The organism is Crocosphaera sp. XPORK-15E (genome assembly GCF_034931425.1).
GTDB lineage: Bacteria > Cyanobacteriota > Cyanobacteriia > Cyanobacteriales > Microcystaceae > UHCC-0190.
Map to the genome: position 1 here is coordinate 115,343 of NZ_JAYGHQ010000013.1, position 40,606 is coordinate 155,948.

A 40,606-nucleotide genomic window follows, 5' to 3' on the forward strand; every position below is an offset into this window, starting at 1 on the left:
TGCACACAAAAGGCAAGGTCAAAATCAATGGTAACACTTTCATTATTCAAGGCCAAAATAAGTCAACAATGCAAGGAACTTTTATCGCACCATCTCAAGTAAAAATAACCTATAAACCCACAGAAACAGGCGGTAAAATAATGGCAACAGGGGGCAATGAATTTTTTATCATTATGACAGTTCAAAAAGGAAAATCACCCCCATTAATGGTTACAGGTTCGGGGATGACTGCTAAAATAAAACTGGGGAAACAAACAATTTCTTTTGATCAAGATCGTATTAGACTATCAACCATTAACCCTTAATCAACTTAAACCCTTAAGGGTTAAGCTATACAAACAAAACCCGCCTACGCGGGTTTAATTTAGCCTCGGAAGGTAGGCTTAGTTTGTATAGTATTATCAGGCTTCAATCTATCTGTAAGTGTTGATTTAGCTCAGAGATTATAATCCATCATTCGGTAATTGTGCCAAGCTTTCTTGAAAGACTTCAATTTGGAGATTGTCATCTTTTTTAACAGATAGAGAACGCTTGACTTCTCCTAAATATAAGGGGATACTTAAACCAGGTTCAGGGTGAATTAAAGTCCGAACAAGAATGGTCAATTGATTGCTACTATCCCGCGCATTTCTTCCATAGGAAAAGTAATCACTTGCGGCTTGTTTTAAAGTAGCTTCTAATTCTGTTTCAGTAATAGAAGGTTTAACCACAATTACGACTTGATTACCACCATTATCATAAACACGGGAAAAGCGCACCGCCCCAGGAATTTCTGTGCGGGTAAATAAGCCTAATCCTAACCCGAATAATCCCACGGTTAAAACTGCCATAAACCCCGTAATTCCTACCAAACGGAAGCGAATTCCCCACTTAAAGATAAAGGCAATAATAGCTAAAAAGAAAAGGGCGATTGTTGCAATTACTGACCATTCAGTATAATTAGAAAAACTAAGGGATGTCAGGATTTCCATAAACAATAATTAGGGTGATTTTTCACGCATTAAACTAAATGATTATAGTTAATTTAGGGGCCATAATGCAAAAATTTCCTCATCCCCTCACGGCCATAAGAAACGAGATAAGGCAGTGGATTGTCAAAATTTGTTCTACAATCTAAACTAATCGAAACAGCAAGGTGCGAGGAGTTGTCGTGTTTAATCAGTTTGGCTCAAATTTTAAGCAGCAGGTTAGTCACTTACTGCACTCAATAGCAGACAAATTGGACAGTAAAGGGCAACCACCCCAAGAAACGGGGGTGGCCTTAGATAAGGCTAACTCACCGCCGAAACCCTTGCCAAGACGCAGACATAGACGAGAGAGAGGACGAAATTTTAAAATTAATTTTCCTTCCATACCGCCGCAATTGACAGCATTTTCTCAACAAGCGGTTATTTCCCTGAAACAAGTGGCTTCCGTTCGCCGTCATCCTCGATTTTGGCTATTTTTTGGCATCGGTATTGGAGTCAGTACCAGTGCGATCGCCTTAAGTTACAGTATCTATCAACTCGAAAGCAGTATCACCGAATCTGTGGAAGATGTCTTAGTCTATGCTCGCCCTGAAACCCTGACTATTAAAGGAGCAGATGGGGAAAATTTACGGCAAATTGGCCCTGTTACCCACGAAAATTTGAAGATTTGGCAAATTCCTGAGCCTGTGATGGAAGCGTTTATCGCTAGTGAAGATAGTCGCTTTGAAAATCATCGCGGGGTAGATATTCAGGGCATTCTGCGGGCGGCGTTTTCTAACCTCCAAGCGGGGGAAGTTGTAGAAGGAGGCAGTACAATTACTCAACAGTTAGCCCGCATTGTCTTTTTGAGTCAAGAGCGCAGTTTTACCCGTAAATTTAAAGAAATGCGTCTCGCTCAGAAAATCGAAAATAATCTAGAAAAAGAACAAATATTAGAAAAATATCTTAATTTAGTTTATCTGGGATCGGGAGCCTATGGCTTAGGAGATGCGGCTTGGGTCTATTTTAGTAAACCTGTTGATCAATTAACTGTATCAGAAGCCGCTACCTTAGCAGGTATTGTTCCCGCGCCGAGCGTTTATTCTCCCTTAGAAAATAAAGAAGCGGCGACCACCAGACGCAACATAGTGTTACAAAGGATGGCAGAACAGAAATTTATTAGTCAAGCAGAATTAAAAACTGCGATCGCTGCTCCCATTGTCCTCAAACCCAGTCAACCCAAACGTTTTGAGCGAAAAGCTCCTTATTTTACCGATTATATTCAAAAAGAACTGCCTAAATACGTCTCGGAAGATGCTTTAAAAGCGGGAGGCATTACCGTTGAAACTACCCTTAATACCCAATGGCAAGCAGCCGCCGAAAAAGCCATTGATAAAGCCATTCAATATGGCCGTTGGCAAGGCTATAAACAAGCTGCTTTAACCGCCGTTGACCCCCGTAATGGGCAAATTAAAGTAATGGTGGGGGGTAATGACTACGAAAATCATCAATATAACCGAGTTACCCAAGCCCAACGGCAACCAGGCTCAACCTTTAAAGCTTTTGTCTATACTACTGCGATCGCTGCGGGGTTCTCTCCCTATCGTTCATATACGAATGCTCCCTATATCGTAGACGGCTACCAACCAGAAAACTATGGGGACAAGTATACTGGGGGACAAGTTACGATGCAGCAGGCCCTAGCGTCTTCTTTAAATGTGGTGGCTGTTCAAACCTTAGTTAATGTGGGTTGGAACCCTATTATTAAAATTGCTCATCGTATGGGCATTAAATCTGACTTAAAACCTACTTATTCCTTGGCATTGGGAGCTTGGGAAGTCAATTTATTAGAATTAACCAATGCTTACGGAACCTTGGCTAATAAAGGGGTTCATCAAGAAGCTTATGGCATCAGTCGTATTTTAGATCGTCATGGTAAGATACTCTATCAAGCCAAGTTTACCGCCACACAAGCCATTGATGCCAATACCACCGCCATTATGACTTGGATGTTACGGGGTGTGGTTACGTCGGGAACAGGAACCCCGGCCCAACTGGGAAGCCGGCCCGTAGCTGGTAAAACCGGAACCTCAGATAAAGCCAGAGATTTGTGGTTTGTGGGTTATATTCCTCAATTAGTAACCGGGGTTTGGTTAGGTAATGATAATAACCGGCCTACTTCGGGCGCAAGTACCACCGCGGCCATCGTTTGGGGCGAGTTTATGAGGGAAGCAACAGAAAATATGGAAATTGAGTCTTTTCCCAAATTACCCCGTTTAGATGGACGCAAAGGCAGTATTAAGGCGGAACCCCTCAAACCGAAAAAGGCTTATTATCAAGTGGTTAAACCGCCGGAAACGGGAGAAAAAACCCAGTCTGATACCAACCGTGAAGAAAGACGCTCCTCCCGTCGTTCCCGTCGTCGTCGCAATGCGGAGCCGAATGAACAAACCTCAGCCCCCCGTAGACGCTCAGTAGCTTCTCGTTCGGCCCCCACTCGTTCCCCTAGGGAAACTGCTCCTCAAGCTGCCTCTCAACCTGCTCCTGCGCCAGTTGCTGAACCTGTAGCGGCCCCTGTGGCTGAAGCAGCACCCCCTGCGCCCCCTGTAGCCCGTAAAACCGAGTAATATTAGTAGTCTCTATTCCCTATTCACTAAATAAGTTTATGACTGACTTACGACAAAAAATTAAACAAATTGATGACGAATTTTCTAAACGTCATATTGATCTTGATCCTGGGGGTTATTATATTATCTATGTAGATCGAGAAAATCAGTTAATTTGTGCTAAACATTTTACCAATGTAATTAATGATAAGGGGTTAGCAGTTGATCCAGAAACGGGAAAAGTTATTCCCGCAAAAGGGAAAGTTAACCGAACGGCTGAAACCCTTTTTACCGGACGCAGTGCTAAGGAATTATGTATTAAAGTTATTGAAGAAAACCCCGATTGTCCCATTACTATGTTAGACCATGCTGCCTATTTAGGGCGGGAATTTATGAAGGCTGAGATGGCTTTAATTCAGGGAATTGAATATATTCAGGATTAGGAAAATGGGATAGTTTAAGATTTGGTAGAGAATTATTAAAAAAAGTAATAATTATTTACAAAAGAATTACTTTTGGGGACAGACTCTTAACGTAAAATCGAGAATATAAAGACCATTTACAAACTTTTGATGTCGTTAGGAGACTGACATGAAGATTCTTAAAACAGGGTTATTCCTGATAACCATTATAGTATTCTATATCACATTGTGGATTAGTCCAGCCTCAGCTAGTGTTAAACTCGATGGAAAATTTACTGCTCAAGAATCCTGCGCTGCTTTACAATCAATAAGAAAGGGGACAAATCCTGGTAATATCTTTATTAAACCCCAAGAAACATATCAAGTTCTTGCTAAAAATAAAGATGATGCGTCCCATTATCAAATCAAAATTGATGGGGTTGAACCCTCACTTCGTTGGGTAGCAATAGACTGTGGAACTTTAGCTGATGCACCCCTTCCTGATGATAATTCTACCAACAATGGATCGAGTAATAAAGATTATTTATTAGCCCTCAGTTGGCAACCTGCTTTTTGCGAAACTCGTCCTAATAAACCCGAATGTTTAACGAAAGATACTGATACTTTTGAAGCAACTCACTTTGTTTTACATGGGTTATGGCCTCAACCTAACGGAAACTTTTATTGTGGTGTTAGTCGAGACATTAAAAAACTTGATAAACCTGAAACATGGGACAAAATGCCCCCCATAAAATTATCGGAAAAAACTTGGGATGAGTTAAAGATAAAAATGCCTGGGGTTGCTTCCAGTTTACACTTACATGAGTGGTATAAACATGGCACTTGTTATTCAGAATCACCTGAAGAATACTTTCAAGAATCTCTTGCTTTGTTAGACCAAGTTAATAACTCTGAAGTTCGTGATTTATTTGTTAGTAACCTCGGAAAAGAACTAAATACCTTTGAAATTCGGAAACCATTTGATGTAAAATTTGGTACAGGTTCCGGTACAAAAGTCGATGTAAAATGTGGCAAAGATCAAGATGAAAGTCAACAAGTAATTACTGAAGTATGGATTAACCTTAAAGGTGAGATTGAGAGAAATACATCAATTAAAGACCTTCTTGAAAAATCCCCCAGCACTTTTCCTAGTAACTGTCGAGGGGAAATTGATCCTGCTCCTGTTAATGAAGCTTAAACGGTCAATTAGGCTAATTTAGTGCAGTTAATTTAATATTTTTCAGAGAATATGTAGAGACGTTTTATGAAACGTCTCTACTCTTTTAAGATAATATTTTTAATTATTAATTATCCTAACAAATTACTGTATAATGTAAATCAAACAAGTTTTAAACCACAAGAAAAAATCATGGAAATTTACCCTAGTTTAGTGACAGTTAGTGCATTAGCAGTCTATTTAATTATCACCCTTAATGTTGGTCGTACCAGAGCTAAATATAATGTCAAACCCCCTGCAATGACTGGTGATCCTAATTTTGAAAGGGCCTTGAGGGTTCAACAAAATACCCTTGAACAGATGGTTTTATTTTTACCATTACTATGGATTTTTTGTTATTATATTAATCCTGTTTGGGGATCTGGTATTGGCGCATTTTGGATCATTGGCCGTATTTTATATGCTTGGGGATACTATCAAGCTGCTGAAAAAAGAATACTCGGTTTTGCTATTGGCTCTTTAAGCAGTGTCGTGTTATTAATTGGTTCATTAGTTGGGATGATCTTAGTTTTAGTTAAGTCATTTTCTGCATAAAATAAAACCATTTTATATTCTTGAGTCACACAAAAGATTATATTCAAAATGTACTCACAGAAGCTACCTGTAGAGTCAATTCATGAATTGACTCTACAAAAACAAACCTAAGTTTTAAATTTTAGAAATAATGAAACCCTTATTTATTGTTTTAGAAGGAATTGACAAAGCAGGAAAATCAACTCAAGCAGAACTAATTAAAACCCATTTAATTAATCAAGGAAACTCAGCAATTATTAGTTCTGAACCCACAGATGGAGTGATAGGTAAATTAATCCGCGAAGCGATGCAAAGTCAAAGTATTGCTATCAAAAATCAAGCTAAATTTGATGAACAAATGGCTTACTTATTTGCTGCTGATAGACATTATCATTTATACAATGATATCGATGGAGTTTATAAACTTATTCAACAGGATAATAGTCATGTTATTGCCACTCGTTACTATTTTTCATCCCTCGCTTATAATTGTAATAATCAAGAAGAATTTGACTTTGTTTATGGGTTAAATAAACGCTTTCCTAACCCAGATTTAGTTATCTATATTGATGTTTCTTTAGAAGTTGCTTTGTCTCGTCTTCAAAATGCTGCTTATAAAGAAGTGTATGAAACAGAAGCAAAATTAAAGAAAGTCCGAGCAAATTATCATAAAATCTTTCATAATTATCAAGGAGCAATGTTAAAATTAGATGGACAGAATACAATAGAGAGTATTCATCAACAAATTATTACTTATCTTGAAAAGAATTTTATTTAAGGTATTCTGTAGGGTGGTTTAGACAGGAACAACTTAAAACAAAAACTATTTAATTAAATATCCGTCGTAACCCACCAATGCAAAACCTTAGAAGTAATTATGCTACAATCAATCTAATCTTAAATGGGGATAAATAAATATGAAAGCAGTTAAAACCCTTTATGAAACTGATTTTAATCTCTGGTTAGAGGAAACAGTTAAATTACTCAAACAAAAAAAATTAGATCACTTAGATATTGATAACTTAATAGAAGAAATTGAAGCAATGGGAAGAAGTGAAAAAAAGGGATTTCGCAGTAATTTAGAGCAATTATTAATGCACTTGTTAAAATGGAAATATCAACCCAATAAACGATCAGGAAGTTGGGAACATTCTATGCTTAAACATCGGAATAGAATTTTAGAAGACTTAGAAGATAGTCCTAGTTTTAATCCTTATTTTGATGATATTTTTGACAAGTGTTATCAAAATTCGAGAAAATATGCTAAAGCTGAAACTGGTTTAAATCTTAATACTTTTCCTGAAGTTTGTCCCTTTACTAAAACTGAAATTTTAACATCTGACTATCTCCCTGAAGATGACAATAATTAGAAAGTATCATAAAACAAAGCTTAAAATAAAATTACGGCTAGTTATTGGCAGTTCACGATCAATTATAATTAGCTGATTAGCTTAAAAATCCTCCTGCTACATCTTAACGTTATTGTACAGACTATTGAAAAACTATGACCCTTACATCATCTAATTATCAATTTACTTATACCCCCCATTATAAACCCAATCAATTAATTTGTGGTTATGGACAAACTGCTATTATTACCGGATGGACAGTTAAACAGTCAGTTGCTAAACATTTAAACCCCGAAGATTATGCAGTTATTGGTAATTTATATAGTCCAACCAGAGGAATTAGTCCTTTAATTCGTAATTTATTAGCTAATCCTCATGTCAGATTTTTAGTCATTTTACAAGCAACAAAAGAAGATAAAAATGCAGGAGGATGTCAATGTTTACTCGACTTTTTACAACAGGGTTTTACTCAAGGAAAAAGTGATACAGGGAGAGATACATGGGTTATTAATTCTGATATTACTGGATATATTGACATTGAAATTAATGTTGATGCGTTAGAAACTTTGCGTCAATCTTTGGACTATAAAGAAGCAAAGTCTATTCGTGAAGCTGTTGAGTATATTAAAGAATTTGCTAATCAAAATAATAAGCAACCTTGGGGAAGTCCTTTAATTTTTCCTCAGTTAGAAACTACTCCAATAGTTTTACCTGGGCCAAGATATGGCCATCGTATTGAAGGGAAAACTATTGCAGAAACTTGGGTTAAAATATTACATAGAATTAAAACAACCGGAACTATTAGACCAACTCAATACGGACAATGGCAAGAATTAATTGATATTATATCCATTGTAACTGATGAACCATTAAATTTTTACTTCCCTAATCCTAATTATTTACCGATAGAAAGAAACTTTATTAATGATTATATTTCCCAAATACTTGATGATGCACCCCCAAGAGAAGGAGTAAAATATACTTATGGACAACGTTTAAGATCATGGTTTGGACGGGATCAAATTGAACAATCAATTAATAAATTAATCACTGAAATTGACTCATCTAGAGTCGTAATGTCTCTTTGGGATGTCAAAGATTATGAAAATAATGATAGTCCCCCCTGTCTAAACCATATTTGGGTTAGAATAGTTGATAATGAATTATCTTTAACTGCGACTTTTCGTAGTAATGATATGTTTTCTGCTTGGCCAGCAAATGCGATGGGTTTAAGATCATTACAACGACATATTATTGATGAGATTAATCAGAAATCTGATAATAATTTTATGATTGGCCCATTAATAATTATTAGTCAAAGCGCACATATTTATAGTGATTGTTGGGAACACGCAGAACGAGTTATTAATACAGAGTATGCTAAAATATGTCAAGAAAAAGGCTATAATGATCCCAGTGGTAGCTTTTTAATTTCACTGAAAGATAATCAAATTATTGTTGAACATATTACTCCAGGTTCAGGAGAAATTGTTGACTGTTATTCAGGAAAATCAGCTAAAAAAATCTATGAACAAATAGCTGATAATTGTCCAAGTATTGAAATAAAACACGCTATGTATTTAGGGACAGAATTACAGAAGGCAGAGATTAGCTTGTTGTTTCCCGAAAAAAATCTTTATGCACAAGATCAACCATTTAAACCTTAAATTTTAGATATTTGGAGAAATTAAAATGTCTACTCTAAGTAATATCGATATTCAAACAGAAATAGTCAAAGAAAATATTTTAATTCATCCTTTTTGTCAAAAAAATCTTAAAGCATCTAGCTATGATTTAACAGTTAGTAGGGTTGCTTATAAAATTTCTGATAAATCTGAATCTCCCTCAAAAATATCTTATCAATCTGCTTATGATCAAGATAAAGGGAAAGTAATCATTCCTGCAAAATCAGTTGTTATAGTGTGGACTAATGAATCTATTTATGTATCCAAAAGTATATCTGGAACATATCATTCTAGGGTTAGATTAGTTGCCAAGGGATTAGGACATATTGGGACTACTCTTGATCCTGGATATTTAGGTTCATCAGCAATTACAGTACACAATCATAGTGATTATGATCTAGAATTAGACCCTGAAAAAGATACTTTTGCTACATTAATGTTTCAATATGTCAAGACAGAATCAACAAAAGAACATGGTAATCCTCCGGGAAAACCAGATTTACCTATAGTTTTTACAGATGAAGAAGAACGCTGGTTAAAGGAAGATTTTAGACAAACAAAAGATTCTCTCAAGAAAACTCTAGAGAAACTACCGCCGGAATCAGATTATCAAGAAATAGTCAAAAAATCAATCAAAAATAAAAATAAATATAGTTTTCTTTATCCCTATATAATTTACGGAGTATTGATCGTTATTGTTTTGCAACCGTTTTTTCCAGTTCCTTTTTCAGATAAAATAGTAACTGGCTTTGTTGGTGCATTTGCAGCACAACTAGTGAACGATGTCAAAAGGAAAAATGAAAATTAAAGTTCTCAAACTAGATAAATCTGCTACAGTCCCCAAGTATGAACATCCAGAAGATTCAGGAATGGATTTAATTTCTATAGAAGACTTAGAAATTTTGCCTGGAGAGAATAAATTAGTTAAAACAGGAATTTCTATTGAATTACCCCCTAATACTGAAGCACAAATTCGTCCCAGAAGTGGACTTGCACTCAAACATCAGATCACCGTTTTAAACACTCCAGGAACTATCGATGAGGGTTATCGCGGAGAGGTTGGGGTTATCTTAATTAATCATGGTAAAACATCATTTAAGGTGACTCAAGGAATGAGAATTGCTCAAATGGTAATTGCTCCTGTTATTCGTGTTGAAATTGAAGAAGTTGAACAATTAAGTGATACAATTAGGGGTAAAGGTGGCTTTGGTTCAACAGGAGTTTAACGTGATTTTTCTATCGTTATCTAATCATTAAAATGACATTTCTAGAAGAACAAAGACCCACCTGGGACGAATACTTTATCATGATAGCTAAATTAGCCGCCACCAGGTCAACTTGTTTGGCCTTTCCTGTCGGTGCTGTTATCGTTAAAGATAGACAATTATTAGCAACAGGATATAATGGTTCCCCATCCGGTTCAGCACATTGTACAGCCCAAGGTTTCTGCTATCCTGGATTAAGTAGTTGTGATGCTTCGAGTAGTTTACCTTCCCGTGCGGTTCATGCAGAAGCTAACGCGATCGCACAAGCAGCAAAACACGGAATTTCTACTAATGGAGCATTCATTTATGTTACCTTAGAACCCTGTATTTCCTGTTTAAAATTAATCATTTCTGCGGGTATTAAAGAGGTTTTTTATGAAACCTCATTCAACAAAGGAGACAAAGTCCAAGTCCGAGACTCCTTTTTGCAAGATGGACTAATCAGTTTAACCCAAATTGAACTATCTCCAAAAACTGCCCAATATGCCTCTATTTTCCTATTAAACCCGACATCAGTGGCCAGAGAAATCAGTTAACAATCTATCTTTTACAGTGAGGAACAAATGCAGACAAAATCTTCATCATCTCCCCTGTACCATGAACTTTCAGAATTAAAAGTCCTCAAATCCTTCAACAGCGATTTAGAACGGGGATTAACAGCCGAAGAAGTCGGCAGACGACTAGAAAAATATGGCTTCAACGAACTCAAACTGAAAAAAGGCAAACCAGTCTGGTTAAGACTCCTCTTACAGTTTCATCAGCCTCTATTATACATCCTCATCATTGCAGGGAGCATTAAGGCACTGCTCGGTTCCTGGACAAATGCGGGAGTCATTTGGGGAGTCACCATCATCAACGCCGTAATTGGGTTTGTTCAAGAATCTAAAGCAGAAGAAGCGATCGCTTCCCTTACCAAAACCGTCACCACCGAAGCCACCGTCATTCGAGATAATAGTAAAGTCAAAATCCCTTCACGGGATTTAGTACCAGGGGACATCGTACTCTTAGTCTCTGGAGATAAAGTCCCTGGAGATTTAAGACTCTTAAATGTTCGTAGCCTACAAGTCGATGAATCCGCCTTAACAGGAGAATCTGTCCCCGTCAACAAATCTATATCCCCCCTACCCACCGAAACCACCTTAGCCGAACGCACTAACATGGCTTATACAGGCAGTTTTGTTACCTTTGGTCAAGGGAAAGGTATTGTCATAGCCACATCAGAAGCCACAGAAATCGGCAAAATTTCCCAATCTCTTGACAAACGGGTTAATCTCAATACCCCCCTGACCCGTAAGTTTACCAAGTTCAGTCAGACCTTAGTTTACGTTATTTTAGCCTTAGCAACCCTTACCCTTGCTATTGGTATTGGACAAGGAGAGTCTTTGGTATATATGTTTGAGGCGGCCGTAGCCCTCGCGGTGAGTGCCATTCCCGAAGGTTTACCTGCTGTTGTCACCATCACCTTGGCCATTGGGGTGAATCGCATGGCTAGTCGTCATGCCATTATTCGGAAATTGACTGCTGTAGAAACATTAGGTGGTGCAACAGTCATTTGTTCTGACAAGACAGGAACCCTCACAGAAAATCAAATGACTGTCCAAGCCATTTATGCAGGAGAAGAGCAGTATAGTGTTAGCGGTAGTGGTTATAGTCCTAAAGGGGAGATTTCCTGTGATCTCGAAGAACCTCATTCCCATGAACCTATTAACACCTTAAGTCCCGTCTTAGAAGAATGTCTGATGGCAGGATTGTTATGTAATGATTCTCATGTAGAAGCCCGTCATCAAGATTGGATTGTTGTCGGCGACCCCACCGAAGGGGCATTAATTGCGGCCGGGGCCAAAGCAGGGTTAAGCCAAACCGCCCTCAACAACGCTATGCCCCGCTTAGATGTGATTCCCTTTGAATCGGAGTTTCAGTATATGGCGACTTTGCATACTGATGGGGACGAAGGACAATCGGGCCGGATAATTTATGTCAAAGGATCGGTAGAAGCCATTCTCCGTCGCTGTCAGAAACAATTACACCATCATGGTCAACGGGTGGCGGTGGATCGTCCCCTAATTGAGCAAAAGGTTGAGAAGATGGCAGAACAAGGATTACGGGTGTTAGCCTTTGCCAAAAAAGAGGTTAACCCTTATCAGCATTCTCTCAACCATGAAGATATTGAAACGGGATTAGTGTTTTTGGGATTACAAGGGATGATTGATCCCCCTCGTCCCGAAGCGATCACCGCCATTCACCATTGCCAATCTGCCGGAATTCAAGTCAAGATGATTACAGGGGATCATCTGGCTACCGCCAAAGCTATTGCCCAACGCATGGGTATTCAAAACAGGGAAAGGGTGATTGCTTTTTCTGGTCAAGAATTAAGTCAAATGGATACCCCCACCTTAGTCAAAGCGGTAGAAGATGGGGCAGTTTTTGCCAGAGTCGCCCCGGCCCAAAAACTGCAATTAGTCGAGGCCTTACAGTCTAAAGGGGAAATCGTCGCTATGACGGGAGATGGGGTCAATGATGCTCCAGCCCTAAAACAAGCGGATATTGGTATTGCTATGGGGAAAGGGGGAACGGATGTGGCCAGAGATGCAGCGGATATGCTGTTAACCGATGATAATTTTGCCTCTATAGAAGCCGCAGTAGAAGAGGGGAGAACCGTTTATCAAAATTTGCGTAAGGCGATCGCCTTTCTGTTGCCTGTTAATGGGGGTGAGTCCATGACCATTTTAATTAGTGCCTTGTTTGCCAGGGATTTACCCATCCTATCTCTACAAGTGTTGTGGCTTAATATGATTAATTCTGTCACTATGACGGTTCCTTTGGCTTTTGAACCCAAAAATCAGGGATTGATGCAAAAACCACCCCGTAATCCTCAACAACCTTTATTGACCAAGAGATTGTTCCACCGCATTGTAGCGATTTCAGTTTTTAACTGGATTCTGATTTTTGGTATCTTTGAGTGGGCTAAAAATGCGACGGGAGACATTGCGATCGCTCGTACCATGGCTATTCAATCATTGGTGGCAGCGCGGATTGTTTATTTACTGAGCATTAGTCAGTTAGGGACTAGTTTAGTTAGCCGCATTCGCCATAATTCCACCATGACGACTAATACACCTATCTTGATTATAGGAATTGTCACAGCGGCGACTCTCCAAATTTTGTTTAGTCAGTGGGATATCATGAATCTCCTATTTAACACTGCACCGTTAACAGCATATCAATGGCTGATCTGTTTATTACCAATGCTGCCGATGATTCCTATGGCAATTTTTGCTAACTTGCTCGACTCACCTCAATCCTAATCATTAAATTGGTAATCTTTGAATATCTTTATTGTTACCAATGACTACCATTACTAAATCTTTATTAAGTTTTTCTTGGGGTTCAGGATTAATCTTAAATTTATCTTCTTTCCCAATTGCTAAAACACTAATTCGATAACGACTCCGAAGTTTTAATTCTTCGATACTTTTCCCATGAAATTCTTCAGGAATACGAGTTTCTACAATACTATGATCTGGATCAAGATCGAACCTTTCTAAGATAGCAGGTTTGGTCAATGTATAGGCTAATTCACGACCTGCATCATATTCAGGAAAGACCACCATATCAGCACCAACCCGTTTTAATAGCTTACCATGAATATCAGAAGAAGCTTTAGCAACAACGTGTTTAACACCACCTTCCTTTGCGTTTAAAGTTGTAATAATACTTTCCTCTAAATAGTTGCCAATGGCAATAATTACCGTATCAAATTCAAAGATTCCTGCTTCTTTTAAAGCATTGGGTTTAGTGGAATCTAATTCAATAGCACTAGAGGCAATTTTTTCTGCTAAAACTTGCGCCACTAGAGACTCTTTAATATCAGTTCCTAACACTTCATACCCCAATTTATGAAGGGTTAGGCAAACAGCACGTCCAAAACGTCCTAAACCAATGACCGCAAATTGACGACTTTCTTGACGAAGACTACCTAAAAATTTTAAGGATTTCAAATTAACCCCCTATCCTCATTTTACAACAGATAATTACTTGCTTTTTTTGCATTTTTATGGTATGAGAATTACTTTTTGATCGAGATGATTAGGGTGAGTAATTATCCCACAAGCAAAGTTTCTTCAGGATATTGAATTACTCGGCGACGACTATCACCGACAATCGCTGCCATCAGCAAAAGAACCCCTACCCTTCCAGTATACATGGTTAAGACCAACAAAACTTGGGAGAAAGGAGAGAGACTAGCAGTAATTCCTGTTGAAAGTCCCACAGTAGCAAAAGCAGAAATAACCTCAAATAAGACTTGGAGAGAGTTAAAATTAACCTCAAAAAAATCAGGGTTTAAACTAGCTTCAATGAAGGAAATAGAAAAGGTGATTAAAACAACAAGATTGGTTGAACCAAAGACCACAGCAACAGCCTTTAATACTAAGGAAATAGGAACTTCTCGCTTATACATTACCACTTCATCATTGCCTCGTAAAACTGAGCGAGTGCAGTCACTTAAAATGCGAAGGGTTGTGGTTTTAATGCCGCCACCCGTACCGCTAGGACTCGCGCCTATAAACATTAATCCCATGGTAATAAATAGTCCAGCGATAGTCATTTGACTAATATCAATGCTGTTAAAACCTGCTGTTCTTGTGGTCACAGATTGAAACCAAGCAGCTAATAGTTTATCTTTAAAATTGAGGGGGGCTAAGGTATCAGGATTATTATATTCAATTAACAAAAAAACAATAGTTCCAGCAATCAATAATAGTAGAGTTGTACTGGTGACAACTTTAAAATTAAGGGAAAAAATCATTCTTTCTTGTTTTCGGGTAATTTTATGAGACAAAAACAAATACATTTCAATAATAACTTGATAGCCAATTCCTCCAAAAATAATTAGCATTGTAATGGCAAAATTAATTGAAAATGAGCTTTGATAACTCACCAAGCTATCTTGTAATAAGCCAAAACCAGCATTATTCCAAGCACTTATACTATGAAAAACAGCAAACCAAAGTGCCTCTAAGGTTTGATATTTTTGTGAAAATACATTTAACATAATCATCGCTCCTGCCAACTCAAACAGTAGGGTTGTGGCAATGATAGAACGAATCAAACTTTGACTATTACCGTGAAGAAAAGGCCGATCAAAAGATTCTTGAATCGCTAATTTTTGGCGTAAATCAAAGCGTCTTCCTATCAGTAAAATTAAAAATGTGGTGGTAGTCATATAACCTAACCCACCCACTTGAATTAAAAGCATGATAACCAGTTGACCCCAAAAGGAAAAATAAGTCCCCGTATCAACCACAACTAACCCCGTGACACAGACAGCAGAAGTGGAGGTAAACAAAGCAATAATCGGATTTGTCCAACTCCCATCATGGCTAGAAAATGGTAACATTAATAATAGGGTTCCCACAGCAATTACCGCCAGAAAACCCAAACAAATCGTCCGAGCAATCGTCATAGTATGTTAGAATCGTGTTATTAGACTGATTGACCTATTACCTTACCATAGGTCAACCATCACAAATCACTAAACTTTGGTTCAGCAGCTTAAAAAAGAGATGATTCAGCTTAAATAGAGTTATCCGATCCGTGATGGGTTAATGTTAAATAGGCAGTAGGAGAATGGTCTGGCTCGGAAGCTTGAGAACCCATATTAGACCATTGGGGAATGGTAGATTGGGGTGTTTCTTCTTGAAGTTGGTGAAGGGTAGCGACAAAATCTTTAATCCCTTGAAACCTGCCATAAACAGAGGCAAAACGAATGTAAGCAACCTCATTTTCTTGTCGTAGATATTTAAGCACTAACTCTCCAATTTCTTGACTGGTTACTTCTCGTTGGGGACGCTGTTGTAATTGTGCTTCAATATCATCCACAATGGTTTCAAGACGCTGATGAGAAATTCCCGTTTTTTCACAAGCTCTCACCATTCCCCGCAGAAGTTTTGAGGAATCAAAAGATTCTTTTTTGCCGTCATGTTTAATGACTGTAATAGGAACAAATTCAATACGCTCATAAGTAGTAAAGCGATGTTTACAGTTTAAACATTCCCGACGACGACGAATACTTTGTCCACCTTCAGAAGAACGAGATTCTAAGACACGACTATTGGTATGCTGACAATAGGGACATTCCATAAGACTATCCGTAGCAACGGAAAATTAGGAGGGAGGAGAGAAAGACGGCAAGACAAAATTCAACGAGGTAACAAAAAATACAAGAGTCTGAGCCGTTTTTATTCTCCTGCTTGAAATCAAGTAAGGAAAATAGTCGCGGCTCAGAGATATATTAAAGGGGTTAACTTTAATTGAATTGACAATCGAAACTTATTTTTCGATGCGGGGGGGTTCCCGAAAAGCAATGGCGAAGAACAACACAGCGAGGGCCATGGTTAAAACTAAGATATAAGCGACGCTTTCCATCTTAAGAATTTCCTAAAATTACTTGCGTCTCTAGTGTATCAAAAAATTGACAAAATTAACTTAAATTGTATTTTTCCTAACGATTAAAGACATGATTGAGGAAGTAGGGAAGGACAAACAGTTGATTCTGGATAATTTGTCCCATAGTTACCGGAGCTTCTGACGGAATCATCCCTGAGTCATACTGTAACCCCAATAGACCATTCCAAATCATAAAAAACACTGTTGAGATTAAACCGAAACGTTGCCAACTCGGACGGGGGAAATAATCCCAAAAGGCCGCCAACCCCATCACAAAAATAAAGCTACAGTTAGCAAACATTCTCCCCCCAAAACTCGAACCTTGCCACCAACACCACCAAGCGGCGACTAAATACACCTGCATAGCAAAGGCGGTTAACATGATGCCAACTAACTGAGGGAATTTGCGGCTAACTAAGATTAAGCCAATAATTGACACAAATAGCAAGGGGTGCCAAGAAAATAAGCCATGAAACCCCGAAAATAGGACATTGAGAATTTGAGGGTTGGTAAATTGAAAACTCCCTTGATGGCCTTCTGCCGTTCCTTCCTGTAAATAGGGTATATCAAAAAAACTGCCAAATTGCCACTGATAGATCAAAAATTGCGGCAACTGCATTAAAACAGCCACAAAACCGATAATGATTAATGGGAGCAACTCTGACTTTATCCAGTCAATTTTTGTCCCTTTCCCCCCCATATCTTGAGAAAACCATCGAGAAATCAGACCCCAAACCACCGTTAAAATAGGCACAATAGCAAACAGAATATCTTGAGGACGAACAAATCCTGCTAACCCTAAAATTAATCCCATTAAAACCTGTTGACGGCGTTGTTTAAGCCAAGGGGTTGCTATCCAGATGTAAAAAAACATAGAAATCAAAAACTGCGATACAGCATGAGACATCGAAGTTTCTAGAGTCAGGTAAAAACTGAGGGGAGAAGCAAACCAAACCCCTGCTACCCCTAAAATACAAGCATTATGACTAAAAAAACGTCGGGCCCCTTTGTAACAAATTACCAGTCCCGTAATGCCTAACCCAATGCTACCTAAACAATAAAATAATTCATAAGGCCAAGATAAACCATTGAGGGTAACATCAACCCCGAAAGCATTTAAGATCAAGGTAGCGAAATGTCCCAAAGCAAAGAAGGGAGAAAGAACTAAGCCCAGACCTAAAGTATATTTACTATATTCGGGGATTTCTTTATCCACTCGCACACCACCCCCAAAATTAGAGGCCGAGTGGGATAAGTATTCATATTCATTAGAAATCTTGAGATCGCCGTCGAAAATGAGGGAACGGAGGGGCGTATAATAACCAATGCCGTCCCCATAAACTCCAAACCCCACCAAGTAAAAGTTAACTAAAAAAATCGTTAATGTAATCCCGATACCCACCCACAATAATCGTTTCGCCCATACTGTATCGAGATTTTTTACATTCATTCGCCTAACCTTCTAAATCGATCTCAACACCGATTATATAACTATTATTAAGCGAGTGCGAACATTAATTATTCTCCTCGGCGTAGCCATCCATTAATGGTAAAGCGGCTATCTGCAAAGATTCGAGAAGGACAAATTACAGGCATTACTTCATGTTTACTACGACTATCAAAAAAGACAATACTATTATTACGGGGTTCAACAATTTGGAAATTTTCATGTCTTTCTAGAGAAGTCTCTTGTAAGTCAGTTTCATAAATCCTTAATTCTCCACCGGAAAAAGATTTTGGTTCTCGATAAAAATAGTAAACATAGGTAAATTCACGAGTACAAGTTTCTGGGGAACCAGAATCATTATGAATTTTATAATAACAGCCATCATTATGGGCCGTTAGCTGCATTTCAACTTCACTGATAGAAAATGAAGGATGATTTAAGTGTTTTAGAATACCTCCTAGAATCCCTAAAAGTTTCTGGCGAATAATCTGATAGAATTCAGGAAAAAATGTCGCATAAAGTACCGCAGATTTTCGATAATCTGAGGCTTGTGTTGAAGTGGTAGAGCCGATAAAATCATCGGAATGTTTAAGGGCAATTTCTAATAATTTTTGGTTTTCTTCTGGAGATAAAAAGTTATCAATTTGATAGTATTTTGCTGGTAAATTATTGGAGGAAAACGATTCAGAAAACAAGGTCGAGGATAGTGATGAAGGCTTTTGAAATCCAGAATTTGGCAGGGAGATACTTTTTGAGAATTGCGGTGATGTTCCCACCATCTCTAAGATTTTTAGGGCGACTGTTGCCTTATCTTGTGCCGAAACTTCTGGATTATTAAGAATACTTTCGAGGGTGTCAAAAGATTGAGCAACTAAAGATTGAAGCCTGTCTATAGATGAGTGATTTTCAGGAATCATTGGCCCTAATTCATTTCTTACTCCATTGGGAATAACACTTTTTTCTGAAAACATTGAATAAATCCTCAAATATTACTATGGTTTTTATTCGTTAGAATAATACTAGAATAGAACTTTAGTACCAAGACAATGATTAAAATTCAGCATTCTCTAACATAAGTTTATAATGCCCAAATTTTTCTGATCTCTTAAGCCCCATTTTCTTAAACAGCATTTATCCTAAAAGATATAGCCAATTCAGAGATCACACGCCCCAATTACCCAACCTTCCTAACCCCCCTCTGCATTGGTAAGATTGTCAGTCTAGTAGTGTGGTAATGAAAGAATTAGAACGGTATTACAAAGTGTTAGGATTACAGATAGGCGCATCCCTTGAGGAAATTAACCAAGCGTATCGGGACTTGGCGTTTATTTGGCATCCTGATCGTCTTCCGAAGGATAATGAGCGATTATTAGCTAAAGCGGTGGCTAAACTGCAAGAAATTAATCACGCTCGTGAACAACTTAAGTCAATTCAAGTGTTATCTCAACCGTCGAGTCGGACTCAAGTGAGTCAGGAAAAACCTTCTCCTTCTCCTTCTTCTTCTGTTTATCGAGATCGTCGTTCTTCTGAAAGTCAAGCACAACGCCCTTATTATCGAGATTTAACGGGAGTTGATTTGAGGGGGGCTAATTTAAAAGAAAAAGATTTATCGGGTAGAACACTCATTCAAGCGAATTTAAGTTATGCGGATTTGAGTGATACTTTTTTGCATAAAGTTAATTTAGAACAGGCTAATTTGTTTCGGGCTAATTTATTTCGAGCTAATTTACTTCAAGCTAATTTACGTCAAGCTAATTTACAGGAAGTTAATTTAATTGGGGCGGATTTGAGTGGGGCAGATTTAACCGAGGCAGATTTATCAGGGGCAAAAGTGGGAGCAGGAAATCGAATTTTAGTGAAGTTAACGGGGACAATTTTAAGGGGGGCAATTTTGCCTGATGGAACCATTCATCCTTAGAGTTAACTTGTGATTTATATTGTGTTATGATGGTTGATGGAAGCCAGAAAAACATCGGCCCCTGGGTATAAATATAGTAAATTTTGAAATGTCTATCACCCGTATTAATAATCTTCAAGACCAAATCTTGCAAAGTATTAAGACTTTACCCATAGAAAAACAGCAAAAAGTCCTTGAATTTGCCGAATCCTTACAAAGCAATTCACTTTTTCAGAAATGGGATAATATTTCTGATGCAGAAGCACAAGACTTACAAAATGAATTTGCTCAAGAGGATATTAGCTTATCAGAAAGCATTTTACACGATTATTTATCTCACCTCGAACAAGAGGATAAGGGATAAATGCGAGGCGATATTTATTTAGCTGATTTGAATCCGAGTCGGGGTTCAGAACAAGCTGGTATTCGACCTGTTATTATTGTGCAACATAACAATATCGATCGCTTCACTCGCACTGTTGTTGTGATTCCATTAACCACTAATCTACGTCGCACACAAATCCCCTGAACAATAGTTATTCCCGCAGGAGAAGGAGGATTAAATCAAGAATCAGTAGCCTTATGTTATCAAATTGTTGTTATTGATAGACAACGACTTCAGCAACATCTGGGGACACTTTCTTCTAATTATTTACAACAATTGGCAGATGCGATTAGATATACATTAGATTTAACATAAAACACTCGCAAACTAAGGTTACATAGTAAGTGCTGATTCAAGATTTGAGTAAGGGTTGCCTGTGTCATAATCTACTACTTTACTGAATAATAACTTTTTTTTCTGATAGTAATTATTTTGATTGTTTGCTAGTTTTAAGCCACTCAAACCACAATATACTAATCATTCCTCCTACTAAACAAATCCCTAAATCTAGAGGATGAAGCGTCGAAAAACGAAACAGGTGACGCAAAAAGGGAATATATAACACCAACCCCATAAACACGATCGCACCGCCAATAACCCACCAAAGGGCAGGATTTGGGGCTTGTACTGTTGTTAAAATGGTTTTTGACCAAGATCGGTTAGTGAGAATTAAGCTTAAATTGGCTACAATTAGGGTAGTAAAAGCAAAAGCGCGGGCCTCTTGTTCCCCCTTTCCTCGATAAAAGGCGATCGCAAAGATAATCACCAAAATTAACAACACCCCAACCCCTTGCAACACACTTAACCCCAACATTTCACGACTAAATAGGGGAATTTTGGGATCACGGGGGGGACGTTTCATTACATTGTCTTCGGCCGGTTCAGCTTCAAAAACGATGGAACAGGCAGGATCAATGATTAAATGCAAAAAAGCAATATGAATAGGAAGTAAAACCAGGGGCCATTTTAATAAAACCGGAATTAAAGACATTCCAGCAATAGGAACATGAATGGCCAAGGTGTAAGCCATCGCTTTTTTAAGATTGTCGAAGATACGCCGCCCTAATTTTACTGATTGGACGATAGAAGCAAAATCATCATCTAATAACACCAAATCTGCTGATTCCCTGGCTACATCTGTGCCTCTACCACCCATCGCAATACCAATTTGAGCAGATTTCAGGGCAGGGGCATCATTGACCCCATCTCCCGTCATAGCAACGATTTCGCCGTTTTTCTTCAACGCATTGACGAGACGGAGTTTCTGTTCAGGAACCATACGTGCAAAGATATTCACCGTTTGGATGCGTCCGAGTAATTCGTTATCCCCCATTTCTTGCAGTTCTTGGCCTGTAATCACCGAATTACTGGAATTTAGTCCTATTTCTCGCGCAATTTTCTGGGCTGTTCCTGGATAGTCTCCCGTAATCATCACCACGCGAATTCCTGCGGTGTAACATTCTTTAATAGATTGTGCTACGGTAGGACGTACTGGGTCAGCTAATCCAATTAATCCTAAAAATTCAAATTGAAAGTCATGCTGTTGTTGCGGAAGGGCATTTTTGACTAAAACATCGGGATGAACCCCTTTTCCTCTGGCTACTCCTAAAACCCGTAACCCTTGATTTGCAAGGCATTGAATGTGTTGAGAGAGTTCTTCTCGCAAGTTAGGATCAAAATGACACAAATCTGCGATCGCTTCGGGGGCCCCTTTAGCTGCAATGACATAATGTGAGTTATCTGATGATTGCCAAACCCTAGACATGGCTAATAATTCAGGAGAGAGAGGATATTCCTGAACCAGTGTCCAATTCTTATGAATATGCTCAGTATTGGCTAAATAATCATCCCCTAGCTGTTTAAATGCCTTTTCCATCGGATCAAAAGGATCTTTCTGACTGGCTAAAATACTAAACTCAATTAACCCATGAACTGCTTCCGGTAAGGGTTCGAGTTCATGAAGGGTCAAATCATAGTTATAAGCATTAAAGGGGGAGTCCTTAAACGCAACCATCTGATGCACAGACATTTGATTTAAGGTCAGGGTTCCTGTTTTATCGACACAAAGAACAGTTGCAGAACCCAAGGTTTCAACGGCCGGCATTCTGCGGGTTAAAACGCGATTTTGGGAAATTCGCCAGGCCCCTAACGCGAGAAAAATAGTTAACACAACGGGGAATTCATTGGGCAAAATCGCCATTGCTAGGGCAATTCCGGCTAAAAAGCCTTGTAACCAGTTGCCTCTGGTAATGCCATAAATAACGATTACGGCCACACAAATGGCGATCGCAATCCAAATTAATTTATTAACTAAGTTTTTGGTTTCCCGTTGTAAGGGGGTGTCTTCGGTGGTAACGGTTTGTAAAGCTTTGCCAATTTTGCCTAATTCTGTCTTAGGGCCGATGGCTTTAACTTCGGCCATACCTTGTCCCTGAACGATCAAAGTCCCTGAATAGACAAAGGGTAAATCATCCCCTCCTGGGTGTTCGATGGGGGTTTGAGAGTTTCCTGATACTTTTCTAACGGGGAGAGATTCTCCGGTTAATAAGGATTCATCGGCGGTTATATTAGTAGACGAGAATAGGAGGGCATCGGCTGGCACACGGTCGCCTTCTGATAAGATTAAAATATCTCCTCGCACCACTTCTCGCCCGGCAATGCGTTGTTTGTGTCCATCTCTGATGACGGAAGCGCGAGGACTAGAGAGATCTCGTAATGCGTCTAAGGCACTTTCGGTTTTTTGGTCTTGATAGAGGGTTATCCCCATAATAAAGAAGATGAAACCTAGCAATATCAAGGCTTCTTGTCTGTCTCCGAGTAACCAATAAATGATGCCACAAGCGACTAATAATAAGAAAATGGGTTCGCTGAGGACTTCTAAGGCGATCGCCAATAAGCCACCTCGTTTACTGGTGGGCAGTTCGTTGTAACCGTCTTGTTTGAGTCTTTGGGCAGCCTCTAGATCGGATAAACCCATTGGGGTGTTAGGATCTGGTAAATTAGTCATAAACGGTTGTATATAGTAATTTTTATACTGATGTGGAACAATCTTCTAGCTTGTCACAGACATCCTGCCTGTTTCACTTGTGCGCGAATAATTTAGACTCGCTATATAAACATAATCTTACCTAAAAAATAAGGGTGAGCATTGCTCACCCCAAAAAGAATTTATTTATTAATAGAATTAGGCAACTTTGTCATAGTTTGCTGCTACAAAGTCCCAATTTATTAAGCTACTAACAAAAGTATCCATATAAGCAGGACGCTTATTTTGGTAATCTAAATAGTAAGCGTGTTCCCAAACATCCATTGTTAATAAGGGAATTTGTCCAGCAGTCATGGGGTTATCTGCATTAGGGGTTTTGGTAACTTTCAAGGTACCATTATCTAATACTAACCAAGCCCAACCACTACCAAATTGAGTAGCACCTGCAGCTTTGAAGGCTTCAACAAATTTTTCAAAGCTACCAAAATCAGCCTTGATTTTATCAGCTAATGCGCCAGTGGGAGTGCCACCACCATTAGGTTTGATACAATTCCAATAGAAGGAATGATTCCAAGATTGGGCAGCATTATTAAATAATCCTTGTTTAGAAGCATCACCCGCAATATGTTTGATAACTTCTTCAAGGGATTTATTGTCTAAATCAGTCCCTTTAACTGCATTATTGTAGTTAGTGACGTAAGCTGCATGATGCTTATCGTGATGAAATTCTAAGGTACTTTTAGAAATATGGGGTTCTAATGCAGTATAGTCGTAAGGTAATGTAGGAAGTTCGTAAGCCATGGGTGTTAAATCCTCTGTCAATTGCTTCGATGAATCATTATTTATTAAGTTATGTTTGTCATTGCTCAGACTTTTGCGTACGAATACGATCTGAGGCTGACTGCAATAAAACTTAATACTTAGATCTTAGCTTAAAACGTTACCGAATCCAAATCATCTGTTGATACCCCTAACATTCCTAGAGATAAATGGGTTAATTTCAGTTTAAGAAGATGAGAAAGATCAAGAATAATGATTGTCATAGAGTATTTTTTTTACATAGTTAATAGCGATTTGAGGATTAATTGCTAAAGTTACTAAATTGGGCGATAATTGTTTAAAAAATTGTTGACTTTCTGAGTGTTCACTTAATAAGATAACAGGTTTATCATTTTTCAATGCTAAAGCTATTTCTGATGCAGTTCCTAACCCCATTCCACAAGCAATTATAACATCAGAGGATAACACATTAATATTATTTCGAGCGTTTCCTAAATCAGTCACAATAGGAATATCAATAAACTCAGAGAGATTTTTAGTATTATTATCAGGTAAAATTCCGATAGTTAACCCCCCGAATTCTTTGGCCCCTCGACTTGCTGCATCCATTACTCCTACATTGCGCCCACCTGTTAATAATATCCAGCCTTCTTGAGCAATTAATTTTCCTAATTCGTAGGCATTTTTAATGTCTGTCTCTGTTGCTAATTCTCCTGGCCCCATGACTCCAATAATTGTTTTTGTCATGATTTATTTTGTCTCCTTGTTATGTTAAATTTTGCGACTGAGTTTAATCTAAAAATGGTAAGGGCAAGGCAATAGAAAGCAAATGATTTAACCAGAAATTTTGCTAATGCCTTGCCCCTACAACAATTTGGGTTATATTACAGTTTGGTAATAGGGTTTAAGGGTTGATATTGCCAACCCTTAAACCCTATTACCTAGTTTAACTGAGGGAGATTTTGTTCTCGTTTAATCTCAAATAGAAATACTCTCTTTTGAGCATCAAATTTTAGAATCAAGTTGCTAATTGTTTCATCTTTAATTGCTACTAAAATAGCAGCCATCAACAACAGAGCTAGTAGGGTTAAAGCTATTGCTTTATAGTTTTTCATTGTTCTTATACTCCTTTAGAATCTATCTATTTATAGGTTAGTTTCTTTTTTTCTTAATTATATTTACTCAAAGTATAAATATTAGTCTATTTTGGTATAATTAAAGTCTAAAATAAGCTTGGTCTAATTAAAGTATAAGTAAGGTATAAATGAAGTTTAATAAAAGTTTATTGGCTCAATACGGTATCCTTCTATATTATAATGGAGGCTTACGGACAAATCTCGTTAGCTTAGATTGATTTATTTTTTGATTCATTTAGAACACTAAAAATTATGAATTGGCAAGATTTTCTTAAACAAAAAGCAAAAGAACAAGGTTTAAGTTTAGACTTAGAACAAACTTTATTAGCTGCGCTTCCTAGTGACAATGAAAAACCTAACAGTCAAAATACTATTTTAACTATTCTACATATTGGAAATGATGCACTTAAAGTTAGATTAGGTATAATTTATCAAGCTTTTGAATCTATTTGTCCTGAATTATCTCAAAAAGATGGGGCCGGTAAATTAAAGACGCTGCATAATTATCTTAGAACAAGTTACTCTAATCTAAATCAAAAACCTGATTTTATTGAACCAGAAGTTAGTTATCCTAAAGAATTTAGATCTCTTATTGACTCTCGAATTAAGCGATTTGTTGGACGAGAATTTGTTTTTAATGCTTTTGAAAAGTTTGTCAAAGAAAATGATAAGGGTTATTTTACCGTAATAGGTGAACCTGGTATGGGGAAAAGTGCGATCGCTTGTAAATATGTGGTTGATCATAATGTTCCTTGTTATTTTAATGTGATTTCTAATGCTAATAATACTCCTCTACAATTTTTAAACAGTTTGCGACAACAATTAATTAAACGATATACTTTAATTAATATGGAAAAAGCAGATTTATTGACACTATTAGAGGAGGTTAGAGATAAATTAAATCCTCAACAACCTTTAATTATTTTAGTGGATGCTTTGGACGAGGTAAGACAGGAACAAGGGCCAGAAAATATTTTATATTTGCCGAAAAATTTACCCGATAAGGTTTATTTTTTCTTGACCAGAAGACCTTATCTTAATGATACCGAAAAGCGTTTATTTACGGAAATTGATACAACTCAATTTGAATTAGATTTACGCAAAGAAAAACAACATAATCAAGAAGATATAAAAAAATGTCTGAATTATTTTTTAAATGATGATGAAAAGTATAGTAATAATTTGCAAGCTTGGTTAAGAGAAAATAATTATCAACCTGATAGTTTTATTGAATTGGTAGGGAGTAAAGTTATTGATAATTTTATGTATTTAGTCTGTTTAATTGATGCTTTGGTGAAGGATGAATATAAGAATTTTAACTTAAATGAGTTACCTCCTAATCTTTAAGATTATTATCTTTTACATTGGCAACGTATGGGGATGACTGAACCCGAAAATCGCTTTAAAGTCTTAGTTATTTATACTATTAAGGAAATTCAAACCCCTATCCCTAAAGAAGCGATCGCAGAAATTTTGGACACAAAAATAGAAGCAGTTGAAGCAGTGTTAAATGATTGGTATCAATATTTTAAAATTGAGAAGATTGACCAAGAAAATTGTTATAATTTTTATCACCTTAGTTTTAGGAGTTATATTGAATCACGACAGGAGTTAGACCAAGATAAGCAGATGTTTAAGGATGTAAATGAGAGGATTTTTCAATACCTAAATACTAATCCGTAGGTTGGGTTGAGGCACGAAACCCAACAAAATCCAATCCTAATCTGTAGGTTGGGTTGAGGAACGAAACCCAACAAAATCCCATGAGATACACATTAATTTATTCCCTATTCCCATAATGAATAAAACATCTTCTTTTCGCATACGGGCCTATTTAACAAGTTTTCCTTATAATGCTGCTAAGTCTAATCATTTAACAGAATATTATCAAACATTAACTAAATTTCAATTCTTACAAGACAAGATTAATTTTGCTGGTTTGGAGGTGCAGGGTTTAATTGAGGATTATGATTATATTAAACAGTTAGACGCAACACCACAACAAGTTAAAACCCTACAATTAATTCAAGATACATTACGCTTATCTGCTCATATTTTACAGGTAGATTCAACTCAGTTATCTAGTCAACTGTGGGGACGACTGTTAAGGTTTATTGATCCCCCCCAACCCCCCTTATCAAAGGGGGAGTCGAATGATATCCAAACCCTGTTAAAACAAGCAGAACAAACCCCTACCCATCCCCGTTTACTTCCTTACACCCCCTCCTTCACCCCACCCGATACCCCTTTAATTCGCACCCTCACAGGTCATAGTTCCTCGGTTAACTCTGTGGTAGTCACCCCTAATGGGAACAAGGTCATTTCTGGGAGTAGAGATAATACCCTGAAGGTGTGGTCATTGGAGACAGGGAAGCTATTACAAACCCTCACAGGTCATAGTAACTGGGTTAACTCTGTGGTAGTCACCCCTGATGGCAACCAGGTCATTTCTGGGATTTTAGATAATACCGTGATGGTGTGGGATTTAAACACAGGAAAATGTCTGGCTACTTTTTACGCAGATTATCCTATTTGGTGTTGTCAAATTGCACCTGATGGAGTAACAATTATTGCGGGGGATAGTGGGGGGATAGTGCATTTTTTAAGGTGGTTGGGTGGTTGACGCGCATTCGTTCAATGCTTCTGCTTAGGTTTAATGCGAGGTAATTTTTGTTGCTGCAAAGTTTCATCAAATTTAGCGATTAGTTCTTCAAATTGTGACCCCAAAGCTTCAAAATCGAGACGCGCACGACGTAAATTCTCAATCAGTCGGATATTGACAGAAGTTTCAGGAATAATTGGTTTATTTTTCATGATAATTTCCACTCTAACTTAATTTTTTAACTCCTGTTTATAATATCATTATCCTGCTTCTTTATAGAAGCGATAAAAGTACACAAAAACGAGATATTCATCAAGCACAACAATACTAGGACATAATGGTATTATGTCCCTACAAATATACCCTTGTAGGGATTTAACACTGTTAAATCCTCCTCCTAATTTTCTCACAATTGAAACCTGATTGCTATAGAATAGAGAGGTACAACTTATGTCATACCTTAGCAAAAATGAAAAAAAACCTTTATATTCCTGATGAATTGTGGGATCACTTAACGGTTTATTTACAAGCTCATCCTAACGAAAATCCATCTAGTGTGATTCAATCGGCACTTATGGATAAGCTACGACCTCGAAATGGGGCTAATTTGCTTGAATTAGCGGGAATAGTTGATAATGCTCCGGCTGAGGCTTCTATGAATTAAGATTACCAATAATTTATCCACTTTAGTTAACTGGGTACAAAAATTATTTTACTCCTTTATGGTGGAGATAAAAGCACTCAAAATAAAGACATTAATCAAGCTAAAAATTATTGGAAAGACTATGCAAAACGTCACAACAGCAACGAGTAAAAACTATCAAGACTATCTAAATATTGCCCTTAATGACCCCCAAAGAGCAGCAGGAAATATCCAAATAGTATTAGAAGAAAAAGATCGATTAACTGGACTTTTAAAACTAACCATCGAAGATATTATAAACGCTCGTAAAAACACGAATAATCTAAGTAAATCTGCTCAATTAGCTTATGAAAAATTAGCAGAAATTCTAAATCAAACTGATGGTCAAGAAATTTACGCCTTTATTGATTTATTAGAGACTTTGGGGTTACAATTAACAGTAACAACATCAGAATCAGATTAAGGCATTTTTTAAGATTAAGTTTACTAAACCCCCATCAGGAAAATAGGATAAACAGCATGATCACAACAATTAATTTAACAATACCTTTAGAAACCTTAACTGATGCTATTTTATCTCTTGATTTAGAACAAAAGCGTCAATTATTAGAAATTTTAGAGCAGAAAATATTTGAAGAAGAAGAAGAAAACTACGAAGATGATCCTGAAACTATTGCAGAACTAGAAGCGGTTCGTACTGAATATCAAGCAGGTAATTATTTAACCTTATAGTAACACATTGAAAATGCCTAATTTTTGATATTGATCGAGTAGTTTCATAACCTTAAATGCCTTTTTAACAATTAATTATCAATTATCCATTGTTTAATGTTCCTCAATTTTACCCTCTGCATGATGCACAATATCCCGTAAATTATCCAAGGTTTTACTATCAACAGTTTGCCATAAACCCCGTTGATTTGCTTCTAATAATCTTTCTGCCATATCTCGTAAAGCCCAAGGATTTTTGTCTTGAATAAATTGTTGTACAGCTTCATCAAATAAATAAGCTTCAGCTACTCCTTGATACATGAAATCTTCCACACAGTTTGCAGTTGCATCATAAGCAAATAAATAATCAACCGTTGCCGCCATTTCAAAAGCACCTTTATAACCATGTCTCATAACACCTTCTATCCATTTTGGGTTAATAACACGAGAACGATATACCCTAGCAATTTCTTCTTTTAATAACCTAACTTTAGGATTAGAAGCAATAGAATTATCTCCAAAATAAACTTGAGGATTTTTGCCACTTAACGCCCTTACAGCCACCGTTAAACCCCCTTGAAATTGATAATAATCATCAGAATCTAATAAATCATGCTCTCGATTATCTTGATTATGTAAGACAATTTGTAACTGTTTTAAGCGTTTTTTAAACACATCAGGAACAGCATGACCTACCCCTTTATTATCATAAGCATAACAACTCCAATTGAGATAAGCTTTCGCTAAATCTTCATCATTTTCCCAATTTTGTGCTTCAATTAATCCCTGTAAACCTGCCCCATAAGCACCCGGTTTTGACCCAAATATTCTATAACATGACTTCAGTTTTGCTTGCTCATCTGTTAACCCTTGTTCCTGCCAAAATATCTGTTCTTCTTGCACTTTTGCCGCTAAAGGATTTATCTCTTTTTCTTCATTTAAGCTTGACACATCAGCGATCGCATTGTACATTAGATGTAGTAAGTTAGGGAAACTGTCCCTAAAAAAGCCCGATACCCGTACCGTTACATCTACACGGGGTCGCCCTAACGCCGATGGAGTAATGATTTCATAGTCTACTACCCGACGGGATAAACCATCCCAGATCGGTTGTACTCCTAATAAGGCCAAGACTTGCGCCACGTCATCGCCTCCCGTTCGCATGGTAGAGGTTCCCCAGATCGAAATAGCGAGGGTTTTGGGGTATTCCCCGTTATCTTGAGTATAGCGTTCAATGAGGGCTTCTGCGGCTTTTCTGCCCACATCCCAAGCGGTTTGGGTGGGTATGGCACGGATGTCTACTGAGTAGAAATTACGTCCCGTGGGGAGAACTTCGGGTCTGCCTCTGCTGGGGGCCCCAGATGGGCCACTGGGTATATATTTACCGTCTAATCCTCTCAATAAATTAGTGATTTCTTGAGGGGTTTGATACAGTTTAGGCAGTAAGAAAGTTTGTATCCAATTTAGTTCTTTTTGTGTCCTAGGTAAATGGTTTATCTGTTCAATTTTCTGATTATTGATGAGAGTTTCGACTAAATTTTGTACATAAGTTTCTAAGATTTCTATCACATCACCTATCAGACGACACTGTTTTAATTTGATACAGATTTCTGCTGGTATTAATTGAGAAAAATTTGAGCAAGAAAATAATTCACTAGGGTTAGCAGTCAGGGGGTTAAAATCTAGGTTAAAATCTTGAGCGATCGCAGTTGTTAAACCGAGACGATTTAAGCTAGGATAACGAGCAATTGCTATGATTAAATCTCGCAGTTGTGTATTTTGGGGACAGTTTCCTAAGATGTGTAAACCGTCTCTAATTTGTGCCTCTTTTAGTTCACATAAATAACCATCTGCGAGGGTGAGAAATTGTGATAGAGAGTCACTATTTAAGGTGTTAATTCCTAAGTCTTGGTTTAGGTTGGTTTGAGTGACTAATTGAGTGATGCGATCGCCGATAATTGTTAAGCGTTTGGGATCTAAAGTTTGTGCTTCGTAATATTCATCTATTAGGGTTTCTAATTGTTCTAAATCACCGTATAATTCGGCACGGGTTAAGGGTGGAGTAAGATGGTCTAAAATAATGGCATGGGAACGACGTTTTGCTTGTGATCCTTCCCCTGGATCATTAACAATAAAAGGGTAAAAATTAGGGATAGTTCCTAATGTTATTTCGGGGTAACAAGTTGATGATAAAGCCAAGCTTTTTCCGGGTAGCCATTCTAAGTTACCATGTTTACCAACATGAATAATTGCTGAGGCTTGAAATTGATGTTTAAGCCAATAATAATAAGCTAAATAGTGGGGAGTGGGTTCTAAGTCGGGGGCATGATAATTTAAACTGGGATCAAAATCATAACCTCTTGAGGGTTGAATGCCAATAAATATATTACCTAATTGAATACCAGAAACGGGAAAAAATGAGGTATTTTTAAATTCAGAAACCTTGTCCCAACGCTGGGTAACTGCTTGTTTAACCTCAAGAGGTAAACATTGAAAATAACTGTTATATTCTTCATAAGAAACAGCTTGAGAAATGGGACGTAATTCTTTACATTCAGGATCATTTGTAATTCCTTTTGTTAACTTTTTAATGAGTTCATCTCCATTTTCTGGAATATCTTGAACTTCATAACCTGCTAATTTTAAAGCCTTAAGAATTTCAATACAACTTGCAGGAGTATCTAACCCGACACCGTTAGCAATTCTGCCATCTTTATTAGGATAATTTGCTAAAATTAAAGCAATTTTTCTTTGAGCAATAGGAGTATTTTTGAGTTTAATAAAATTCGCCGCTAAGTCAGTAACAAAGTTAATTCTATCCGGGGAGGGTTCATAAATAATGACATCAGTTTCTAACTGCTCATTCCAGGTTTTTACAGACTTAAAAGAAACCGCACGAGTAATGATTTTACCGTCTACTTCTGGTAAAGCAACATTCATGGCCACATCTCTTGGATGTAACCCTTGAAAACTATTTTGCCATTGTTCAAAAGTTCCACTACTTAAGATAACTTGTAAAATAGGAATCTCTAATTTTTGCCAGAAATTACCCAAATTTTTATCATCAGATTCAGCGTCAATTTTTGCCAAAGAAAAACTGGTTGTATTCAGCAAAAGTTGCAGAGAATCAGTTGGTAATGATTGAATATAACTCATTAAATCAGCTTGAACCCCTGGCTCACGGAGAGAAGAAACAAATAGGGGTAAAGGGGTTAAATTGTGGGCAACTAAGCTTTTACATAAAGCATCAATTGGTAATAAATTACCTGCTAAATAATGAGAACGATAAAAAATAATTCCTACCATTTTAGAAACTTCAGTCTGAATAATTTCAGACTGATAAATACCAAAATCAGGAACCTTTTGAGGAACAGGAGGATGATAATTAGTATTCCAACAAAGATCAGAAATAAACTTTAAGCCATTGAGCCAATTTTCTTGTCCCCCTTGAGTCAAATAATTCCATAATTGATGACTTTGAGTTAGGGAGACAGTTCCATGACTCATTAATTCTGGATCAAGACGATCATCCCCTGGTAAAACAAACAAATTTATCTGATTTAATTCAACAATTTCTTTAATAACTTCAAACCCATAAGACCAATAAGAACGACCACCCAATAAGCGTAAAATAATTAGATTAGCCTGAGATAATACCGTCTCAGCATAACTATCAATACTCAATTGTTGTTGTAATTGTAAGAGATTCGTAGCTCGTATTTGAGGAAATTCAGCAGGTAAATGGGGCAGAGAAGCAGCTAAACTTTGAATATCTGTATCTGCTGCTGTTAGGAAGACAATAGGAGCCGGATTTTGTTCAATAAAGATAACACCTTCTTGTTCAGGATTCCAGCCCCCAGGGGTAGCAGCAATTCGGTGCATTGAGACTCCTTTTCTTTAAAAAATATTAGGTTTCAGGATAGGATAGGGAAATCGAGAGATTCTATGAAAGATTGTATCTGTGTTCCTCTCGCCGTCACCAAGCTGATGAATTCTTCCCAAGCCTCTATTTTACGTCGAACCTTACCGATAAGTATATTCGAGGAACTTTGTTCTCTCTGGCGACAGCTAGTGGAAATCGAAGGATCAACAGCAATATTGCTTACCGATGAGATTATTTACTCAGAAATCTCTGACAACAAGCCAAATTCACTCAGAGGCACTTTTTATCTCCTGCTATCTTCTCAGCTAAGTGCCTTACTTCAGGCAACCCTTAACTCGACTTCCCTATCTTATCAGGTGACAATTACCTGGGAACCCCAAGCAGTCGCTGACTTCATCCATCAATTACACCAGCACCTCTCTAATGCCTCTCCTTGGCGCGATCGCCTCACCCCCTTCCTGGAACCCCAACCCAGTGAGTCCACACCCCTACAAGCCTATTTTATGGCTCGCTTATTAGATATTCTAGTGCCTCAGTTCTCGGAAGATGCAGAAGTTTGGCGGGAAGGGACAGCCGTTTGTAAACCCGTTGAAGATGCCCTACGACAACAAATTGCCCAAGAACGCCTACTATATCAAGTTATTGGACAAATTCGCCAAAGTTTAGAATTGTCCGTTATTTTAGGAACGGCTGTCAGAGCATTGAGAAGTTTTCTACAAGTTGATCGCTTAGTTATTTATGAATTTGGTGATAAAAATATTCCCCAGATTAACCAGTCTAAATCATCAAAAACTTTGGGGCGTGTTACCTACGAATCACGGGTTTCTAAGAGTATTCCTTCCTTACTAAATGTTGTCGCAGAAGATAATTGTTTTGCTCAGATTCCCCCCTACCAACAAAAATACAGTCAAGGGGCAATTTTTGCGGTTGAAGATGTAGAGAGAAGCTATTCATCTTCTGTGTGTTTGCTTCAGTTTCTCGAAGAATATTGGGTTTTATCTAAACTAATTGCTCCCATTATCCTAGAGGGCAACTTATGGGGTTTATTAATTGCTCATCAATGTTTCAAAAAACGGCAATGGTTAGAAAGTGAAAAAAACTTTTTAGGACAAATAGGAGAACATTTAGCCGTTGCCATTTATCAAGCGCAATTGTATGCCCAAGTCCAAGACCAAAAAAAGACCGTTGAACAACGGGTAATTGAAAGAACACAAGAACTTAGAGATACCTTAATTGCTTCTCAAGCGGCCAATCATTCTAAGAGTGAATTCTTAGGAAATATGAGCCATGAATTACGCACCCCATTAACTTGTGTAATTGGATTATCAGGGACTTTATTACATTGGTCAGGGGAAAGTTCATCTTTACCTTTAGCTAAACAACAACAATACTTAAAAACGATTCAAGATAGTGGGAAGCATTTACTAGAAATCATCAATGAAATTCTCGAATATTCTCAGTTACAAGCAGGTAAATATGTGTTGGCAGTTCGAGAGTTTTCTCTCAGTTATGTGGCTAAAAGTGTCTTACAAAGATTAAATGATGAAGCAGAAAATCGTCAAATTAATCTGGAATTAGATCTAAAAATAAATCCCGAAGAAGATAAATTTGTGGCTGATCCAGAACGAATTCAACAAATGTTATATCATTTGCTAAATAATGCCCTCAAATTTACTCCAGAAGAAGGTAGGGTGATTTTAAGAGTTTGGCGAGAAAATAATCAAGTTACTTTTCAAATAGAAGATACAGGAATTGGCATAAAAAGTGAACAAATTCCTTTACTATTTGAATCATTTCAACAGTTAGAAGATTCTCGTAGACGTACCTATGGAGGAACAGGTTTAGGGTTAGCTTTAACCAAGCAATTAGTAGAACTTCATGGGGGAACAATTGAAGTAGAATCAATTCTTAAAGAAGGGTCAATTTTTACCGTGAGATTGCCAAATCAACCTCAGCATCAAAATAAAATATTAGCTAATTTAGAAGATGAAGAAGGGTTATCCTCTGGAAATCGAACTATTGTTTTAGTAGAAAATAATGAAGAACTTGCCACGTTAATTGGAGAATTGTTAACCGCTGCAAACTACAAATTTATCTGGTTAACAGATAGTGCTAATGCCATCAAAAAAATCGAATTACTTCAACCCAGTGCTGTTATTTTAGATCAAGACTTAGAGGATGCTTTGAAAATTAGTGAAGATCTCAAAAAAATCCCAGAAACTCAATTGATAAAAGTGTTACTTTTGAGCCATCAGCTATCCTCTCAAGAATGGACAGAAATTTCTCAAATAGGCATTGATGATTATTTAATTAAGCCAATTCAGCCTAATCTTTTACTGAAACGAATCAATACTCTAATGGGAGGTGATCATCCGGTGGTGAAAAATGGTACAATCTAGGGGTTATCATCCTAAATTAAACCCTCAAAAAATACGGTAAATCAAAATACTAAAAAATCCAGAATAAAACCTTATGACTATTCCTAAATCAAGCCTAATTGTATCCTGTCAAGCTCCTCCTGAGTCCCCATTACACGACCCCCAAATTATCGCGGCCATGGCCAAAGCAGCGATAAATCAAGGAGCAGCAGGGGTAAGAATTGATACCCCTATCCATGTTAAAAAAGTTAGAGAAGAATTACCCCAGATTCCTATTATTGGCCTATGGAAACAGAACTATTCAGGCTATGATGTTTATATTACCCCCTGCTTTAATGATGCTGTTGCTATAGCAGAAGCAGGGGCAGATATTATCGCCATTGACGGAACATTAAGAAAGCGTCCCCAAGGGGAAACTTTAGCTGATTTGATTCAGAAAATTCAGCAACAATTAGGTAAATTAGTCATGGCAGATATTGATACTATTGAAAATGCGATCGCTTCTGAAAAAGCCGGGGCAGATTTTGTCGGAACTACTCTTTATGGTTATACAAAAGACACTCAATATTTATCCCCTCCCGGCTATTCTTTACTCAAGGAAATGGCAGAAAAATTAACAGTTCCTTTAATTGCTGAAGGGGGAATTTCTACCCCAGAAGATGCTAAAAAAGCCCTAAATTATGGAGCTTATTCAGTAGTAGTTGGAACAGCAATTACTGGAATAGATTTAAAAGTTAAAGCCTTTCAATCAGTTTTTATGAAGTAAAATGAAATAGCCCTAATATATTATGTCCCTACAAAACATCTGAATTTATAATGACATATTCCAATGAGTTACCTTCTACCTATCGACGCTTTCCCAAAGTTCCCTTGGAGAGACGCGCTTATGCTTTCCTCTTGGACTTTCTTGCTGTTTGGTTTTTAAGTTCTTTTTTTCAGGGTTTTGTCCAAGACTTAGTTTTTATTGCTATTTGGTTAATTTTACGGGTAATTATTGTCGAAAAAAACAAAGGACAAAGTTTAGGAAGTTGGGCCTTTGATCTTAAAGTTATTGATCTTCGTTTTAGTCGAATTCCTGGATTAAAAGAATTAACGAAACGGGAAGTAATTCTAGGATTTGCTGCTTTATTAGCTATGATAGGATTAAATATTAATGTGAGAAATGGACTCTCAATGTTAATCTTAATAACTCCTTTAATTATTGATTGTAGTATTGCTTTAGGGGATGAAAATTATGGTCAAGCTTTTCATGATCGTATTGCTCAAACAATGGTAATTCAAACCGAGAGGGGATTTTCTTTAGATTTACGTTTAAAACAACTCTGGAACATTATTAAGAAAAAATTACAAAGTCGTAAAAATCAAAATAGAGATAATAGAGATAATCGTGATGATCGTGATTATGATTACCGAGAATAGTTAATTATTGATTCTAATTAACTGACTAATATTTTGACTCACTAATTGATTACCCAAGGGACTAAGATGAATATGATCTCGATATAAATCTAAGGGGTTTTGCTGTTGTTTAAAGATTGGTAAAAAGTCAAGGAAAACAACCCCATGAGTTTCCGTCCATTCTTTTAGTCTTTCTCTCGCCCGTTTTTCATAATCTTTCGGTTCCCTTTCTACCTCATGCTTAAGAGGGGTTAAAGCAATTATAAATTGACTATTATTTTGAGTTGTGATCGCTTTTATTTGTTCTAATGCTTGAAGATTAATCCCCACGCGATCGCCTTTTTCAGCTAATAATTCTGCCATTCCAGGAATTGGTTGACGACGAACAAATAAACGTTCTAAAATTTCCCCAATTGCAGAAAAAGGTTGATGATCAGGATAATTAGGATCTTTCCCCACCACCAAAGAAATTGGGGCAGTGGCGAACAAATCATCTGTATTCATCAATAAGATAACCCTTTGAGCTTCAAATGTGCCAAACCCTTGAAGATAAGCGAGTTGATTTCTTGGCCCCCAAGAATTGGCCGAAGCATTTAAGACCTCAACTTTCTCAGATAAAATATTTTGTAAATCTTCAGTCATCAAAGCAGAAATAGTCTCTTTTTGATCTGTCCACCAGGCCCCATTAGCAATAGAATCTCCTAATAAAAACAAGCGTAAACTATTCCCTTCTCGATGGGGTTTAATATCTTCAGTTCGCATCGAATATTGATTAATTATGGTAGACTTACCAAGACGGCGAATGTTTTGATTGGGGGCCAAAAGATAACCAATTTTAGGATCAGCAATATAAAGGGGACGTTGGCCCAACCCGAAAATTAAGCGAAGACTGCCTTCAAGCAGCAATAAAACCCCCAAAATTACTCCAAGACTGATCAATAAGATTTTCATAACCTAAACAAAAATGGTTCTACCGAACTTGCCATGTAAAATTAATAAATGAATACAGGCTAAAGCCTTATTCTATAAGAACAAAGGCTGTCTACACAGCCTAATTCTAAGCCTGGGTCGCCAGACTTAGCTATAATTTTTAATAGTTTTACCTCCTAGGTTCGGTAGAGCCACAAAAATTAATTGTAGGGCGATGCACTGCCCACCCTACGGGTTTTATCCAATTATATTGCTTGCAATTAGTTACGCTGCGATCAATTCTCGTTCTATTGTCACCGATCGCAATAATTTTTCAATGATCGCCTTGGGTTGACGGCCACTAGCCACAATGAGACGATGGGAAAGAACATGGGGAGCCACAAATTTAACATCATCAGGAATCGCATAATCCCGTTCTTGCAGGAAGGCTAAAGCTTGGGTTGCCCGTTGCAAAGCGACTGTCCCCCTCGGACTCACCCCTAAACTAATATCATCATGAGTACGGGTGGCACGCACCAAATCTAACATATATTGCTGTAGGGAAGGGGTAACTTTTACCAAACTAGCAAGGCGTTGTAATTCTTGCACTTCTTCCAGGGAAATACAGGGTTCTAAATCATCCGTACTCACCCGATGAAGTTGTTTCTGTAACATTGTCAGTTCTTCGTCAGCACTAGGATAGCCCATACTCAAAGAAATGGTAAAGCGATCCATCTGCGCTTCTGGGAGAGGAAAGGTTCCCTGGTATTCAAAGGGGTTTTGAGTAGCAATAACAAAGAAAGGTTGGGGAACCCGTCTCGCCTCCCCATCAACCGTAACTTGTTTTTCTTCCATCACTTCTAACAAGGCCGACTGAGTTCGAGGGGTTGCGCGGTTAATTTCATCCGCTAAGAGGACATTAGCAAAGACAGGCCCCTGTAAAAATTCAAATTCTCGGCTGTTGGGGTTCCAAATATTGGTTCCTGTCACATCACTGGGGAGTAAGTCGGGGGTACATTGAACCCTCTGAAACCTTCCATTAATAGAACGGGCCAAGGATTTCGCTAACAGGGTTTTTCCCACCCCAGGAACATCCTCCAAAAGAGCGTGTCCCCCACTTAAAAGGGCAATGAGAACAAGGCGAATGGGTTCTTCTTTCCCTACAATGGTGCGACTGAGATTATCGGTGAGGGCAACAATTCTATCTCTCATGGGAATTATCTTGCATTGGTTTGAGGGTTCATTCTTAGATTGCCCAATTTTCTCCCAAGAGTTGACAATTACTCAGATCTTTCATCTGAACCAAAAATCCGATTTTTTGCCTAAATTTCAACGAAAGAATCAGGGTTTTACGGTTTTAAAATCGGATTTTTTTAGTTTTTCGGTGCTGGTGTAAGATCTGAGATTAACCGCCCACAAACCATTGAGTCCCGGTAAAAAGGTAATATACTCCTGTCATAATCAGTGCCACACTACCCAAGCGAATAATAGTCTCGGAATGTTGTAACAACTGTTTGCTTTGTTTTGCTAGTCCTGTAAATAAGCTTGCTAGGAAAATCAGCATAGTATAACCTAGGGCATAGCTAATCATCGTCAATGAGCCTAACAGTTGAGAACCTGTGGCTGCGGCCGCTGCAAGTACCCCAAATAAGACTGGACTCGCACAGGGAGAACTCACCAGGGCAAAAGTTAACCCTACGCCATAGGGGCCAGCTTGAGGAAGATTTACATTCATTTGCGGTAAAGGTAGCTTAACAACTCCCATCAACCACAAACCCATGACGGCCATAATCAGTCCCACAATGACATTAATATAGCCTCGATACTCCACCATAACAACGCCAGCAAAGGAGGAAACGAGGCCCAATAGACTTAAAATCGTAACGCTTCCCAGAACAAATAAGCCCGCTTTCCTAAAAGCATCCCAACGAGATTCAATGTTAAGTGTGCCGATATAGCTAAGATTGATCGGCAATAATGCCAAGATACAAGGGGATATACTGGCTAATAATCCCCCCACAAAGGCTAAGGGTAATAAAACGATAGGATTAGCGGTATCTTGTTGGACAAACCACTGTTGATATTGGTTTTCAATGATGGAAATAAACCGTTGGATAGGATCACTAATAATAGGCCCATTAGTGATAATGATAATTAAGGTGAGTAATCCTAGTCCTCCGTAAATTAGCCATTTTTTTGAGGCTTTAGACCTTCGGGGACTGGCCTCAGTTGATGATTGATGTATTTGTGTCATGAAAGCCTTCTGAAACTGTCCAGAATGAATTAGCTTAACTATTACCGAGGGAGGTTAGCGTTAAGTACGGAGGTATAAGCCGATTTATTAGCGTTATTATAATGCTGGGCTAGGATTTCACCCGTCCCGGGGTTAATGATCGCAACCATTCCAGTCTTGGCTTTGTTCGCGGCGAAAAACTGCCCTAAACCTAACTGTCTCGCTTTGCTTTCTGCTTCGTTAGCTTTCGATTTATCGCTGACATCGAGAACCACAAAATTGGCTTTTCCAGCATAGTCTTGTTTTAGTTGGGAAAGAGTCGGCGCAATGTTTTTGCAAGCACCACACCAAGTCGCATAAATATCCACGACTACGGGTTTTCCTTGTAGTTGTTTGGCCAGAGGGCCACCTACATTACCTTTATTCGCTGTATATAAATGATTTTGAGCAATGATTTGATCGGGTGTAGCTGAGGTTTTCATCGATGTTCCCGCAACCAGGGCCACCGTCAAACTACTAAGACACAGACTAAGACATAATGTTGATTTTTTAAGCATATTTAACCTCGCTCATTAGTAATTGATTTTTTCTTGGTTGTTAATCATTAAAATTCAGAAAACTGAGAACAACATGAGAATTCTGTGACAACTCCCATCACTGACTTGGAGTACCAAGTACAGTGTGGGCTTCCAAGACAATCCTGCTATCGCATAGGAGGCTCTTGGCTTTAAGGACGGGTTGACCCGCCGCCCTATTCATTATATTTAT

At 37.8% G+C, this 40,606-nt stretch carries 39 protein-coding genes and 2 pseudogenes (1 of these 41 only partly in view); 24 read left to right on the plus strand and 17 right to left on the minus strand.

Annotated features, from left to right (window positions below; translation table 11 throughout):
- Positions 1–305, plus strand: the end of a protein-coding gene (locus VB691_RS15790; RefSeq protein ID WP_323292469.1) for a hypothetical protein. Its footprint begins 1,996 nt before the window's first position; the window shows 305 of its 2,301 coding nt (coding positions 1,997–2,301); the start codon falls outside the window, past its left edge; its stop codon occupies positions 303–305.
- Between the two features lie 138 nt (positions 306–443).
- On the opposite strand, the gene VB691_RS15795 is transcribed toward VB691_RS15790, so the two are convergent.
- Positions 444–971: a Ycf51 family protein gene (locus tag VB691_RS15795; protein ID WP_323292470.1), complete on the minus strand. Its 528-nt coding sequence runs from the start codon at positions 969–971 to the stop codon at positions 444–446.
- A 179-nt stretch (positions 972–1,150) separates the two neighbouring features.
- Between VB691_RS15795 and VB691_RS15800 the strand changes: the two genes are divergently transcribed.
- From VB691_RS15800 to VB691_RS15850, 11 genes are all read left to right on the plus strand, one after another.
- A complete protein-coding gene (locus VB691_RS15800) occupies positions 1,151–3,574 on the plus strand; it encodes a penicillin-binding protein 1A (RefSeq protein ID WP_323292471.1) in 2,424 nt (807 codons plus the stop codon).
- Positions 3,575–3,612: 38 nt separating this feature from the next.
- Positions 3,613–3,996: a DUF4346 domain-containing protein gene (locus VB691_RS15805; protein WP_323292472.1), complete on the plus strand. Its 384-nt coding sequence runs from the start codon at positions 3,613–3,615 to the stop codon at positions 3,994–3,996.
- 148 nt (positions 3,997–4,144) lie between these two features.
- A complete protein-coding gene (locus tag VB691_RS15810) occupies positions 4,145–5,152 on the plus strand; it encodes a ribonuclease T2 family protein (protein WP_323292473.1) in 1,008 nt (335 codons plus the stop codon).
- Positions 5,153–5,323: 171 nt separating this feature from the next.
- A complete protein-coding gene (locus VB691_RS15815; RefSeq protein ID WP_323292511.1) occupies positions 5,324–5,725 on the plus strand; it encodes an MAPEG family protein in 402 nt (133 codons plus the stop codon).
- A 130-nt stretch (positions 5,726–5,855) separates the two neighbouring features.
- The gene (tmk, locus tag VB691_RS15820; RefSeq protein WP_323292474.1) at positions 5,856–6,482 is read left to right on the plus strand and encodes a dTMP kinase; all 627 of its coding nucleotides are present in this window, start codon (positions 5,856–5,858) and stop codon (positions 6,480–6,482) included.
- A gap of 139 nt (positions 6,483–6,621) precedes the next feature.
- Complete coding sequence (locus VB691_RS15825) at positions 6,622–7,074, plus strand: DUF29 domain-containing protein (RefSeq protein ID WP_323292475.1); 453 nt, start codon at positions 6,622–6,624, stop codon at positions 7,072–7,074.
- Positions 7,075–7,208: 134 nt separating this feature from the next.
- The gene (locus VB691_RS15830; RefSeq protein ID WP_323292476.1) at positions 7,209–8,720 is read left to right on the plus strand and encodes a thymidylate synthase; all 1,512 of its coding nucleotides are present in this window, start codon (positions 7,209–7,211) and stop codon (positions 8,718–8,720) included.
- Between the two features lie 25 nt (positions 8,721–8,745).
- Positions 8,746–9,546 (plus strand): dCTP deaminase domain-containing protein, encoded by an 801-nt coding sequence (locus VB691_RS15835; protein ID WP_323292477.1) that lies wholly within the window; start codon positions 8,746–8,748, stop codon positions 9,544–9,546.
- Entirely contained in the window at positions 9,536–9,964 is a 429-nt protein-coding gene (gene dut / locus VB691_RS15840) for a dUTP diphosphatase (protein WP_323292478.1), read from the plus strand. The genes VB691_RS15835 and dut overlap by 11 nt, the downstream gene beginning before the upstream one ends.
- A 32-nt stretch (positions 9,965–9,996) precedes the next feature.
- Entirely contained in the window at positions 9,997–10,539 is a 543-nt protein-coding gene (locus VB691_RS15845) for a dCMP deaminase family protein (protein WP_323292479.1), read from the plus strand.
- A 27-nt stretch (positions 10,540–10,566) separates the two neighbouring features.
- Positions 10,567–13,308: a cation-transporting P-type ATPase gene (locus VB691_RS15850; RefSeq protein ID WP_323292480.1), complete on the plus strand. Its 2,742-nt coding sequence runs from the start codon at positions 10,567–10,569 to the stop codon at positions 13,306–13,308.
- 3 nt (positions 13,309–13,311) lie between these two features.
- Here VB691_RS15850 and VB691_RS15855 read toward each other — a convergent pair whose 3' ends face one another.
- From VB691_RS15855 to VB691_RS15880, 6 genes are all read right to left on the minus strand, one after another.
- Positions 13,312–14,001 (minus strand): TrkA family potassium uptake protein, encoded by a 690-nt coding sequence (locus tag VB691_RS15855; protein WP_323292481.1) that lies wholly within the window; start codon positions 13,999–14,001, stop codon positions 13,312–13,314.
- Positions 14,002–14,102: 101 nt separating this feature from the next.
- The gene (locus VB691_RS15860; protein ID WP_323292482.1) at positions 14,103–15,467 is read right to left on the minus strand and encodes a TrkH family potassium uptake protein; all 1,365 of its coding nucleotides are present in this window, start codon (positions 15,465–15,467) and stop codon (positions 14,103–14,105) included.
- Positions 15,468–15,577: 110 nt separating this feature from the next.
- Positions 15,578–16,144 carry a transcriptional regulator NrdR gene (gene nrdR, locus VB691_RS15865; RefSeq protein ID WP_323292483.1) on the minus strand — a complete coding sequence of 189 codons (567 nt, stop codon included), beginning with the start codon at positions 16,142–16,144 and terminating at the stop codon, positions 15,578–15,580.
- A 189-nt stretch (positions 16,145–16,333) separates the two neighbouring features.
- Positions 16,334–16,429, minus strand: coding sequence for a photosystem II reaction center protein T (locus tag VB691_RS15870; RefSeq protein ID WP_010873362.1), 96 nt, complete (start codon positions 16,427–16,429; stop codon positions 16,334–16,336).
- A 76-nt stretch (positions 16,430–16,505) separates the two neighbouring features.
- A complete protein-coding gene (locus VB691_RS15875) occupies positions 16,506–17,900 on the minus strand; it encodes a hypothetical protein (protein ID WP_323292484.1) in 1,395 nt (464 codons plus the stop codon).
- Positions 17,901–17,968: 68 nt separating this feature from the next.
- A complete protein-coding gene (locus VB691_RS15880) occupies positions 17,969–18,868 on the minus strand; it encodes a 2OG-Fe(II) oxygenase (protein ID WP_323292485.1) in 900 nt (299 codons plus the stop codon).
- Between the two features lie 263 nt (positions 18,869–19,131).
- Here VB691_RS15880 and VB691_RS15885 point away from each other — a divergent pair, with 263 nt between their 5' ends.
- The 3 genes and pseudogenes from VB691_RS15885 to VB691_RS15895 all read left to right on the plus strand — a co-directional run bounded on the left by VB691_RS15885 (position 19,132) and on the right by VB691_RS15895 (position 20,494).
- A complete protein-coding gene (locus tag VB691_RS15885) occupies positions 19,132–19,815 on the plus strand; it encodes a pentapeptide repeat-containing protein (protein WP_323292486.1) in 684 nt (227 codons plus the stop codon).
- A gap of 88 nt (positions 19,816–19,903) precedes the next feature.
- The gene (locus tag VB691_RS15890; RefSeq protein ID WP_323292487.1) at positions 19,904–20,158 is read left to right on the plus strand and encodes a hypothetical protein; all 255 of its coding nucleotides are present in this window, start codon (positions 19,904–19,906) and stop codon (positions 20,156–20,158) included.
- A pseudogene (locus VB691_RS15895) lies at positions 20,159–20,494 on the plus strand (type II toxin-antitoxin system PemK/MazF family toxin).
- Positions 20,495–20,512: 18 nt separating this feature from the next.
- On the opposite strand, the pseudogene VB691_RS15900 reads toward VB691_RS15895, so the two are convergent.
- From VB691_RS15900 to VB691_RS15915, 4 genes and pseudogenes are all read right to left on the minus strand, one after another.
- Positions 20,513–23,186 (minus strand): annotated as a pseudogene (locus VB691_RS15900) (cation-translocating P-type ATPase).
- 177 nt (positions 23,187–23,363) lie between these two features.
- Positions 23,364–23,966 carry a superoxide dismutase gene (locus VB691_RS15905; RefSeq protein ID WP_323292489.1) on the minus strand — a complete coding sequence of 201 codons (603 nt, stop codon included), beginning with the start codon at positions 23,964–23,966 and terminating at the stop codon, positions 23,364–23,366.
- 222 nt (positions 23,967–24,188) lie between these two features.
- Positions 24,189–24,692: a TIGR00725 family protein gene (locus VB691_RS15910; RefSeq protein WP_323292490.1), complete on the minus strand. Its 504-nt coding sequence runs from the start codon at positions 24,690–24,692 to the stop codon at positions 24,189–24,191.
- A gap of 194 nt (positions 24,693–24,886) precedes the next feature.
- On the minus strand, positions 24,887–25,060 hold the full coding sequence (locus tag VB691_RS15915) for a hypothetical protein (RefSeq protein WP_323292491.1): 174 nt from the start codon (positions 25,058–25,060) through the stop codon (positions 24,887–24,889).
- Positions 25,061–25,333: 273 nt separating this feature from the next.
- On the opposite strand from VB691_RS15915, the gene VB691_RS15920 reads away from it, so the two are divergent.
- The 3 genes from VB691_RS15920 (at position 25,334) to VB691_RS15930 (ending at position 27,704) form a co-directional block, all read left to right on the plus strand.
- Positions 25,334–26,428, plus strand: a complete 1,095-nt coding sequence (locus VB691_RS15920) for a hypothetical protein (protein WP_323292492.1) — start codon at positions 25,334–25,336, stop codon at positions 26,426–26,428.
- A gap of 33 nt (positions 26,429–26,461) precedes the next feature.
- On the plus strand, positions 26,462–26,764 hold the full coding sequence (locus tag VB691_RS15925) for a hypothetical protein (RefSeq protein ID WP_323292493.1): 303 nt from the start codon (positions 26,462–26,464) through the stop codon (positions 26,762–26,764).
- A 115-nt stretch (positions 26,765–26,879) separates the two neighbouring features.
- Positions 26,880–27,704 carry a hypothetical protein gene (locus VB691_RS15930; protein WP_323292494.1) on the plus strand — a complete coding sequence of 275 codons (825 nt, stop codon included), beginning with the start codon at positions 26,880–26,882 and terminating at the stop codon, positions 27,702–27,704.
- A gap of 11 nt (positions 27,705–27,715) precedes the next feature.
- Here VB691_RS15930 and VB691_RS15935 read toward each other — a convergent pair whose 3' ends face one another.
- Complete coding sequence (locus tag VB691_RS15935; RefSeq protein WP_323292495.1) at positions 27,716–27,895, minus strand: hypothetical protein; 180 nt, start codon at positions 27,893–27,895, stop codon at positions 27,716–27,718.
- 257 nt (positions 27,896–28,152) lie between these two features.
- Here VB691_RS15935 and VB691_RS15940 point away from each other — a divergent pair, with 257 nt between their 5' ends.
- The 3 genes from VB691_RS15940 to VB691_RS15950 all read left to right on the plus strand — a co-directional run bounded on the left by VB691_RS15940 (position 28,153) and on the right by VB691_RS15950 (position 29,058).
- The gene (locus VB691_RS15940; RefSeq protein ID WP_323292496.1) at positions 28,153–28,347 is read left to right on the plus strand and encodes a hypothetical protein; all 195 of its coding nucleotides are present in this window, start codon (positions 28,153–28,155) and stop codon (positions 28,345–28,347) included.
- A gap of 121 nt (positions 28,348–28,468) precedes the next feature.
- Positions 28,469–28,789, plus strand: a complete 321-nt coding sequence (locus tag VB691_RS15945; protein ID WP_323292497.1) for a transcriptional regulator — start codon at positions 28,469–28,471, stop codon at positions 28,787–28,789.
- 56 nt (positions 28,790–28,845) lie between these two features.
- The gene (locus VB691_RS15950) at positions 28,846–29,058 is read left to right on the plus strand and encodes a hypothetical protein (RefSeq protein WP_323292498.1); all 213 of its coding nucleotides are present in this window, start codon (positions 28,846–28,848) and stop codon (positions 29,056–29,058) included.
- Positions 29,059–29,151: 93 nt separating this feature from the next.
- Here the strand turns inward: VB691_RS15950 and cobN are convergent, their stop codons facing one another.
- On the minus strand, positions 29,152–32,919 hold the full coding sequence (cobN, locus tag VB691_RS15955; protein ID WP_323292499.1) for a cobaltochelatase subunit CobN: 3,768 nt from the start codon (positions 32,917–32,919) through the stop codon (positions 29,152–29,154).
- A 105-nt stretch (positions 32,920–33,024) separates the two neighbouring features.
- On the opposite strand from cobN, the gene VB691_RS15960 reads away from it, so the two are divergent.
- The 3 genes from VB691_RS15960 (at position 33,025) to VB691_RS15970 (ending at position 36,717) form a co-directional block, all read left to right on the plus strand.
- The gene (locus tag VB691_RS15960) at positions 33,025–35,319 is read left to right on the plus strand and encodes an ATP-binding protein (protein ID WP_323292512.1); all 2,295 of its coding nucleotides are present in this window, start codon (positions 33,025–33,027) and stop codon (positions 35,317–35,319) included.
- Positions 35,320–35,392: 73 nt separating this feature from the next.
- Positions 35,393–36,064, plus strand: coding sequence for an N-acetylmannosamine-6-phosphate 2-epimerase (locus VB691_RS15965; RefSeq protein ID WP_323292500.1), 672 nt, complete (start codon positions 35,393–35,395; stop codon positions 36,062–36,064).
- A gap of 50 nt (positions 36,065–36,114) precedes the next feature.
- Positions 36,115–36,717 (plus strand): RDD family protein, encoded by a 603-nt coding sequence (locus VB691_RS15970; protein WP_323292501.1) that lies wholly within the window; start codon positions 36,115–36,117, stop codon positions 36,715–36,717.
- Here the strand turns inward: VB691_RS15970 and VB691_RS15975 are convergent, their stop codons facing one another.
- The 4 genes from VB691_RS15975 to VB691_RS15990 form a co-directional block, all read right to left on the minus strand.
- Positions 36,718–37,647, minus strand: coding sequence for an SGNH/GDSL hydrolase family protein (locus VB691_RS15975; RefSeq protein ID WP_323292502.1), 930 nt, complete (start codon positions 37,645–37,647; stop codon positions 36,718–36,720).
- 243 nt (positions 37,648–37,890) lie between these two features.
- On the minus strand, positions 37,891–38,817 hold the full coding sequence (locus VB691_RS15980) for a MoxR family ATPase (RefSeq protein ID WP_323292503.1): 927 nt from the start codon (positions 38,815–38,817) through the stop codon (positions 37,891–37,893).
- A 193-nt stretch (positions 38,818–39,010) separates the two neighbouring features.
- The gene (locus tag VB691_RS15985; RefSeq protein ID WP_323292504.1) at positions 39,011–39,859 is read right to left on the minus strand and encodes a cytochrome c biogenesis protein CcdA; all 849 of its coding nucleotides are present in this window, start codon (positions 39,857–39,859) and stop codon (positions 39,011–39,013) included.
- A gap of 41 nt (positions 39,860–39,900) precedes the next feature.
- On the minus strand, positions 39,901–40,395 hold the full coding sequence (locus VB691_RS15990; RefSeq protein WP_323292505.1) for a TlpA family protein disulfide reductase: 495 nt from the start codon (positions 40,393–40,395) through the stop codon (positions 39,901–39,903).
- Positions 40,396–40,606 lie beyond the last annotated feature (211 nt).

Bases quoted from the DNA above. Each gene is read 5' to 3' on its own strand.
- VB691_RS15795 (WP_323292470.1), bottom strand. From the start codon at position 971: ATGGAAATCCTGACATCCCTTAGTTTTTCTAATTATACTGAATGGTCA.
- VB691_RS15805 (WP_323292472.1), top strand. From the start codon at position 3,613: ATGACTGACTTACGACAAAAAATTAAACAAATTGATGACGAATTTTCT.
- VB691_RS15810 (WP_323292473.1), top strand. From the start codon at position 4,145: ATGAAGATTCTTAAAACAGGGTTATTCCTGATAACCATTATAGTATTC.
- VB691_RS15815 (WP_323292511.1), top strand. From the start codon at position 5,324: ATGGAAATTTACCCTAGTTTAGTGACAGTTAGTGCATTAGCAGTCTAT.
- tmk (WP_323292474.1), top strand. From the start codon at position 5,856: ATGAAACCCTTATTTATTGTTTTAGAAGGAATTGACAAAGCAGGAAAA.
- VB691_RS15825 (WP_323292475.1), top strand. From the start codon at position 6,622: ATGAAAGCAGTTAAAACCCTTTATGAAACTGATTTTAATCTCTGGTTA.
- VB691_RS15830 (WP_323292476.1), top strand. From the start codon at position 7,209: ATGACCCTTACATCATCTAATTATCAATTTACTTATACCCCCCATTAT.
- VB691_RS15835 (WP_323292477.1), top strand. From the start codon at position 8,746: ATGTCTACTCTAAGTAATATCGATATTCAAACAGAAATAGTCAAAGAA.
- dut (WP_323292478.1), top strand. From the start codon at position 9,536: ATGAAAATTAAAGTTCTCAAACTAGATAAATCTGCTACAGTCCCCAAG.
- VB691_RS15845 (WP_323292479.1), top strand. From the start codon at position 9,997: ATGACATTTCTAGAAGAACAAAGACCCACCTGGGACGAATACTTTATC.
- VB691_RS15850 (WP_323292480.1), top strand. From the start codon at position 10,567: ATGCAGACAAAATCTTCATCATCTCCCCTGTACCATGAACTTTCAGAA.
- VB691_RS15860 (WP_323292482.1), bottom strand. From the start codon at position 15,467: ATGACGATTGCTCGGACGATTTGTTTGGGTTTTCTGGCGGTAATTGCT.
- nrdR (WP_323292483.1), bottom strand. From the start codon at position 16,144: ATGGAATGTCCCTATTGTCAGCATACCAATAGTCGTGTCTTAGAATCT.
- VB691_RS15870 (WP_010873362.1), bottom strand. From the start codon at position 16,429: ATGGAAAGCGTCGCTTATATCTTAGTTTTAACCATGGCCCTCGCTGTG.
- VB691_RS15875 (WP_323292484.1), bottom strand. From the start codon at position 17,900: ATGAATGTAAAAAATCTCGATACAGTATGGGCGAAACGATTATTGTGG.
- VB691_RS15880 (WP_323292485.1), bottom strand. From the start codon at position 18,868: ATGTTTTCAGAAAAAAGTGTTATTCCCAATGGAGTAAGAAATGAATTA.
- VB691_RS15885 (WP_323292486.1), top strand. From the start codon at position 19,132: ATGAAAGAATTAGAACGGTATTACAAAGTGTTAGGATTACAGATAGGC.
- VB691_RS15890 (WP_323292487.1), top strand. From the start codon at position 19,904: ATGTCTATCACCCGTATTAATAATCTTCAAGACCAAATCTTGCAAAGT.
- VB691_RS15905 (WP_323292489.1), bottom strand. From the start codon at position 23,966: ATGGCTTACGAACTTCCTACATTACCTTACGACTATACTGCATTAGAA.
- VB691_RS15910 (WP_323292490.1), bottom strand. From the start codon at position 24,692: ATGACAAAAACAATTATTGGAGTCATGGGGCCAGGAGAATTAGCAACA.
- VB691_RS15915 (WP_323292491.1), bottom strand. From the start codon at position 25,060: ATGAAAAACTATAAAGCAATAGCTTTAACCCTACTAGCTCTGTTGTTG.
- VB691_RS15920 (WP_323292492.1), top strand. From the start codon at position 25,334: ATGAATTGGCAAGATTTTCTTAAACAAAAAGCAAAAGAACAAGGTTTA.
- VB691_RS15925 (WP_323292493.1), top strand. From the start codon at position 26,462: ATGACTGAACCCGAAAATCGCTTTAAAGTCTTAGTTATTTATACTATT.
- VB691_RS15930 (WP_323292494.1), top strand. From the start codon at position 26,880: ATGAATAAAACATCTTCTTTTCGCATACGGGCCTATTTAACAAGTTTT.
- VB691_RS15935 (WP_323292495.1), bottom strand. From the start codon at position 27,895: ATGAAAAATAAACCAATTATTCCTGAAACTTCTGTCAATATCCGACTG.
- VB691_RS15940 (WP_323292496.1), top strand. From the start codon at position 28,153: ATGAAAAAAAACCTTTATATTCCTGATGAATTGTGGGATCACTTAACG.
- VB691_RS15945 (WP_323292497.1), top strand. From the start codon at position 28,469: ATGCAAAACGTCACAACAGCAACGAGTAAAAACTATCAAGACTATCTA.
- VB691_RS15950 (WP_323292498.1), top strand. From the start codon at position 28,846: ATGATCACAACAATTAATTTAACAATACCTTTAGAAACCTTAACTGAT.
- cobN (WP_323292499.1), bottom strand. From the start codon at position 32,919: ATGCACCGAATTGCTGCTACCCCTGGGGGCTGGAATCCTGAACAAGAA.
- VB691_RS15960 (WP_323292512.1), top strand. From the start codon at position 33,025: ATGAATTCTTCCCAAGCCTCTATTTTACGTCGAACCTTACCGATAAGT.
- VB691_RS15965 (WP_323292500.1), top strand. From the start codon at position 35,393: ATGACTATTCCTAAATCAAGCCTAATTGTATCCTGTCAAGCTCCTCCT.
- VB691_RS15970 (WP_323292501.1), top strand. From the start codon at position 36,115: ATGACATATTCCAATGAGTTACCTTCTACCTATCGACGCTTTCCCAAA.
- VB691_RS15975 (WP_323292502.1), bottom strand. From the start codon at position 37,647: ATGAAAATCTTATTGATCAGTCTTGGAGTAATTTTGGGGGTTTTATTG.
- VB691_RS15980 (WP_323292503.1), bottom strand. From the start codon at position 38,817: ATGAGAGATAGAATTGTTGCCCTCACCGATAATCTCAGTCGCACCATT.
- VB691_RS15985 (WP_323292504.1), bottom strand. From the start codon at position 39,859: ATGACACAAATACATCAATCATCAACTGAGGCCAGTCCCCGAAGGTCT.
- VB691_RS15990 (WP_323292505.1), bottom strand. From the start codon at position 40,395: ATGCTTAAAAAATCAACATTATGTCTTAGTCTGTGTCTTAGTAGTTTG.